General features: G+C 69.5%; 63 protein-coding genes, 5 tRNA genes and 1 pseudogene (2 of these 69 cut by a window edge). 59 read left to right on the forward strand and 10 right to left on the reverse strand.

Annotated elements, in window-relative coordinates:
- From SM573_RS08920 to SM573_RS08935, 4 genes are all read left to right on the forward strand, one after another.
- Positions 1–1,456: the 3' portion of a complex I subunit 4 family protein gene (locus SM573_RS08920; RefSeq protein WP_474611103.1), read on the forward strand. Its footprint begins 50 nt before the window's first position; only the last 1,456 of its 1,506 coding nucleotides appear in the window; its start codon lies off the left edge, out of view; it ends in the stop codon at positions 1,454–1,456.
- Positions 1,457–1,502: 46 nt separating this feature from the next.
- Complete coding sequence (locus tag SM573_RS08925; RefSeq protein WP_474611102.1) at positions 1,503–3,029, forward strand: NADH-quinone oxidoreductase subunit N; 1,527 nt, start codon at positions 1,503–1,505, stop codon at positions 3,027–3,029.
- A gap of 156 nt (positions 3,030–3,185) precedes the next feature.
- Positions 3,186–4,061, forward strand: a complete 876-nt coding sequence (gene htpX / locus SM573_RS08930; RefSeq protein WP_474611101.1) for a zinc metalloprotease HtpX — start codon at positions 3,186–3,188, stop codon at positions 4,059–4,061.
- A 141-nt stretch (positions 4,062–4,202) separates the two neighbouring features.
- Entirely contained in the window at positions 4,203–5,462 is a 1,260-nt protein-coding gene (locus SM573_RS08935; RefSeq protein WP_474611100.1) for an MFS transporter, read from the forward strand.
- A 165-nt stretch (positions 5,463–5,627) separates the two neighbouring features.
- Here SM573_RS08935 and SM573_RS08940 read toward each other — a convergent pair whose 3' ends face one another.
- A complete protein-coding gene (locus SM573_RS08940; RefSeq protein WP_474611099.1) occupies positions 5,628–5,870 on the reverse strand; it encodes a hypothetical protein in 243 nt (80 codons plus the stop codon).
- Positions 5,871–6,104: 234 nt separating this feature from the next.
- Positions 6,105–6,899: a tyrosine-type recombinase/integrase gene (locus tag SM573_RS08945; protein ID WP_474615890.1), complete on the reverse strand. Its 795-nt coding sequence runs from the start codon at positions 6,897–6,899 to the stop codon at positions 6,105–6,107.
- 560 nt (positions 6,900–7,459) lie between these two features.
- Here SM573_RS08945 and SM573_RS08950 point away from each other — a divergent pair.
- Positions 7,460–8,011, forward strand: a complete 552-nt coding sequence (locus SM573_RS08950) for a hypothetical protein (RefSeq protein WP_474615891.1) — start codon at positions 7,460–7,462, stop codon at positions 8,009–8,011.
- A 23-nt stretch (positions 8,012–8,034) separates the two neighbouring features.
- Complete coding sequence (locus tag SM573_RS08955) at positions 8,035–8,220, forward strand: hypothetical protein (protein WP_474611096.1); 186 nt, start codon at positions 8,035–8,037, stop codon at positions 8,218–8,220.
- A gap of 270 nt (positions 8,221–8,490) precedes the next feature.
- Here the strand turns inward: SM573_RS08955 and SM573_RS08960 are convergent, their stop codons facing one another.
- A complete protein-coding gene (locus tag SM573_RS08960; RefSeq protein ID WP_474611095.1) occupies positions 8,491–8,985 on the reverse strand; it encodes a YajQ family cyclic di-GMP-binding protein in 495 nt (164 codons plus the stop codon).
- Between the two features lie 147 nt (positions 8,986–9,132).
- Here SM573_RS08960 and SM573_RS08965 point away from each other — a divergent pair.
- Positions 9,133–9,216 (forward strand) — tRNA-Tyr (locus SM573_RS08965).
- A 145-nt stretch (positions 9,217–9,361) separates the two neighbouring features.
- On the opposite strand, the gene SM573_RS08970 is transcribed toward SM573_RS08965, so the two are convergent.
- The 3 genes and pseudogenes from SM573_RS08970 to SM573_RS08980 all read right to left on the reverse strand — a co-directional run.
- Complete coding sequence (locus SM573_RS08970) at positions 9,362–10,378, reverse strand: DUF6119 family protein (RefSeq protein WP_474615892.1); 1,017 nt, start codon at positions 10,376–10,378, stop codon at positions 9,362–9,364.
- The gene (locus SM573_RS08975) at positions 10,362–11,168 is read right to left on the reverse strand and encodes a DUF6119 family protein (protein ID WP_474615893.1); all 807 of its coding nucleotides are present in this window, start codon (positions 11,166–11,168) and stop codon (positions 10,362–10,364) included. Before SM573_RS08975 ends, SM573_RS08970 begins: the two co-directional genes overlap by 17 nt.
- Positions 11,169–11,370: 202 nt before the next feature.
- A pseudogene (locus SM573_RS08980) lies at positions 11,371–11,996 on the reverse strand (integrase); the annotation flags it as partial.
- Here SM573_RS08980 and SM573_RS08985 point away from each other — a divergent pair.
- From SM573_RS08985 to SM573_RS08995, 3 genes are all read left to right on the forward strand, one after another.
- Positions 11,964–12,572 carry a site-specific integrase gene (locus SM573_RS08985; protein ID WP_474611093.1) on the forward strand — a complete coding sequence of 203 codons (609 nt, stop codon included), beginning with the start codon at positions 11,964–11,966 and terminating at the stop codon, positions 12,570–12,572. The pseudogene SM573_RS08980 and the gene SM573_RS08985 overlap by 33 nt on opposite strands.
- Positions 12,565–13,002, forward strand: coding sequence for a hypothetical protein (locus SM573_RS08990; protein ID WP_474615894.1), 438 nt, complete (start codon positions 12,565–12,567; stop codon positions 13,000–13,002). The genes SM573_RS08985 and SM573_RS08990 overlap by 8 nt, the downstream gene beginning before the upstream one ends.
- An 82-nt stretch (positions 13,003–13,084) precedes the next feature.
- Positions 13,085–13,201: transfer RNA gene (locus tag SM573_RS08995), tRNA-OTHER, on the forward strand.
- A gap of 58 nt (positions 13,202–13,259) precedes the next feature.
- Here the strand turns inward: SM573_RS08995 and SM573_RS09000 are convergent.
- Positions 13,260–13,988 carry a hypothetical protein gene (locus tag SM573_RS09000; RefSeq protein WP_474615895.1) on the reverse strand — a complete coding sequence of 243 codons (729 nt, stop codon included), beginning with the start codon at positions 13,986–13,988 and terminating at the stop codon, positions 13,260–13,262.
- Between SM573_RS09000 and SM573_RS09005 the strand changes: the two genes are divergently transcribed.
- Positions 13,987–14,493: a DUF4265 domain-containing protein gene (locus tag SM573_RS09005; protein ID WP_474615896.1), complete on the forward strand. Its 507-nt coding sequence runs from the start codon at positions 13,987–13,989 to the stop codon at positions 14,491–14,493. The two genes, SM573_RS09000 and SM573_RS09005, sit on opposite strands and share 2 nt — an antisense overlap.
- A gap of 319 nt (positions 14,494–14,812) precedes the next feature.
- Here the strand turns inward: SM573_RS09005 and SM573_RS09010 are convergent, their stop codons facing one another.
- The 3 genes from SM573_RS09010 to SM573_RS09020 form a co-directional block, all read right to left on the reverse strand.
- Entirely contained in the window at positions 14,813–15,730 is a 918-nt protein-coding gene (locus SM573_RS09010; RefSeq protein WP_474615897.1) for a hypothetical protein, read from the reverse strand.
- Entirely contained in the window at positions 15,727–16,068 is a 342-nt protein-coding gene (locus tag SM573_RS09015) for a PadR family transcriptional regulator (protein ID WP_474615898.1), read from the reverse strand. The genes SM573_RS09010 and SM573_RS09015 overlap by 4 nt, the downstream gene beginning before the upstream one ends.
- A gap of 572 nt (positions 16,069–16,640) precedes the next feature.
- Positions 16,641–17,708: a GNAT family N-acetyltransferase gene (locus SM573_RS09020; protein ID WP_474615899.1), complete on the reverse strand. Its 1,068-nt coding sequence runs from the start codon at positions 17,706–17,708 to the stop codon at positions 16,641–16,643.
- Between the two features lie 31 nt (positions 17,709–17,739).
- Here SM573_RS09020 and SM573_RS09025 point away from each other — a divergent pair, with 31 nt between their 5' ends.
- From SM573_RS09025 to SM573_RS09260, 48 genes are all read left to right on the forward strand, one after another.
- Positions 17,740–18,243, forward strand: a complete 504-nt coding sequence (locus tag SM573_RS09025; protein ID WP_474611086.1) for a MarR family winged helix-turn-helix transcriptional regulator — start codon at positions 17,740–17,742, stop codon at positions 18,241–18,243.
- Positions 18,244–18,722: 479 nt separating this feature from the next.
- Positions 18,723–18,869, forward strand: a complete 147-nt coding sequence (locus SM573_RS09030) for a hypothetical protein (RefSeq protein ID WP_474611085.1) — start codon at positions 18,723–18,725, stop codon at positions 18,867–18,869.
- A 57-nt stretch (positions 18,870–18,926) separates the two neighbouring features.
- Positions 18,927–21,452: a putative bifunctional diguanylate cyclase/phosphodiesterase gene (locus tag SM573_RS09035; RefSeq protein WP_474611084.1), complete on the forward strand. Its 2,526-nt coding sequence runs from the start codon at positions 18,927–18,929 to the stop codon at positions 21,450–21,452.
- 93 nt (positions 21,453–21,545) lie between these two features.
- Positions 21,546–21,618, forward strand: a tRNA-Thr gene (locus SM573_RS09040).
- A gap of 23 nt (positions 21,619–21,641) precedes the next feature.
- Positions 21,642–21,714, forward strand: a tRNA-Met gene (locus SM573_RS09045).
- A gap of 133 nt (positions 21,715–21,847) precedes the next feature.
- Positions 21,848–22,015 carry a 50S ribosomal protein L33 gene (rpmG, locus tag SM573_RS09050; RefSeq protein ID WP_007073056.1) on the forward strand — a complete coding sequence of 56 codons (168 nt, stop codon included), beginning with the start codon at positions 21,848–21,850 and terminating at the stop codon, positions 22,013–22,015.
- A 126-nt stretch (positions 22,016–22,141) separates the two neighbouring features.
- Positions 22,142–22,588 carry an FAS1-like dehydratase domain-containing protein gene (locus SM573_RS09055; RefSeq protein WP_474611083.1) on the forward strand — a complete coding sequence of 149 codons (447 nt, stop codon included), beginning with the start codon at positions 22,142–22,144 and terminating at the stop codon, positions 22,586–22,588.
- A gap of 1 nt (position 22,589) precedes the next feature.
- Positions 22,590–22,982 carry a MaoC family dehydratase gene (locus tag SM573_RS09060; protein ID WP_474611082.1) on the forward strand — a complete coding sequence of 131 codons (393 nt, stop codon included), beginning with the start codon at positions 22,590–22,592 and terminating at the stop codon, positions 22,980–22,982.
- A gap of 130 nt (positions 22,983–23,112) precedes the next feature.
- Positions 23,113–23,185, forward strand: a tRNA-Trp gene (locus SM573_RS09065).
- A 210-nt stretch (positions 23,186–23,395) separates the two neighbouring features.
- Positions 23,396–23,788, forward strand: coding sequence for a preprotein translocase subunit SecE (gene secE, locus SM573_RS09070; RefSeq protein ID WP_474611488.1), 393 nt, complete (start codon positions 23,396–23,398; stop codon positions 23,786–23,788).
- A gap of 38 nt (positions 23,789–23,826) precedes the next feature.
- Positions 23,827–24,549, forward strand: coding sequence for a transcription termination/antitermination protein NusG (gene nusG, locus SM573_RS09075; RefSeq protein WP_474611081.1), 723 nt, complete (start codon positions 23,827–23,829; stop codon positions 24,547–24,549).
- 185 nt (positions 24,550–24,734) lie between these two features.
- Complete coding sequence (rplK, locus tag SM573_RS09080) at positions 24,735–25,166, forward strand: 50S ribosomal protein L11 (protein WP_474611080.1); 432 nt, start codon at positions 24,735–24,737, stop codon at positions 25,164–25,166.
- A gap of 83 nt (positions 25,167–25,249) precedes the next feature.
- Positions 25,250–25,966 carry a 50S ribosomal protein L1 gene (gene rplA, locus SM573_RS09085; protein WP_474611079.1) on the forward strand — a complete coding sequence of 239 codons (717 nt, stop codon included), beginning with the start codon at positions 25,250–25,252 and terminating at the stop codon, positions 25,964–25,966.
- 76 nt (positions 25,967–26,042) lie between these two features.
- A complete protein-coding gene (locus SM573_RS09090; RefSeq protein WP_474611078.1) occupies positions 26,043–26,906 on the forward strand; it encodes an ABC transporter ATP-binding protein in 864 nt (287 codons plus the stop codon).
- A complete protein-coding gene (locus tag SM573_RS09095) occupies positions 26,903–27,592 on the forward strand; it encodes a hypothetical protein (protein ID WP_474611077.1) in 690 nt (229 codons plus the stop codon). The genes SM573_RS09090 and SM573_RS09095 overlap by 4 nt, the downstream gene beginning before the upstream one ends.
- A gap of 308 nt (positions 27,593–27,900) precedes the next feature.
- The gene (rplJ, locus tag SM573_RS09100; RefSeq protein WP_474611076.1) at positions 27,901–28,446 is read left to right on the forward strand and encodes a 50S ribosomal protein L10; all 546 of its coding nucleotides are present in this window, start codon (positions 27,901–27,903) and stop codon (positions 28,444–28,446) included.
- 57 nt (positions 28,447–28,503) lie between these two features.
- Positions 28,504–28,893 (forward strand): 50S ribosomal protein L7/L12, encoded by a 390-nt coding sequence (gene rplL / locus SM573_RS09105; RefSeq protein WP_474611075.1) that lies wholly within the window; start codon positions 28,504–28,506, stop codon positions 28,891–28,893.
- A gap of 573 nt (positions 28,894–29,466) precedes the next feature.
- Positions 29,467–32,898, forward strand: a complete 3,432-nt coding sequence (gene rpoB / locus SM573_RS09110) for a DNA-directed RNA polymerase subunit beta (protein ID WP_474611074.1) — start codon at positions 29,467–29,469, stop codon at positions 32,896–32,898.
- A gap of 90 nt (positions 32,899–32,988) precedes the next feature.
- Positions 32,989–36,876 (forward strand): DNA-directed RNA polymerase subunit beta', encoded by a 3,888-nt coding sequence (locus tag SM573_RS09115; RefSeq protein ID WP_474611073.1) that lies wholly within the window; start codon positions 32,989–32,991, stop codon positions 36,874–36,876.
- Between the two features lie 92 nt (positions 36,877–36,968).
- On the forward strand, positions 36,969–37,337 hold the full coding sequence (locus SM573_RS09120; RefSeq protein WP_474611072.1) for a hypothetical protein: 369 nt from the start codon (positions 36,969–36,971) through the stop codon (positions 37,335–37,337).
- Between the two features lie 897 nt (positions 37,338–38,234).
- Positions 38,235–38,606: a hypothetical protein gene (locus tag SM573_RS09125; RefSeq protein WP_474611487.1), complete on the forward strand. Its 372-nt coding sequence runs from the start codon at positions 38,235–38,237 to the stop codon at positions 38,604–38,606.
- Positions 38,607–39,324: 718 nt separating this feature from the next.
- A complete protein-coding gene (rpsL, locus tag SM573_RS09130; protein WP_014440718.1) occupies positions 39,325–39,699 on the forward strand; it encodes a 30S ribosomal protein S12 in 375 nt (124 codons plus the stop codon).
- A gap of 1 nt (position 39,700) precedes the next feature.
- Positions 39,701–40,171, forward strand: a complete 471-nt coding sequence (gene rpsG, locus SM573_RS09135) for a 30S ribosomal protein S7 (protein ID WP_474611071.1) — start codon at positions 39,701–39,703, stop codon at positions 40,169–40,171.
- Positions 40,172–40,246: 75 nt separating this feature from the next.
- On the forward strand, positions 40,247–42,343 hold the full coding sequence (gene fusA / locus SM573_RS09140; RefSeq protein ID WP_474611070.1) for an elongation factor G: 2,097 nt from the start codon (positions 40,247–40,249) through the stop codon (positions 42,341–42,343).
- A 216-nt stretch (positions 42,344–42,559) separates the two neighbouring features.
- On the forward strand, positions 42,560–43,753 hold the full coding sequence (gene tuf / locus SM573_RS09145; RefSeq protein WP_474611069.1) for an elongation factor Tu: 1,194 nt from the start codon (positions 42,560–42,562) through the stop codon (positions 43,751–43,753).
- Positions 43,754–44,099: 346 nt separating this feature from the next.
- Positions 44,100–44,408, forward strand: a complete 309-nt coding sequence (gene rpsJ, locus SM573_RS09150) for a 30S ribosomal protein S10 (protein ID WP_007073037.1) — start codon at positions 44,100–44,102, stop codon at positions 44,406–44,408.
- 11 nt (positions 44,409–44,419) lie between these two features.
- Complete coding sequence (gene rplC, locus SM573_RS09155; RefSeq protein ID WP_474611068.1) at positions 44,420–45,085, forward strand: 50S ribosomal protein L3; 666 nt, start codon at positions 44,420–44,422, stop codon at positions 45,083–45,085.
- Positions 45,082–45,732, forward strand: a complete 651-nt coding sequence (rplD, locus tag SM573_RS09160; RefSeq protein WP_474611067.1) for a 50S ribosomal protein L4 — start codon at positions 45,082–45,084, stop codon at positions 45,730–45,732. The genes rplC and rplD overlap by 4 nt, the downstream gene beginning before the upstream one ends.
- Entirely contained in the window at positions 45,729–46,031 is a 303-nt protein-coding gene (gene rplW / locus SM573_RS09165; protein WP_474611066.1) for a 50S ribosomal protein L23, read from the forward strand. Before rplD ends, rplW begins: the two co-directional genes overlap by 4 nt.
- Before the next feature lie 12 nt (positions 46,032–46,043).
- Entirely contained in the window at positions 46,044–46,883 is an 840-nt protein-coding gene (gene rplB / locus SM573_RS09170) for a 50S ribosomal protein L2 (RefSeq protein ID WP_120330656.1), read from the forward strand.
- A gap of 15 nt (positions 46,884–46,898) precedes the next feature.
- Entirely contained in the window at positions 46,899–47,180 is a 282-nt protein-coding gene (gene rpsS / locus SM573_RS09175; RefSeq protein WP_161685909.1) for a 30S ribosomal protein S19, read from the forward strand.
- A gap of 40 nt (positions 47,181–47,220) precedes the next feature.
- Positions 47,221–47,676 carry a 50S ribosomal protein L22 gene (gene rplV, locus SM573_RS09180; protein WP_474611065.1) on the forward strand — a complete coding sequence of 152 codons (456 nt, stop codon included), beginning with the start codon at positions 47,221–47,223 and terminating at the stop codon, positions 47,674–47,676.
- Complete coding sequence (gene rpsC / locus SM573_RS09185; RefSeq protein ID WP_132349957.1) at positions 47,676–48,533, forward strand: 30S ribosomal protein S3; 858 nt, start codon at positions 47,676–47,678, stop codon at positions 48,531–48,533. The genes rplV and rpsC overlap by 1 nt, the downstream gene beginning before the upstream one ends.
- A gap of 3 nt (positions 48,534–48,536) precedes the next feature.
- A complete protein-coding gene (gene rplP / locus SM573_RS09190) occupies positions 48,537–48,962 on the forward strand; it encodes a 50S ribosomal protein L16 (RefSeq protein ID WP_007465292.1) in 426 nt (141 codons plus the stop codon).
- Positions 48,962–49,198: a 50S ribosomal protein L29 gene (rpmC, locus tag SM573_RS09195; RefSeq protein WP_120330652.1), complete on the forward strand. Its 237-nt coding sequence runs from the start codon at positions 48,962–48,964 to the stop codon at positions 49,196–49,198. Before rplP ends, rpmC begins: the two co-directional genes overlap by 1 nt.
- Entirely contained in the window at positions 49,195–49,479 is a 285-nt protein-coding gene (rpsQ, locus tag SM573_RS09200; RefSeq protein ID WP_474611064.1) for a 30S ribosomal protein S17, read from the forward strand. The genes rpmC and rpsQ overlap by 4 nt, the downstream gene beginning before the upstream one ends.
- Before the next feature lie 98 nt (positions 49,480–49,577).
- The gene (gene rplN, locus SM573_RS09205) at positions 49,578–49,946 is read left to right on the forward strand and encodes a 50S ribosomal protein L14 (protein WP_007073026.1); all 369 of its coding nucleotides are present in this window, start codon (positions 49,578–49,580) and stop codon (positions 49,944–49,946) included.
- Positions 49,943–50,263, forward strand: a complete 321-nt coding sequence (gene rplX / locus SM573_RS09210; protein ID WP_474611063.1) for a 50S ribosomal protein L24 — start codon at positions 49,943–49,945, stop codon at positions 50,261–50,263. The genes rplN and rplX overlap by 4 nt, the downstream gene beginning before the upstream one ends.
- Entirely contained in the window at positions 50,263–50,832 is a 570-nt protein-coding gene (gene rplE, locus SM573_RS09215; protein ID WP_474611062.1) for a 50S ribosomal protein L5, read from the forward strand. The genes rplX and rplE overlap by 1 nt, the downstream gene beginning before the upstream one ends.
- A gap of 1 nt (position 50,833) precedes the next feature.
- Entirely contained in the window at positions 50,834–51,019 is a 186-nt protein-coding gene (locus SM573_RS09220; protein ID WP_007073023.1) for a type Z 30S ribosomal protein S14, read from the forward strand.
- 96 nt (positions 51,020–51,115) lie between these two features.
- Complete coding sequence (rpsH, locus tag SM573_RS09225) at positions 51,116–51,523, forward strand: 30S ribosomal protein S8 (protein WP_474611061.1); 408 nt, start codon at positions 51,116–51,118, stop codon at positions 51,521–51,523.
- A 16-nt stretch (positions 51,524–51,539) separates the two neighbouring features.
- The gene (rplF, locus tag SM573_RS09230; protein ID WP_474611060.1) at positions 51,540–52,082 is read left to right on the forward strand and encodes a 50S ribosomal protein L6; all 543 of its coding nucleotides are present in this window, start codon (positions 51,540–51,542) and stop codon (positions 52,080–52,082) included.
- A gap of 67 nt (positions 52,083–52,149) precedes the next feature.
- Positions 52,150–52,539: a 50S ribosomal protein L18 gene (gene rplR / locus SM573_RS09235; RefSeq protein ID WP_474611059.1), complete on the forward strand. Its 390-nt coding sequence runs from the start codon at positions 52,150–52,152 to the stop codon at positions 52,537–52,539.
- Between the two features lie 33 nt (positions 52,540–52,572).
- Positions 52,573–53,187 carry a 30S ribosomal protein S5 gene (gene rpsE, locus SM573_RS09240; protein ID WP_076466656.1) on the forward strand — a complete coding sequence of 205 codons (615 nt, stop codon included), beginning with the start codon at positions 52,573–52,575 and terminating at the stop codon, positions 53,185–53,187.
- A complete protein-coding gene (gene rpmD, locus SM573_RS09245; protein WP_120330645.1) occupies positions 53,187–53,369 on the forward strand; it encodes a 50S ribosomal protein L30 in 183 nt (60 codons plus the stop codon). Before rpsE ends, rpmD begins: the two co-directional genes overlap by 1 nt.
- Positions 53,369–53,812 carry a 50S ribosomal protein L15 gene (gene rplO, locus SM573_RS09250; RefSeq protein WP_474611058.1) on the forward strand — a complete coding sequence of 148 codons (444 nt, stop codon included), beginning with the start codon at positions 53,369–53,371 and terminating at the stop codon, positions 53,810–53,812. The genes rpmD and rplO overlap by 1 nt, the downstream gene beginning before the upstream one ends.
- Positions 53,813–54,045: 233 nt before the next feature.
- Positions 54,046–55,374, forward strand: coding sequence for a preprotein translocase subunit SecY (gene secY / locus SM573_RS09255; protein ID WP_474611057.1), 1,329 nt, complete (start codon positions 54,046–54,048; stop codon positions 55,372–55,374).
- Positions 55,375–55,515: the 5' end (the start) of an adenylate kinase gene (locus SM573_RS09260; RefSeq protein WP_474611056.1), read on the forward strand. 513 nt of this gene lie beyond the right edge of the window; 141 of the gene's 654 nt are visible here — the first part of the coding sequence; the start codon lies at positions 55,375–55,377; the stop codon falls past the right edge of the window. It begins immediately after the preceding gene.

The raw sequence follows: 55,515 nt of genomic DNA on the forward strand, positions 1-55,515 counted from the left end.
CGGTGCGGTGGCGGTCGTCGCCACGCCGGCCGACCGGGCGGCCCGGCTGATCGGCACGGTGGCCGCCGGCCTCACCCTGCTGGCCGCGGTGCCGCTCGCCGCCGGTGACCGGGGCTGGTTCGCCTGGTCGGCGTCCGCCCCGGCGGTACGCCCCTGGCACCAGCTCGACCTGCCCTGGGTGCCCGGGCTCGACCTGCGGTTCCATCTCGGCGTGGACGGGATCTCCTACCCGCTGGTGGTGCTGACCGCGCTGCTGACCCTGCTCTGCTGCGGGTACACGCTCGGGAAGGTGCCGGCGGGCGGCAGCGGCCGGGCGCTGGTCGCGCTGCTGCTGGTCGTCGAGGTGGGCATCCTCGGCACGTTCCTCGCCCTCGACCTGGTCCTCTTCTTCCTCTTCTTCGAGGTCGTGCTGCTGCCCATGTACGCGGTCATCGCCGGGTGGGGCGGCGCGGACCGGCGGCGGGCGGCCCGCAAGTTCGCGCTCTACACGCTCTTCGGCTCGGTGCTGCTGCTGGTCGGGGTCTACGTGGTGGTCGCCGCGGCCGGCACCGCCGACATCGTGGCGCTCACCGGCGGTGCCGGGCTCTCCCGGGGCACGCAGCTGTTCGCGTTCACCCTGCTCGCGCTGGCGTTCGCGGTGAAGAGCCCACTGTGGCCGCTGCACTCCTGGCTGCCGGACGCGCACACCCAGGCGCCCACCGTGGGCAGCGTGGTGCTCGCCGGGGTGCTGCTGAAGATGGGCACGTACGGGCTGATCCGGGTGGCCGTGGGCGTCGCCCCGGAGGGCGCCCGCTGGGCGGCGCCCGTGCTCGGGGTGCTCGCCGTCGCGGCCATCCTGGTCGGCGCGCTGGTCTGCCTCGCGCAGGACGAGCTGAAGCGGCTCATCGCCTACTCCAGCGTGGGGCACATGGGCTTCGTGCTGCTCGGCGTCGCCACGCTCACCACCACCGGCATCAAGGCCGCGCTGATCGGCAACGTCGCCCACGGCGTGATCACCGGGCTGCTGTTCTTCGTGGCCGGGGCGGTGAAGGACCGTACGCACACGGGGGTGCTCGCCGAGCTGTCCGGAATGCGGGAGACCGCGCCCCGGCTCGCCGGGCTGCTCGGCTTCGCGGCGGTCGCCTCACTCGGGCTGCCCGGGCTGGCGGGCTTCTGGGGCGAGGCGTTCGCGGTGATCGCCGCGATCGAGGTGGGCGGACCGCTCTGGACGACCCTCGGCGTGCTGGCCGCGGTGGGCGGGGCGCTCACCGCCGCGTACTTCCTGCGCCTGCTGCGTCAGGTCACCCACGGGCGGCCAAGCCCGGCGGTCGGACGGCTCGGCCCCCGGCTGGCCGGCGCCGAGGTGACCGCCTGGACGCCGCTGGTGCTGCTGGCGCTGGCGATCGGGCTCGCGCCGGCGCTGGTGCTCGGCGTCGCCGAGGCTCCGGTGGCCGCCCTCGTGGAGGTGCTCCGATGAGCGGTCGGCCGGCGGGACGCCGGGCCACGACGGTGGAGGAGCAGCGGTGAGCGGGAGCGTGGTGCAGAGCGTCGACCACGTGGCGCTGCTGCCGGCGTACCTGGCGGCCGGCACCGCTGTGCTGGTGCTGGTCGTCGACCTGATGGTGGCCCGCCCCCGGGCCACGCTGGCGGTGGCGGCGCTGGGCGCGCTCGCGACCGCGCTCGGCGCGGCGGTCGTGGGTGCCGGCGGCGAGCGGCGCACGTTCTGCGTCGCGGGTGACTGCTCGTACGTCCTGGGCGGCCGCGCGGTCCTCGTCGGCGCGCTCTTCGCGCTGCTCACCCTCGGCGTGCTCGGCCTCTCCGGCGGGCACCTGCGGGCCGGCCGGGCGCCGGTGGGGGAGTACTGCTTCCTGCTCGCCTGCGCGATGACCGGCGGCGTGGTGCTCGGCGCGGCCGGCGACCTGATCACCCTGATCGTCGCGCTGGAGACGCTCACCCTGCCGCTGTACGTGCTCGTCGGGCTGCGCCGGGGCAGCCTCGCCAGCGCCGAGGCGGCGGTCACGTTCTTCGTGGTCAGCGTGGTGGCGACCACGGTGAGCCTGCTCGGCGCGGCACTGCTCTACGCGGTCACCGGCGAGCTGCACCTGGGGCGGCTCGGCGCGCTCCTCGCCGAGCGGCCGGAGCTGCGGGACCTGCCGCTGACCACGGTGGCGGGCGCGCTGCTGCTGCTCGGGCTCGCGTTCAAGGTGGCGGCCGTGCCGTTCCACGCCTGGGCGCCCGCCACCTACGACGGCGCGCCGTTGCCGGTGGCCGCGTACCTGTCGACGGCGTCGAAGCTCGGTGGCGTGGTGGCGCTGCTCGCGGTGGTGACGGCCGCGCTGCCGGCCGACCTGTCCGGCCCGGTGCTCGCCCTGCTCGCGGTGCTCACGATGACGGTCGGCAACCTGGTGGCGCTGCGCCAGCGGCGGACGGTCCGGCTGCTCGCCTGGTCGTCGGTGGCCCAGGCCGGCTACATCCTCGCCCCGCTGGGCGCGTTGGCGCTCGCCGCCGGCCGCACCGGTGACGCCCGGGCCGGCGCGTACGCGGCCGCGCTCGCGTACGCCGTCTTCTTCGTGCTGCTGGAACTCGCGGCCTTCGCCGGGGTGACCGCCCTGCGCCCGGCGGACGCCGACGGTGGCGCCCTGGCCGACCTGCGCGGGGCGGCCCGGCGCCACCCGTGGCTCGGCGCCGGTCTCGGGCTGGCCCTGATCGGGTTGGCCGGGTTGCCGCCGGGCCTGGCGGGTCTGTTCGCGAAGGTGACCGTGGTCCGCTCGCTGCTCGACGGCGGCGCGGGCTGGCTCGCGCTCGTGGTGGCGGTGAACGCGGTCATCGGCCTGGCTTACTACCTGCGGCTGACCGCCGGCCTCTACGCGCCTCCCGAGGCCGGCCTCCCCGATGCCGCCGCGCTCGGCCCGGCGACGCCGGGGCCCGCGACGGCCGGTTCCGTGGTGGCCGCGGGCCGGGTGGTGGCGGTCGTGCTGGCCGTGGCGACCGTGGCCGCCGTGGTGGTCGGGTTCGCCCCGCAGCTCGTGCTCGACCTCGCCGCGCGCTGACGGCGGCCCCCGGCGCCAGAGGTCCCGGTCAGGGGCCGTCGAGGGTGACTGGGTGCGCTCCCAGCGAATTCTCAGCCATATCGCGGATGGTTGACGGGTACCGGTGTGTTGAACCGGTCGACGGGTCCCGGCGACCCGTGCACCGAAGGAGTGATCGTGCACCACAACCGTCTCAAGACCGCCGCGCTGCTCGGTCTGCTCACCGCGCTGATCCTCGGTGTGGGCTACTGGTTCGGCGGCAGTGGTGGTCTGGTGATCGCCGTCATCATCTCACTGCTGATGAACGGCATCAGCTACTTCTACTCCGACAAGCTCGCCCTGCGGGCGATGCGGGCGCAACCGGTCAGCGAGGCACAGTTCCCCGAGCTGTACCAGATGGTCCGCGAGCTGGCGACCGAGGCCCGGCAGCCGATGCCGCGTCTCTACGTCAGCCCCACCGCGCAGCCGAACGCGTTCGCCACGGGCCGCAACCCGCAGCACGCCGCCGTCTGCGTCACCCAGGGCATCACCGAGATCCTCGACTACCGCGAGCTGCGCGGCGTGATCGGGCACGAGCTGTCCCACGTCTACAACCGGGACATCCTCATCTCCAGCGTGGCGGCCGGTCTGGCCGGCATCATCACCACCCTGGCCAACATCGCCTGGTTCATCCCGCTGACCAGCGGTGACGACGAGGACGCTCCGAACCCGGCCGTGCTGCTGCTCACCATCATCCTGGGGCCGATCGCCGCGTCGATCATCCAGCTGGCGATCAGCCGCAGCCGTGAGTTCCAGGCCGACGCCTCCGGCGCCTCGCTGACCCGCGACCCGCTGGCCCTGGCCAGCGCGCTGCGGAAGATCGACGCGGTGGCGCGGCGGCGACCGCTGCCGGCCCAGGGCAACCTGACCAGCACCGCCCACCTGATGATCGCCAACCCGTTCCGGGGCGGCGGCGTCGCGGCGCTGTTCTCCACGCACCCGCGGATGGAGGACCGGGTGGCCCGGCTGGAGCAGATGGCCCGCAACACCGGCCCGGTGCAGTACCTGCGCTGACCCCACGGACACCGGTCACCGCGCCCGCCCCGCACGGGGCGGGCGCGGTGCTGTGTCGGGGGCAATATCCGCTTCCTGCCCACGATCGTCGGCGTTATGGTCTAAACGACTCCACGCTCATTACATCCCTGGGAGGATCGTGTGGCGGCTCTGCGCCAGTATCTCGGCGTCTGGCGGATTCCCGGCGCGCCGATGCTGCTGGTCACCGGCATCATCGGCCGGCTCGGGATCGGCATGACACCCCTGGCGCTGCTACTGGTCGTCGAGCAGGTCACCGGCCGCTACTCCCTGGCCGCCGTCGCGGGCGGGATCTACGCCGTCGCGGGTGCCGCGCTGAGCCCCGTGGCCGGGCGGATCGCCGACCGCATCGGCCCCAGCCCGGTGCTGCTCGCCACCGCCGTCGCCCACCCGCTCGCGCTCACCGGCCTGCTACTGGCCAGCCGCTCCGGCGCCGACGGCCTGGTCGCGATCTATCTGGCCGCCGGGGTCGCCGGTGCCACCTACCCGCCGCTCACCGCCGCGATCCGCGGTGCCTGGAACGACCTCACGGCGCCCGCGTCCGGCCGGTACCACCTGCGCAACACCGCGCTCGCGGCGGAGACCTCCCTCTTCGAGATCGTCTTCGTGCTCGGCCCGCTGCTGGTCGCCGGCTTCGTGCTCTTCGCCGACGCGGCCGCCGCGCTGGTCGGAGCCGCGGTCGTCACCCTCGTCGGCACCACGGCGGTGGCGCTCGGCCGGGTCATGCGCGGATGGCAGCCCCACTCGCGGGAACACCACGCCCGAGGGCTCGGCCCGCTGCGGGTCGCCGGCTTCCCGGCCCTGCTGGTCTGCGTGGCCTGCCTCGGCATCGCGTTCGGCGCCGCCGGGGTGATCGTGCCCGCTTTCGCCGACGACTACCGCGGCGGCGACGCGGAGAGCCTGGCCGGCGTGCTCCTGGCGGTCTGGGGCGTCGGCAGCGCGATCGGCGGGTTCTGGTTCGGCGTGCGCAAGCCGGCGGTCAACATGACCCGCCAGTTCGCGTGGCTGCTCGCGGCGCTGGCCGGCACCTTCGCGGTCTTCGCGGTGATGCCCACCCCGCTGGCGCTGGGCACCGCGCTGGTCATCGGTGGGGCCACCATCGCGCCGGCGCTCACCCTGGAGAACACCCTGGTCGGCCGGATCGCCCCGGCGGGCATGCTGAACGAGGCGTACACCTGGGTGGTCACCATGTCGGTCGCGGCGAGCGCGGCCGGCGGCGCGGTGGCCGGGCTGATCGTCGACCACGCCGGTGGCGTGCCGTGGGCGTTCCTGTTCGCGGGCGGTGCGGTCGCCGTCGGGGCCGGGGTCGCCGGGCTGCCCGCCGGCCCCATCGCCCGCGCGGAGGCCTCGTCCGTACGCGTCGAGGAGCCGGTGCCCGCCTGACGGTTCCCGCCCGGCGGGGGCGTGGCGGGCGCCCGGCCGGGTACCCGAGCGGACGTGTTCCTCTTCTTCTCGAACCGGGTGGGGTGCCTGGGATCCCTGCTGCTCAGCGCCATCCTGACGGCGGTGCTGCTGTTGATCTTCAACAGGTGAGGTGTCCCGGTGCCCTCAGGCGGGCGGCGCCGACGCGGGGCGGCGCAGTCTCCGCACCACCCACCGGACGCCCTGGTGGATCAGGACGCCCACCGCCGTGTTGGCGACGGCGAGCGCGGCGGCCCCGAGGAGCCCCGGCCCGACCGTCACGATGTCGCCCGCGAGCAGCAGCGCCGGCCAGAGCAGAGCGGCGGAGACCAGGGACAGTCGCCACCAGCGGCCGGTCACCAGGCCGTACAGGATCAGTGTCGGGATCATCGCCGCCCCTCCGCCACCTTCACCGTACGCCCGCAGCTATCGAGCGCGGGCCGCAGCGAGCCGTCGCCCGGCCGTCACCAGGTCGCCGTGAGTCGACCACTGCCGAGCGACGGCGAGCGCTGGTGACGACCGTGCCGAGGCGCCGTCGCGGCCGCCTGCCCGGTCCGCTTACCGGTAGTTCGTGAACTGGAGAGGTACCGCCCGCTAACAGCCAAAATGCCGCCATGATCGCGGCTAGGCCGTTGCCAGGCCGTCCGAGGGTGACCCGAGCACCCGGTCGACAGCGCGCCGCGTGCGGTCCTCGCTGGTGGGCATGAGGTGCGTGTAGGTGCGCAGGGTGAAGCCCGGGTCGGAGTGTCCCAGGTACTCCGACAGCGCCTTGACGCTCTCCCCAGCATCCAGCAGGACCGAGGCGTAGAAGTGCCGTAGGGCGTGCATCCCGGTAGCCCGGGAAGACTGAATGCCGGCGGCCGTCAGAGCGGGATGCCAGTAATCCCGGTTGAAGGTGTGGCGGTCCATCGCGACATTCGTGCGCCCGTGAACGACCAGGTTGACCGTGACCGGAGGGCCGGCGGGCACCTCCCACGGCAGCGTCACAGGTACCGGAGGGAACTCAGCCAGGTGACGAGTGAGCGCAGCGCCAACAGACCCGGGCAGCGGGATATCGCGTGTCTTGCGTCCCTTAGCCAGCGCGTAGACGAGCCGGCTACCCACGATCTTCAACTGCCGCACGACGTGCAGAGTGCCCTTGAGGAAGTCGATGTCATCCACGGCTAGGGCCAGCACCTCGCCTTGGCGAAGGCCGCAGCCCGCACCCAGATCGACGGCGACCCGATAGCGCGCCGGCAGGCCGGCCCGAATGGCAAGCACCTGTTCCTGAGACCAGGGCACCACCTTGCGAGGCGGCACCTTCGGTGGCCGGACTGTCTTCGCGTGACATGGGTTGCGAGCGATGCGCCCGTCGTCGACAGCCGCGTTAAGGATCGTGGCGACGTTGCTGTAGGCGACGACACGGTAAGTGCTCGTCAAGGCGGCCCGCAACGGGCCGCACGCGCCGCCACCTGGGCGCGCGCCGGCTGCTGCCGCTGTCGCTCTGCGGCCGTCACGCCGGACGCCCGGCGGCTGGCGCGGAGGGCGGGAAGCCCGGGGCCGCTGCAGACGGACCGGTCTGGGAGTGGTTGAGGTTCGCGGGCCGGCAGCCGGCCGCGCCGCGTCCGAGCGACGCGGCGCAGGGGAGGGCACGCCGGGTCCACGCGGCGGGTCGAGGCGGCGAACCGGTCGCGGTCAGTGCGCCTCCGGCGGGGGCGCAACGACTCCAGGATGGCCGGGGCTCCGTCCGCGCGTTGCGGCCGTGGGTGGTTGCGCAGGGCCATCCCGCCAGCCGACGACCCGGGCGAGCCGAGCAGACCACCGCCCGACCCGCCAGCGTCCGAACGTGCGTCAAGGTCCGATTGACGTGGCGGGCCGGGCGGTGGCCCGCTCCCCAGGAGGGCGGGTCGGCGGCAGACGGGATGGCAAGATATTCCGGAAGGTGCTGTTGTGCTCGGGGTAAGGGTATTGCGCTGTCGACCGTTCGTAGGAGGGCAACCATGCCGACCCGGCACAGCCGCCACGGCCTGACGTTAAGTCCGGAGTACCGGATGGTCGTTCTACGCGACGTCTACTGCGACGCCGCCGTGAATTCATCGGCCGCGATCAGCGAGGCCAACAAGAATGTGGCAGCCAGCACCGGATACGAGATCTACATCGTCGTGAGCCAGGACCTCATAAGGGTACGAGCCGACGTGGAGATCTGGGACGAGGCCCCCGATGATGACCTGTGCGCGCACGGGTGGGCGGGTCCCCTGACGTTCGACCTGGACTGTCCCACGGGGAATTTGCAGGTTGGCGACATCTTCGGCACGGCCATTACTGGCATTGACCCGCCCAAGGGGCCCGGGCGGTATGCGGTCGTGCTGTTTCATCGCGGGCGTGAGCAGGCCGACAGGGCGCGCTACGAGATTCTGAAGGTGATGGGTACTAACGGCGACGATGAACGCGTCGCCGACCTGCAACGACAGCACTCCGGCATCGAGCAGTACCTGATGCGGATCTGGTGGCAGACCGACCTGCCACCAGACGAAGACGATGAAGACCTGTGACGACGCAGGAACCGGTCGCCTGAGTGACCAACTGGGTGACGACCGGGGCGACCGATGCGGAGGCTGGCGGCGGTCAGTACTTCTGGTGCTCCGCCTTGGTCATCGTTCCAAGACCCGGCGTCAGGGCGATGGTGGCGGCCCTGGGAGAGATGATCCGCTCCGGTGACGTCGACATGATCCTCAGCAAGGTGGAGGATGGCTCGATCTAGCTGACTGACTAACCGGGTGACGATCGGGTTGGATGTCGACGGACGAGCATGGACAGCGGAGGACCCGTCCGGCAGCTCAGGCCTGTGAAAGTGCAGGTCACCGGATCCGTGTTGGTTGCCTGGGGGTCAAGGGGTCGACGAGGGCCAGGCCCAGGCCGTCACCAGGCCGTCAGAGGTCGATCGAGAGCGACCAACAACGACCACTGGTGACGACATCTGCCCAGGTAGCAAGGCGTGGCCGACGCGGTGACCGGGCCGGCCGGGGCTGCCTTACCTGTAGTTCGTGAACTGGAGGGCGACGCCGAAGTCCTCGCCCTTGAGCATCGCGATGACGGCCTGGAGGTCGTCCTTCTTCTTGCCGGTGACCCGGAGCTGGTCGCCCTGGATCTGGGCCTGGACGCCCTTCGGGCCCTCGTCGCGGATCTTCTTACTGATCGCCTTGGCCTTGTCCGAGTCGATCCCCTGGATGACCTTGGCGTCGATCTTGAACACCTTGCCCGACGGGCGCGGGTCACCCGCGTCCAGGGACTTCAGCGAGATGTTCCGCTTGACCAGCTTCTCCTTGAAGACGTCGAGGGCGGCCCGCACGCGCTCCTCCGTCTCGGCCTGAAGGGAGATCGCCTCCTCACCCGACCAGGAGATCTCGGCGCCGGTCCCCCGGAAGTCGAATCGAGTCGCGAGCTCCTTCTCCGCCTGGCGGAGGGCGTTGTCGACCTCCTGGCGGTCGACCTTGCTCACGATGTCGAACGACGGGTTCGCTGCCATGCTCATGCTCCTGCTGTCCGGCGGTCTCTGGTGCCGTCGACCGCTGACCAGCGGTACGACCCTCTGACGGTACCCGGTTGCGTCGGCGGCGGGGGGAGCCGCTATCCTTGCTTCCGTCGCCGCGTCGCCGACGCGGTGATACGCCCTGGCGGGTTGCCCGAGCGGCCAATGGGAGCGGACTGTAAATCCGTCGCGAAAGCTACAGAGGTTCGAATCCTCTACCCGCCACCAGGTGCAAAGAAGGGCCCCTGACCAGCAGAGATGCTGGTCAGGGGCCCTTCTTGTTGGTCCCGCTGGTTCTCACTCAGGGCGGCTGTGTCTCACCGGTCGTGTCGCATACGTGTCGCCATGATCGCCTGTCCTGCCGCGTCCAGTTCTACGTCTGGCTGGGATGCGTGCCATCTTCGGCCTTCCTCGGCGTGGGGGGACGGGGGGATGAGACCTCGGCCTGCTCCACCGGCACTGTCTGCACGTCCTCAGAGGGTTCCGGGCTCCCGGCAGAGTCGGTGATTTGTATCCGACAGATCGCGGGACGCGCTCCGGTGCCCCGCACCCGCTTCACGAAGTCGCGCAGGTTCACCTTGCTGAAGCTCGGCAGCCCTAGTGGTACTGGTCGGTCCTTCTGGACACCGATCGCATAAACGACCACTTCGGGAGCCTTCTCGGCTATAGGTACGAAGGCTGGGTCGATGCCCTGCACGGCTCGGAGAAAGTTGTCACGGTACACGGAGTCGCCGCGCAAGCTAAGCGCGGAAACGAGACCCTGGGAGAACAGGTGACTGAGGGTCTGGCTTTTCTTGTAGTTCTTCACGTGGATCAAGAATCCGTCGCGATGAAGTAGATCACATGCTTCGATCTCGTCACCATCTTCTGACCGTATTTTGACCTTATCGAGGATGATGGTGGTATCCGAGTGGGCGTCCTGGAAGTCATCGTTGTATGCGCCCTCTGCTTTCCCGCCCTCCCATGCGGGCGGTTTGAGGACATCTGTTAGGTCATCGACTCTGCTTAGGTCGTCATCGAGCTTGTGCGTGTACGCCTCATTCAGAGCGAACCATCGGCCGAGTGTGAGAATGAAGCGCCGCTCCTCGTTGCCCGACTCAAATATCAGCCAGTGGCGTAGCGGCATATATGGGCTCTTGGCTTCACCTTCATTGTCGAACGCCATCAACTTGATGTTGTCGAGCGATCGTGCCGTTAGCCGACCTTTTAGCTCGTTGAGTGCGTTACGCACACCTGCGACGGAGGGCTCCGACAGAAGCGTCGATCGTTCTCCGCGGTACAGACGGATTTCGTCTATCCCGTCTGTCGTCAGTGTATCGGGGAAAGAGAACTCCAGCAGATGGTCCTGCAGGCCGCTCAACTCATCGTCGAACTCAGCAAAGCCATGCACCCCGCCCGAAGAGTGCTTGTGCTAGGTGACGATCAAGCTGGGCTGTCTGCTCGCTCTTCACTCGAAGTGGTTCTAGAGAGTCAACGAACTTCAGTCCCTCGGTGGCCGTGCCAGCCTCAATTTCGGCGAGCATCCGACTAAGTGTTCCTTGGATCTTCTCAAGGTCGGTGCGGGCTCGGAAGGATATGGCGTCGGTTGCGGCCACCGCGTCAACGTCGGCGAACTCGGCTCCGTTGCTCTCGTCTAGTGTTCCCGCCAGGCGTCGAACAAATTCGCCCTCTAGTGCTCCAACGTCAAGGTCCTTCAGGTCGCCTCCGAGCGGTAGTTGCACCGCTTGAGCACGATTTGACGCGCCTACCCTTCTGCTGCGGAACTCGCGGAGCGATTTAGGGCTCATGCGTCGAGCTGCGAATCGGAGGCCGAAGTTTGCCTCAATTGCGCTCCACTCCAAGGCTGAGCTTCCGTAGCCGAAGCACACGGCGAACCATCGACTCTGGACTGGAAGGAAAATGACGAAACGATTCGATAGGTTCTGCGCCTGGGAAAGCTCAGGGAAGATTGGCGAGAGGGCTTTGGCCCACGGGGGAACCTTTTGTTTCGGGGTGCTGAAGTAGCCAACTGTTCCCTGTGGCGCTCCGCCCGCTGGTTGAATGGGCAACATCGGTGTTCTGCCACCTGGGCGGTACGGGGCGCGTAGGGCGGCTTCGATCGTCGGCAGATCTTGGCGCAACAGGTAGCAGTTGAAGCGGAGCTTGGGAGGGGCGGCGGCCGGCGTGGCTTCTGACTCCATGGATACGTCGTACCACGGTACGTGATCGTGGCGGAATGAGTGGTTTGGTGGACAGAGGTGGCTCCAGGGCCCTAGGGCGAGTCCTCACGTCCCCGCCTGACCGCCCCTTTAGCCCGCTTGGTTGCCACTTTCGGCCGAGACGTCTCGCCGGGCGGAGGCAGGAAAACGCAGGTTAGCCTTGTCCTGCTCCGCCTGGCATCACTCAACGCCGACTCGCGCCGGGTGGACCTCCTGATCGAGGAGGGCGGCGGCAGGTGTCAGAATCCGTCATTCCACCTGCGCCAAAGCGGCCTCAATCCTTCTCCGCGCGGCTTCCTCCTGGCCGTAGACGCATTTCGCGTAGACCCGCATGAGGACGTGCACGCTATGCCCGGCCCACTCGGCGACCTGGGTAGCCGGTACCCCGGCGTTGAGCCAGAGCGACACGGCAGCGTGCCGTAGGTCGTACGGACGCCGGGCCAGCGGTGAGCGCTGCTGAGCCGGAGTGAGCACCTTTACCCGCGCGTCCCGCCAAGCCTTGCCGTAGGTGTTGTTCGGGATGGGTTGGCCGGCGGTGGGCACGTACCGCCCACCGGGGCCGCGCCGCGTGACGAACAGCTTGCCGTTCGAACCCGGCGGGTACTCCTTGATGTGGCGATCGAGTAGCCGCACGAGCGGCGGTGGCACGGGTACATCCCGGGTCGCTGCCTTTGCCCGGTGCTTGAGCCCTCGGTCCTCGGCGGTGTCGTCTCCGTCGCCCCAGTCTCGGCCCACGGCCACCGTCGAGCCGGTCAGGTGCAGCACGCCCCACCCCCCATGCTGGGCGGGCCGCTCGTACTCGTGGTCCTGGTCCTCGCCTACGGCGGACTGCGGATCGGGGAAGCGCTGTGCCTGCGTCGCCGGCATATCGACCTGGTCGGCAGTCGCGTGACCGTGGCCGAGTCGGTGGCGCAGCTCCCCGGCGGTCCGGTCATCGACACCCCAAAGAGTCACCAGCGCCGAGAACTTGCCCTGCCGGCCTTCGTGGTCGACCGGCTCCGTCAGCACCTGGCCGAGTTGCCCCAGGACCCGGACGCGTTCCTGTTCCCCGGCAGGCAGCAGCGGACCGCGGGCCGGCCGCAGAGCTACAACGGCTGGAAGTACCGATTCGATCGCGCGGTGGAGCGGGCCGGCCTGACCGACCTCATCCCGCATGACCTTCGGGCGACGCACGGTAGCTGGGTCGCTGACTCTCACGGCGTCATGGTCGCCGCCCGCCGGCTCGGCCACTCCAACGCCAGCGTCACGACCCGGCACTACGCCCGAGCGGTCGACGGCCGGGACGCCGAGGTGGCCGCCTTCCTGGACCGGGCACGCAGACTGGGTGCACGGGGAGAAGCCGTTGACGATGGCGGTTCGGAGCGTGGAGCATCGCGCGATGACTGACTTGCCATGCGAGGACGTGCCCGTGGAGATCGACGGGTTGCCGGTGCCTGTCGCACTTGTGCGTGCTGTCCGTGCCGGGCGTTGGGTGCCTCCCGCCGACGATTCCCGCTTCGTGGCGGTGTTCGGGGAGCCCGCGGTTCAGCCGGAGTTTCTGACGTTGGACCGGATGAGGGCGAACTTCCGATGGATCGATCAGATCGTGGACGACGAGGTGCGGGAGTGGTACGTGTGCTGGCCTGACTCCGAGCGACCCCCCGGCGACATCGATCCTGTGCGGTCGCTGTTGGTGGGGGATCTTGGCCCCGACATGCCCTTCGCGCTCGACTACCGGCCATCCACTACTTCGCCAAGCGTGGTGTATCTGGCGGATCGGGGGTGGCGTGAGGTGGCCCGTGATGTGGAGATGTTGATCGAGATGTTGGGCCTGTGATCGGCGAGCCTCGGGCAGCTGGGGTCGGGCACGGATACCGAGAGGGGCACGCAACGGGCGCGCGGGGTAGTTCACGCCGGCCGGCGGGAGGGAAAAGCGGCTCTGAGCTGGTCAAACTTTCATCGACAACCTTGAGAACGGTCTAAACTGTAAATCCGTCGCGAAAGCTACAGAGGTTCGAATCCTCTACCCGCCACCAGGTGCACCAACGGCCCCTGATCCAGCAGAAATGCTGATCAGGGGCCGTTGTCGTTGATCTAGAGTCCGGCTGAGTCCAGCCCGCAAGGTCGGTGATGCGCTCGGATGAGCGTGTTTGCTTCAGGGTTCTCGGCTGCTGTATCGCCGACTAGGCCTCGAGCCTCGGCGATCACGTCTGCGTCAACCTTCGCCGCCGCGTCCGTCGGAAACCCCTGCCCGTCGTAGATGACTGACTCGACGTACTCGTAGGTGTCGTCGAGGCTGATCAGCTCGGCTGCCATGGGAGTGCCATCCCAGGTGATGAACCGGTACGCCCAGGACGTGAGGTCGCGAGGTGTGATGGTGCCCGCGAGCAGTCGGCGGGCCATGACCCGGAGCGCCTCCTCTTCCCCCTCTTGGCTGCCTTCCCGGTAGTAGGTCAGCGAAAGTTCTGCGAGGGCCTCTTCGAGCCAGCGCCGCAGTTCGTCACTCTCGCTGCCCTTCACCGGCGAGATGCCGGCGAGGATCCGGAGGGTCGGACTGTCGATGCCTGCCACGAGGCAGTCGCAGGCGGCGGCGATCAAATCGGCCGCTGTACTCGATCCGACGCTCCAAAGAATGGCCGCGTCCTGGAGGTGAGCGAGCGCGTCCTTGCTGACCATCGCTACATGGTCCGTCGCCAAGTCGGTGTTGTCTCCGAGATATTCGCCCGCCGCCTCGGTCACGACGTCGCCGTCCTGCTCCGGGCATACAGCCTCGACGACGAGGCGAGGCGGGCGTTTCCGGCCCGAAGAGGATGATGTCGCCATGCTCTCACCCGCACCAGATCGGGACCCACCTGTCGGAGACCAGCTCGTCAAGATCTGGTTCAAGTTCGTTCCGCGGGAAGGGTGGCTTCCCTACGACACGGAGGGCCTGTGGGCTGTCGCTGTCGGCTCCGATACGGCTCGCATCTGCAACGTTCCGTTTTTTCAAGACGGCGTGGCTGAGGGAGACATCGTCCGCTTCACTGCGGGTCGTGACGGACTTCGCTGGGCAACCGGGCGGGTCGAGGCGTCGGGCAACTGCACCGTGAGAGTCCTGCCCAAGCCCCGTGGCTCACTTGGACCAAGCGCCAATGCCGTCTACGACCGCCTGGCGCCCTTCGGCATCGGTGGCGAGACGTTCAGCAAGGAACTCCCTCTCGTTGCTCTCACCGTACCGGCGAGTGCGGATCTCGCCGCGATCAAGGCGACTCTGCTGCGGGGCAAGGCGGAGGGCTGGTGGAGCTTTGAGGTCGGATGCGCGACTGACGAGTGGGAGGCGGCCAGGTAAGAAAAGGCCCCTGACCCGCGAGAAGCCGGTCAGGGGCCTTGTGTGTCTCGCTCGATACCCTCCAGCCCGCTCGGTCTCGCTGCCTGTGTCGCATACGTCGCCCCGGTCGCCGGGGGGCGATCGCTCAAGGTGGCCCGTGGGCCGACGGCGGGTCATCGGCGGCCGACGGAGGAGTGCTGCCGCTCTGCGGTGGCGGCTGGCTTCCTCCCGGCCGTAGACGCGCGCTGCCCACCCCGGCGTGAGCACGTGCACGCTGTGCCCGGCCCACCCGGCGACCGGGTAGCCGGGACAGCGGCTTGAGCCGGGGATGCTTCCGTGTCTACATGCGGGCCTGGCGGCGGCCTGTGATGGCGCTGGCGGCGAGGGTGATCACCATGACCGCCGTGAGGACACGGATCGTGGTGATGGAGGTGCCCAGCTCCCACCCTGCCTGTTTGAAATAGAGCTGGTAGGTGGCTTGCGCCAGGGCGGGCGGCAGGAGCAGCGCCGAGGCGACGATGGGCATCCGCGCGTCGACGGGCGCGGCGATGACGGCCAGGCCGGCGAACGCGTACAGGGACATCAGCGGTGAGTCCGACCAGCCGTTGATCGGGCTCGGCGTCAGAACCACGACCGCCAGCGCCCCGACGACGGGCCAGGCCCACGGCTTGGTCACCGGCGTTCGGGGCGCGCGGAGCAGTGGCAGCAGGGCCAGCGAGGCCAGCAGCGCGGGCCAAGAGTCGGGAACGATCGCGTACTGGAGACTGTGGGCCGACCAGAACCAGGACGACTGGTCCCACCAGTTCGCCGACAAGTGTTGCGCGGCCACGGTCGATATCGTCGCGGCGAACGCCAGTCGGTAGCTGCCCCGTGCCGCGGCGAGTAGCGCGATCGTCAGGAGTGCCGGAAGGACGATGAACCACCAGTCGTCGGGCTTGTACGCGCTCTCGGACAGCGTCGTCACCAGGTAGGAGATCGGAGCTCCGGCCCAGAGCGTCAGGGCGTACACCAGCAGGGACAGCGCGGACAGTCGCAGGGCGGAGTGCCCCAGCGCTGATCGCGAGCCGATGCGGTCGATGCCGGTGCGGGCGCGTAGCCCTCCGACCAGGAGCGCCGCCGCTTCTCGAGGGCTTGGCCGCCGCCGCTCCTCCTCGGCCGTGGCCAGCAGGGTTTCGAGCATTTCGTCGGCGCGATACTGCCGGTAGGCCCGGGGGTAGGCCCGCAGCAGCCACCGGTAACGGCGTTCCAGCTCGGTCATGCCGGCACCACCCAGGCCATCGCATGCGTCGGGCGAACGACCCTCGCCGCCGCAGCCATCCGGTCCGCTTCCGCACACAGCGCAGACGTACCCCGCTGGGTCAGCTCGTAGGTGCGGCGGGCGCGGCCGTTGACCACCGCTTCCTCGGCCACCCGCACCATCTCTTCACCGGTGAGCCGGTCCAACGCGGCGTAGAGCGTGCCCGTCGTGAGGCGCACCCGCCCGCCGGACAACTCCTGCGCCCGCTTGACGATCGCGTAGCCGTGCAAGGGTTCGTCGTGCAACGCCGCCAGGACGAGGTAGGTGGGTTCGCGCATCGATGCGACGGATTCAGTCATGCCCTCGACATAAGCAGATGATCGACACATACGTCAAGACACTCGTGCGCGCGGCGGCAGCGCCGGATGTTGTCGTGAGAAGCCGGCGTGGATTCTGTGGACGGTCCGGGGTCGAGCGTGCGGTCCTCCGCCGGCGGCATGCCATGATCGGCACGAACCGAGGGGGATCGATGCGCGATACCTCGACGCGGGTGGGCGTCGACGCGATGCCGCCGCGGGCACGGGATGTGCGGACCGGCTCCCCATGCTGTGCGCAACGGAATCCCCTCGGTTCGGAGCGGGCGTGAACCGGTCCCCGAATCGGCCGGGACCGGCCTCGGCGCCGCGCTTCGTCACCGAACTGATGGCCTGGCTGCTCTCGGTCGGCCGACGAGCGGCAGGCGAGCCGCCCGCATCGCGCTCGTGATCCCCGCAGCCCCGCCCCGCCACGATCAAGCCACCAAGGGCTGGCACGAAAAACCCACCACGGCCCCGGGCATCAAGCCCGTCACAGGCCGGCGGCGTCAAGCCCGCCATCAGGCCGCCAGGGCGGGCGGTGCCATGCCCGCCACGGCCGGCGCCGCCGGCGTGGCCTATCGGGATATGTCCTTCGTCAGGCTGGTGGTGCCGTCCGGGCCGGGAACTGGCGCCGAGCGATACCCCTCGCTGTGGTAGAGGTCGATGTTCCGCAGGCTCTTGGCGCCGGTGACCAGCATGATGCGACGGCAGTCGGGGTCGGCCGCGGCTTCGGCGGTGCGCAGCAGCCACCGCCCCAGACCATGGCCGCGAAGGTCGGGCACGACGGCGAGCCGACCCACGTGCCAGTCGGTGTCGAGGCGACGGGTCCGCACCATGCCCAGTAGGCGGCCGTCCAGCCAGATGCCCGTGGTGTGCCAGGTCGCCAGCCACTCGCGCACCTCGTCCAGCGACTCGTGCAGGGCCGGTATGGCCAGGGTGTCGTTGACGAGGGCCTCGTCAACCCAGCAGCACCGCTGGAGCACTGCGACGTGGGGCGCGTCCTCGGGGGTCAGCCGTCTCGCGTAGGACCCGGGCAGCGGTCCGCGCAGCGTCCCGGCCTGCGCGCGTTCGCGCATCGGCCGCAGGGCGTGGGCGGCCCGGACCAACTCGTCCAGCAGACCGGTGCCCGCCCTGTCGCGGCCGGCGTCGGGTCGCAGCCGACCGTTCTCCGTCGCGTCGCCGATGCGGATCGCCACCGTGGCGCCCAACGGAACCAGGCGCAGCGTGGTCACCACCTGCTTGGCGTGCTGGACCGAGCGGGTGCCCGCCGACGTGTTGCCGTAGCTGACGAAGCCGATCGGCTTCCACGCCCACTCGCGGCTGAGGTAGTCCAGCGCGTTCTTCAGGGCCGCCGGCATCCCGTAGTTGTACTCCGGGGTGACCGCGATGAACCCGTCCGCCGCGTCGACGATCGCGCTCCACCGACGGGTGTGCTCGTGCCGGTAGACACCCGACGACGGCTCTTCCTCCTCGTCCAGGAACGGCAGGTTCAGATCGCTGAGGGCCACCGGCACGAGCTCGACGCCGAGCGCCGCGGCACGCGGACCGATCGCCTCGATCAACCACCGTCCTACCGCGGGGCCCAGCGCGCCGGGGCGGGTGCTGCAGGTCAGTACGAGGACACGGATTCGTTTCGTTGACATGGAAACGAAGCTTAGATGCTAGGTTGATTACATGTCAACGAATTCTCCGGCCGGCATCGTCCGGTGGCTGAACCCCGACGAGGAGAGGGCGTGGCGGGCATTCCTGCGGGTGATGGTCGCCGTACGGACCGGCACGGCGCACGACCTGGCCGCGGTCGGGCTCTCCGAGCCCGACTACGAGGTGCTCAGCACGCTGTCGGAGCGGCCCGGCCACACCAGCACGCTCGGGGAGCAGGCGGACAAGATGGGCTGGTCGCGCAGCCGGCTGTCCCGGCACGCCACCCGGATGGAGGCGCGCGGTCTCCTGAGGCGCGCGCCCGACCCGGCCGACGGCAGGGGCTGCTTCCTGGTCCTCACCGCGGAAGGTCTGGACGCACTCGAAGCCGCCGCTCCGGCCCACGTCGAGTCGGTGCGATACCACTTCATCGACCGACTCGCCCCGGAGGACCTCACCGCCATCGAGCGGATCGCCGGGCGGCTGGCGGAGCCGCCGCCCGGCGACGACCGGCCTTCGCGACGGCAGCCGTCGGCGTGATCGCCCGTGCGCCGAGCCCCGACACCTCATCGCGTACCCCGGCGGCACGGTTCGCAGGGCGGTGACGCGGCTCGGTGCCCGTGCGGCGGCCGGGCCCGCACCGGGGCCCGGCCGCCGGCCGGTGGGAGCCACTGGCGCCGTTGCGCAGAACGAGTATGGTGGTCGATGTCCGGGCCCGGGCCCGCCGGGGCGGCCGGCGCGGCGGGTCACCCACAGTGATCAGGCGGGTGGTGTCCGAGACGGCCCGAGTCGTGGAGGCGAAATGTGCTGAAGGTCGTTTCGGGCGCGGCGTGAAACGATCGTGGTCCGCCGCCAGGCCCGTGATCTGGCCCGGCACGGTGAGAGTCGCGGGTCCGAACGGTGCGACCTTGCCGCCGGCCGGGCCGGTGGCGCGGCCACGGCTTTTCTGCCTACCCCGGGGTATGGCACGATCGTGGAACCTCCACCATCCCTGTGACACTTCCCCGACAGGAGCAAAGATGTCTGGTCGAAGGCTGGGCCGACTGCTTGGGTCGCTCCTCGTGCTCGCCGCGGTCCTCGGTGGACTGTTCGGCGCCGACCTCGTACCCGCCGCGGAGAGCGCTCAGATGACAGACGTGGTCTGGGGCGCGGGCACCTTCCGGTAACCCACGGTGCCGTCACCCGTGACGGCGCTCGGCCAGCGGCCTCTTTGAGGGAGCGGTATGTCGCGGCGTGACCAACGACGGAAGTCCACGGAGCACGCCTGGCTCATCACCGGTCCGCTGGCGTTGGTCGCGGTCGTCTCCTCCACCGCGATCGGCGTCATCTCCGAGGAGCCCTTCGGCGACTGGGGGCTGGCGTTCCTGATCTTCCTCGCGATGGCGGGGATCAGCATCCCGGTGCTGAACTTCGTCGTCCGGCGGCAGTCCGTGGGCGTCACCCTCAGCGAGATCCCGCTGGTGGTGGCGCTGTTCTTCCTGCCACCACTCACGGTGGTCCTGATCTACACGCTCGCGGCGCTGATCTGGAGCGTCTACCAACGTTTCCCGCCGGCGAAGTTCTGGTTCAACGTCGCCCGCGCCGCCGCCGCGACATCGGTGGCGAGCCTGCTGTTGCAGGCTCTGCCACCGCTGCGGGGCGTGGGGCCGGGGACGTGGGGCAGCCTCTTCCTCGCGGTCAACACGATCACCCTGGTCAGCCTGGTGGCGGTGGTCGGCGTCCACGTGCTGCTGCAGGGTTGGCAGGCGGGCCGGGAGGCGTTGCGCACCACTCCGTCGGTCTTCCTGACCACGTCGATCAACGCCTCCGTCGGCCTGCTGGTGCTGATCGCCCTCAAGACCACCTGGTGGTCCGCCCTGTTGCTGACGGCCCTGTGCGCCGCACTGGCCCTGGTCTACCGGTCGTACGCGCAGTTCTTCCGGCAGCACCGCACGCTGACCGGTATGTACGAGCTGTCCCGCCACATCACCACGAGTGGTGCCGAGGGCGACCTCGCGGACGTCCTGCTCGACCGGGTCCGGGCCCTCATGCAGGCCGAGTACGCCACGTTGTGGCTCCCGGCCCAGGGTCGTCACCCCGAGGTGCTGCTGACCGCCAAGGTGGACGCGCCGGGGCTGCTCGACGTCGCACCGACCCCGGCGGTCCTGCGCGAGCAGGCACGGCGGCTGGCGCGGACGGTGTCCCTCGGGCGCCAGCTCGGGGACGAGACGGCGCTGCGCGCGGAGGTCAGCGCCCGTCAGATCAAGGACGTCATCGTCGTACCGCTGCGCTCCGGCCAGGCGGTGATCGGCACCCTGGAGGTGGCCAACCGCCTCAGCGACATCGGCCACTTCACCCCCGGCGACGTTCCGATCTTCGAGACGGTCGCCGCGCACGCCGCGGTGGCGCTGGAGAACTCCCGGCTGGTCGACCGGCTGCGGCACGACGCCTACCACGACGCACTCACCAAGCTGCCCAACCGGCGGCGGATCACCAGCGCGGTCGGCGAGTCGGTCAAGATCGCGGCGCCGGGCGAGGTGGTGGCGCTGCTCCTCTTCGACGTCGACGGGCTGCGCCAGGTCAACGAGTCGCTCGGGCACGCGGCCGGCGACAAGGTGCTCGTCGAGGTGGCCGACCGGCTGCGTGCCTCGGCACCGTCGTCGGCCCTGGTCGGTCGCCTCGGCGGTGACGAGTTCCTGGTCACCATGCGGCTGGAGAGCGCCGAGGAGGCGCTGGCCCTCGCCGCCCGACTGCGCGAGCAGATCCGCGACGAGATGGTCTTCGACACGCTCACCCTCGACGTCGACACGGCGGTCGGGGTGGCCGTGCACCCGGACCACGGCAGCGACGCGGCGACGCTGCTGCAACGGGTCGATCTGGCCGCCACGTCGGCCAAGTCGGTCCCGGGCAGCGTCGCGCTGTTCAACCCGGGCCTGGAGTCGCGGTCGTTGCGGCGCCTGGGCCTCGCGGGCGACCTCCGTCGGGCGCTGGACGACGGTGAGCTGGAGGTCTACTTCCAACCCAAGGTCACCCTGCGGGACCGGCGCCTGGTCGGCGTCGAGTGCCTGGCCCGCTGGGAGCACCCGACGCACGGCACGGTCGCCCCGGAGGACTTCGTGGCGGTGGCCGAGCACACCGGCCAGCTCAGTCGCCTGACCGAGCTCGTGCTCCGGGAGGGGCTGCGGCGCAGCCGGGACTGGGCGCAGGCCGACCAGCCGCTCTCCGTGGCGGTCAACCTGTCGCCGCGTACGCTGACCGACCAGCACTTCCCGGACCGCGTCCAGGAGCTGCTCGCCGAGTACGGGGTGCCGCCGCAGCGGCTCACCCTGGAGATCACCGAGGCGGGGGTGCTCGACGGCACGGACCGCCCGGTCCCCACCCTGCGCCGCCTGCGCGACCTCGGCGTACGGCTGTCGGTCGACGACTTCGGCACCGGCGACTCGTCGCTGGCCCACCTGCGCCGGCTGCCGGTGCACGAGGTCAAGGTAGACCGTTCCTTCGTGCAAGGCATGGCGACCGACCCGGGGGACCTGGCGATCGTCAACGCCGTCGTCACCCTCTCCCAGCAGTTCGGCCTGGCCGTGGTGGCCGAGGGCGTGGAGAGCGAGCTGACGCTGGAGCTCCTGCAGGACATCGGGTGCGAGATCGGGCAGGGCTTCCTGTTCAGCCGGCCGCTGCCGTACGAGCGACTGGAGGCCTGGTTCGGCGCCCAGGTCGACCCGGAAACGATCTCCAGCGGAGAGCTTCCCCGCCTGCGTGTCGTGCCCTGACCTGGGCGAACGTCCTGGCGGGGGATCCGATTTCACCTGCGGGGGCGAGCCGTGTACTCTTACCTCTGCGCGCCCCACGGGGAGATCGCGCAGGCCCCCTTAGCTCAGTCGGCAGAGCGTCTCCATGGTAAGGAGAAGGTCTACGGTTCGATTCCGTAAGGGGGCTCTAGGGTCAGCTGGACCCACCGCGGCGGTGTAGCTCAGATGGCAGAGCAAGCGGCTCATAATCGCTGTGTCGCCGGTTCAAGTCCGGCCACCGCTACTCTCGTCCTCCGGGCGCGTTCCCGGTGGTCAGTGGGAGGGGCGCCACAGGCGCCCACTTTGCGTGTCCGAGCCATCAGCGCGTACGCTGGTGCGCCGTAGTTGTAACCCGTTAGCGAGGAAGGCACTCCGCCGTGGCGAAGGCGACCGATGTCCGGCCGAAGATCACTTTGGCGTGTGTGGAGTGCAAGGAGCGCAACTACATCACGCGCAAGAACCGTCGTAACGACCCGGACCGCATCGAGCTGAAGAAGTTCTGCCCCCGGGACGGTCGGCACACGGTCCACCGCGAGACCCGCTGACCTCGGGCCGGCTCGGCCGGCCACCCCGAAGCTCCAACCGATCGCCGATCCCGACCGGCCGACGCGGCTCCCGCCGCCGCCGACCACCCGGGATCGGCGATTGTTCTCTGCGTGTAGTTTCGCGGCATGTCCCTGGACCCGTCCTACGTCGGCCGGACGTATCCGCCGACCGCCCCCTACCAGGTGGGCCGAGAGAAGATCCGCGAGTTCGCCACGGCCATCGGCGCCACCGACCCGGCCCACCACGACCCCGAGGCCGCCCGGGCGCTGGGCCACCCCGACGTGGTGGCCCCGCCCACCTTCCCCTTCGTGGTGACCATGGCCGCCACCCAGCAGATCGTCGAGGACCCGGCGCTGGGCGTCGACTACAGCCGCGTCGTCCACGGCGACCAGCGGTTCGCGTACACCCGGCCGGTCGTCGCCGGGGACGAGCTGGTCTGCGTCAGCACCATCGAGGACATCACCAGCCGGGGCGGGCACGGCTTCCTGACCACCCGCACCGACATCGCCACCGCCACCGGCGAGCCGGTCGTCGCGGTCTGGTCCAAGCTCGTCGTACGCGGGGAGGCCTGAGATGGAGCTGCCAGCCAGGACGTACCGGGTGACCCGCGCGGACCTCGTCCGCTACGCCGGGGCCTCGGGCGACTTCAACCCGATCCACTGGAGCGACCGGATCGCCACGAAGGTGGGGCTGCCCGGGGTGATCGCCCACGGCATGTTCACCATGGCCCTGGTCGGTCGGGCCGTGACGGAGTGGGCCGGCGCGCCGGACGCGGTGGTCGACTACGGCGTGCGGTTCACCCGGCCGGTCGTGGTGCCGGACGACGACCAGGGCACCGAGATCGAGGTGACCGCGGTGGTGCGCGAGGTGACCGAGGACGGTCTGACCCGCCTCGACATCACCGCCACCTGCCTGGGCGAGAAGGTGCTCTCCCAGGCCCGCGCGACCATCCGCACGGCCCGCTGACCCGGGGCGCCGACGCGCGAAGGGCGGACCGGTTGGGAAAGTCGGCCACCTACCCGTACACTGGTCCGCCGTGGGGCAAGTGACCCCTGCTCGACTCCTTGCGCGTCGGGTGGGGTGAGCGTTGCCGCACAGGGGTGTAGCTCAATTGGCAGAGCAGCGGTCTCCAAAACCGCAGGCTGCAGGTTCAAGTCCTGTCACCCCTGCGCCTCAGGCCTGACCGTTCCCGTGGGTCGCGCCGCCGAGACGGCGGTGTCCGGCCCGTGGTGGTGGCATCGGCGGGGTGGTTCGGAGGCATCGGGCCACCGGCCGATCCGCCGGCCGCGGCCCGTCGCGGGACGGTTGGTCCGGCCGGCGTGACCAGCGCCGCGCACGCCGCCCGGCGTGCGAACCGAGATCCCGCGACGGAGGGCGAAGTGGCCGAGAGCAAGCGGCGCGGCGAGGACGCCGGCGACGATCGTCTGGACGACGAGCTCGTCGACGACGTTGCCGACGACGACGCCACCGGCGCGGACGAGCCGGTTTCCCGCGGAGGCACCGCGACGCGGTCCCGCGCCAAGGCAGAGTCGGCGGACAGCCGGCCGAAGACCCGGACGGAGACCGACCGCGTGGGCCTGTTCGGCCGCATCGCCCGGTTCTTCCGCGAGGTCGTGGCCGAACTGCGTAAGGTCATCTGGCCGACCCGCAAGGAGTTGCTGACCTACACCGCCGTGGTCGTCACCTTCGTCGCGGTGATGCTGACCATCGTGGCTGTCCTGGACTACGGCTTCGCCAAGGGCGTGCTGTGGGTCTTCGGCAACCCCAGCTGACCGGCTGTACCAGCCGATAGTGACGGAAGTGAGCGAGCGTGCCTGAGTACGACGAGACCGCCGGCCCCGCGGACGAGCAGTCCACGGTCGCGACGGCGGCGAACGACGAGTCGGTCGAGGCCGCCAGCGAGCCGGAGTTCCCGACCACCGAGGCCGCGTCGGACGAGGAGTTCGACCCGGTCGCCGAGCTGCGCCAGAAGCTGCGCTACGCGCCGGGTGACTGGTACGTGGTGCACTCCTACGCCGGCTACGAGAACAAGGTCAAGACCAACCTCGAGACCCGCATCACGAGCCTCGACATGGAGGACTACATCTACCAGGTCGAGGTGCCGACCCGGGAAGAGGTCGAGGTCAAGAACGGCAAGCGGTCGCAGGTCCAGGCGAAGGTCTTCCCGGGCTACATCCTGGTCCGGATGGAGCTGACCGCCGAGTCCTACTCCTGCGTGCGCAACACGCCCGGGGTCACGGGCTTCGTGGGCGCGACCGACCGGGCCGACCGCCCGGCGCCGCTCTCCCTCGACGAGGTGCTCAAGTGGCTGGCCCCGGCGGTCGAGACCGAGCAGAAGAAGGCGAAGCCCGAGGTCAAGGTCCTCGACTTCGAGGTCGGTGACTCGGTCACCGTCACCGACGGCGCCTTCGCGTCGCTGCCGGCGACGATCAGCGAGATCAACGCCGACCAGCAGAAGCTCAAGGTGCTGGTGTCGATCTTCGGCCGGGAGACGCCGGTCGAGCTCAACTTCAACCAGGTCGCGAAGATCTGAGTCCGGCCGCCGGCGGTGGGATCCTTCCCGCCGCCGGCGCGGCCGTTCCCGCCCGACCTCGCCGGACGGGCGGAGTCCGGCCTGCGTTACTCTTGAACGTCGCTGCCTCGCGCCGCGCTGACCGTGCGCGCCCGCCGGGCGGTGCCGATGAGCACCATTCCCAGTTCCAAGCCCCAGGAAGAGACATGCCTCCGAAGAAGAAGCTCGTCAAGACTTTCACGCTTCAGCTGCCGGCGGGCCAGGCCACCCCGGCGCCGCCGGTCGGCCCCGCGCTCGGTCAGCACGGCGTGAACATCATGGAGTTCTGCAAGTCCTACAACGCGCAGACCGAGTCGCAGCGGGGCGACATCGTCCCCGCCGAGATCAGCGTGTACGAGGACCGGTCCTTCACCTTCGTGCTGAAGACCCCGCCCGCCGCCCGGCTGCTGATCAAGGCCGCCGGTGTGCAGAAGGGCTCGGGCGTCCCGCAGCGTGACAAGGTCGGCTCGGTCACCCGTGCCCAGGTGCGGGAGATCGCCGAGCGGAAGATGGCCGACCTCAACGCCAACGACCTCGACCAGGCCGAGCGGATCATCGCCGGCACCGCCCGCTCCATGGGCATCACCATCAACGACTGACGTCGGCCCGCACAGACCCGTACGGATCGTGGGAGGGTTCGCGGACGTCGCGGCCCGCCAGAGACCACAGGAGTAACCAGAACATGCAGCGCAGCAAGAGCTACCGCAAGGCCGCCGAGGTCATCGACCGGTCGAAGCTCTACACCCCCGCCGAGGCCGTGAAGCTGGCCAAGGAGACCACCTCCGTCAAGTTCGACGCCACGGTCGAGGTCGCGATGCGCCTCGGCGTCGACCCCCGCAAGGCGGACCAGATGGTCCGCGGCACGGTCAACCTGCCGCACGGCACCGGTAAGACCGCCCGCGTGATCGTCTTCGCCGCCGGCGCGAAGGCCGAGGAGGCCGCCGCCGCCGGTGCGGACGAGGTGGGCACCGACGAGCTGGTCGCCCGGATCCAGGAGGGCTGGCTCGAGTTCGACGCGGCGATCGCCACGCCGGACCAGATGGCCAAGATCGGTCGGATCGCGCGGATCCTGGGCCCGCGCGGTCTCATGCCGAACCCGAAGACCGGCACGGTGACCATGGACGTCGCCAAGGCGGTGCAGGACATCAAGGGCGGCAAGATCACCTTCCGGGTGGACAAGCACTCCAACCTGCACCTGATCATCGGCAAGGCGTCGTTCACCGAGTCGCAGCTGGTGGACAACTACGCGGCGGTGCTGGACGAGGTGCTGCGGGCCAAGCCGTCCGCGGCCAAGGGCAAGTACCTCAAGAAGGTCACCCTCACCACCACGATGGGCCCGGGCGTCCCGGTCGACCCGAACGTGGTGAAGAACCTCCAGGAAGGCTCCGTCGAGAGCTGAGCCCTTCCGCCGTACGAGGCGCCGTCACGGATGTGGCGGCGCCTCGTCGCGTCCGGGGTGTGGCAGGCTCTTCCCCATGCGGCTGGAGAACGTCTGGCTGCGGTACCACCGGCGCGGGCCGTGGGTGCTGCGGGGCGCCGATGTGGAGATCGGTCCGGGTGAGGCGGCGGTCGTGCAGGGCCGCAACGGGGCCGGCAAGTCGACCCTGCTCCAGGTGGCCGCCGGGGTGCTCCGGCCGGCCCGGGGCAGGGTCGTGGGGCGTCCGGCCCGGGTCGGCTGGGTGCCCGAGCGGTTCCCCGCCGACCAGCCGTTCACCGTGGAGCGCTACCTGGTCGCCATGGGCCGGATGGCCGGGCTCACGGCGGCGGAGGCGGACCGCGCCGTGGACACCTGGACCGACCGTCTCGGCGTCACCCGGTTCCGTGGGGTCCGGCTGCCGGAGCTGTCGAAGGGCACGGCGCAAAAGGTCGGACTGGCCCAGGCCATGCTCCGCCGGCCCGGGCTGCTCGTGCTCGACGAGCCGTGGGAGGGGCTGGACGCGGGCGCCCGCGAGCTGGTGCCCGGGCTGATCGACGAGGTGCTGGCCGGCGGCGGCTCCGTGCTGGTCAGCGACCACCGGGGGGAGACGGTCCGGTTGCCGGGCGCGCGCCGCTGGACGGTGGCCGACGGCGAGGTCGGCGAGGAGGCCCCGCCGGCGGGGGAGGAGGCCTTCGCGGTCGTCGAGGTCGCGGTGGCCGCCGCGCGGGTCGCCGGCACCGTCGCGCGCCTGCGCGCCGAGGGCCACCGGGTGCTGGGCGTACGCCCCGGCGGGGAGCCCGGGCCGGCACGCGCGGCCGCACCGGATCACCCGTCGCCGGGACAGCCCGACGGCCAGGAGCCCGAGTCGATCGCCGCGGGGCTCGGCGGGCCGGCGGAGCCGACGAGCGGAGCCGGCCGGTGACCGCCCTGGTCCGGCTCCGGCTGGCCGGCTTCCTGCGCACCGGACGGGCGGTGGCGCCGCTGCTCGCCGGGCTGGTCGCCCTCGGCACCCTCTACGGCGGCGGTCGCGCCCAGGCGGCGGAGGCGTACGGCGTCTCGGCGGTGGTGCTCTTCCCGGTCCTCGCCTGGCAGACCAAGCTGCTGCTGGACGTGGAGCCGGACGGGCAGCGCCGGATCGCCCAGGTGGTGCTCGGCGCGCGGCGCGAGCGGGCCGCGGGGCTGCTCGCGGCCACGATCGCGGCGCTCGGCGCGGTGGCCGTCGCGCTGGTCTTCCCGTGGCTCGTCGGTGGGGTCACGGGCCCGGTCGAGCCGGGTGACAAGGCCGTCGGGGTGGGCATCGCCCTCGGGCTCTGGGCCCACCTGCTGGCCGTACCCCCGGCGGTGCTGCTCGGTGCCCTGGCCAGCCGGGCCTGTACGCGCAGCGCGGGGTACGGGGTGGCGGTGCTCGCCCTCGGCGGCGTCGGCGCGGTGGTGCTGGGCCTGCACGGCTCGGTGGCGCCCTGGCTCGTGCCGCCGATCATGGCGACCGCCCGGGCCACGGCGGGCGACGCCGCGGCGCCGACCCTGGCGCTGCTCACGCTCTGGGCGGCGGCCTGGAGCGTCGCGGCCGTGTGCGGCTACCTCTGGTGGCGGCGTTCGCGGGCGTGAGCTGGCACACATGCGGGCGGTGATTTGCCGCTCGCGCCAGGTGTCGCGTAACCTTGCCCGAAGTTCCACCCAGAGACCGCTGGTCACCGTGCCCTGGCACGGTCGAAGGTCCCGCGACGACGGGCGACCCGCGCAGGGCGGTAAGCGAAATCGGCACGCAGCATGGTCCGCCGACCGTGCCCGCGCTCGCCGGCCCTCGCCCCGTGCGTCCTGCGCCGGGGCTTTTCTCGTTGTCGCGCTTCCTAGCCGCCGTCGTGAACACCCCGTTCCCGACGGCGACCAGCCTCGAGCAACGAGAGAGGAGGGACATGGCGGACAAGCCGATCCGGGCCGACAAGGCCACGGCCGTCGCTGAGCTGACCGAGAGCTTCCGCAACGCGGGCGCCACGGTGCTGACCGAGTACCGCGGTCTGACGGTTTCCCAGCTCACCCAGCTGCGACGCTCGCTCGGCAAGGAGACCACCTACACGGTCGCGAAGAACACGCTGGCCAAGCGTGCCGCGAGCGACGCGGGGATCTCCGGGCTCGACGAGCTGTTCTCCGGTCCTACCGCGCTGACTTTCGTTTCGGGCGACGTCGTCGAGGCGGCGAAGGGGCTTCGCGAGTTCGCGAAGGCCAACCCGAAGCTCGTCATCAAGGGCGGTGTCTTCGAGGGCAAGGCCATTTCCGCGGCCGAGGTCACGAAGCTCGCCGACCTGGAGTCCCGTGAGGTGCTGCTGGCCAAGCTGGCCGGCGCGATGAAGGGCAACCTGAGCAAGGCCGCGGCCCTGTTCCAGGCCCCGCTGTCGAAGACCGCCCGCCTGGCGGCCGCACTGCAGGACAAGCGCGAGAAGGAGGGCGCCGAGGCCGCCTGAGGCCTCCCGGCGCACCTGTTCAGTCTTAGGTAAATCACGTTGGAAAGGACGCCAGACATGGCGAAGCTCAGCACCGACGAGCTGCTCGACGCGTTCAAGGAGATGACGCTGATCGAGCTCTCCGAGTTCGTGAAGCAGTTCGAGGAGACCTTCGAGGTCACCGCCGCCGCCCCGGTCGCCGTGGCCGCGGGTGCCCCGGCCGCCGGCGGCGCCGCCGCCGAGGCCGAGCCGGAGAAGGACGAGTTCGACGTCATCCTCGACGCCGACGGTGGCAAGAAGATCCAGGTCATCAAGGTCGTGCGTGAGCTGACCGGCCTGGGCCTCAAGGAGGCCAAGGACCTGGTCGAGGGCGCGCCGAAGCCGGTCCTCGAGAAGGTCAACAAGGAGACCGCCGACAAGGCCAAGGCCAAGCTCGAGGGCGAGGGCGCCAAGGTCACCCTCAAGTGACCTGAGCACCACCCGCGCGTGTCCGGTTCACGTGAGCCGGGGCACACTCCGCGCTGCGGCGGGCGGCGATCCGACAACGGGTCGCCGCCCGTCGCGTTGGCGGACCCGGCGGCAGCGCACGTGAGCAGGGCGTCCACGGGCACGACGGCGCCCGGCGGTGGTGGGCCGGCGGGCCGGCCCGGCGGGAAAGACGCGGCGACCCGGAGGTCGGCCCTTGACGTGGCACCGGGCCGCCAGGCACGCTGACAACAGCAAGACCTTCCGCGCTTGCGACGGCCACCAGGCGGGTAATGCAGCGGCGGCACCATCGGCCGCGGCACCCGAGCGGCCCGGCGGGAACATTGCGTTCCGAGCGGCCCGGATGACCCGGTTTTCGGGGTCCCGGAGCACGTTCCGCGATGACCTGCCGGGGTGGGCTGGACAGCGGTTAGCCTCTCGGCTACACTGCTAGTTTGCGCTGCCTTCCGACTTGACCCCTGCTCGGAAATGTCCGTTTACGGCTATTTCTGGTGGGGTCATTGGAGTGCACGCGTACCAGCCGTTCTGCAGCACCGGTCCTCGGAAGGACGCATCTTGGCAGCTTCCCGCCCTGCGAAGACCAGTCGTACGTCGAGCGCTTTCGCTCCCCGCCGAGTTTCATTCGGCAGGATCACCGAACACCTCGAGGTCCCCAACCTCCTCGCCATCCAGACCGAGTCCTTCGACTGGCTGGTCGGCAACGAGGCTTGGCAGGGCCGGTCGGCGGACGACCCGCACGCACGCTCGGGTCTCGCGGAGATCCTCGACGAGATCAGTCCCATTGAGGACTTCTCCGGCACCATGTCGCTCTCCTTCTCGGCTCCGCGCTTTGACGAGGTCAAGGCCTCGATCGAGGAGTGCAAGGAGAAGGACCTCACCTACTGCGCCCCGCTCTTCGTGACCGCGGAGTTCACCAACAACACCACTGGCGAGATCAAGAGCCAGACGGTGTTCATGGGTGACTTCCCGATGATGACGCCGAAGGGCACCTTCATCATCAACGGCACCGAGCGTGTCGTGGTCAGCCAGCTCGTCCGGTCCCCGGGCGTCTACTTCGACAAGCAGCCGGACAAGACCTCCGACCGCGACCTCTCCAGCGTCAAGGTCATCCCGAGCCGGGGTGCCTGGCTGGAGTTCGACATCGACAAGCGCGACACGGTCGGTGTCCGCATCGACCGCAAGCGCCGGCAGGCCGTCACGGTCCTGCTCAAGGCCATCGGTTGGTCCAACGAGCAGATCCGTGAGCGGTTCGGCTGGTCCGAGCTGATGATGACCACGCTCGAGAAGGACCACATCGCCGGCCAGGACGAGGCGCTGCTCGACATCTACCGCAAGCTGCGCCCCGGCGAGCCGCCGACGCGTGAGAACGCGCAGACCCTGCTCGACAACCTCTTCTTCAACGCGAAGCGGTACGACCTGGCCAAGGTCGGCCGATACAAGTTCAACAAGAAGCTCGAGATCGACGTGCCGATCACCACCGGCACGCTGACCGAGGACGACATCGTCGCCACCGTGGAGTACCTCTGCCGGCTGCACGCCGGTGAGGAGGGCTACGAGGCCGACGACATCGACCACTTCGGCAACCGGCGCCTGCGCACGGTCGGCGAGCTGATCCAGAACCAGGTCCGGGTCGGCCTGTCCCGGATGGAGCGGGTCGTCCGCGAGCGGATGACCACCCAGGACGTCGAGGCGATCACGCCGCAGACCCTGATCAACATCCGCCCGGTGGTGGCGGCGATCAAGGAGTTCTTCGGCACGTCGCAGCTGTCCCAGTTCATGGACCAGACCAACCCGCTGGCGGGCCTCACCCACCGGCGCCGGCTGAGCGCGCTCGGCCCGGGTGGTCTGTCCCGCGAGCGGGCCGGCTTCGAGGTCCGTGACGTGCACCCGTCCCACTACGGCCGGATGTGCCCGATCGAGACGCCGGAAGGCCCGAACATCGGTCTGATCGGCGCGCTGTCCACCTTCGCCCGGGTCAACCCGTTCGGCTTCATCGAGACGCCGTACCGGAAGGTCGTCGACGGTCGGGTCACCGACCAGATCGACTACCTGACCGCGGACGAGGAGGACCGCTACGTCAAGGCGCAGGCCAACGCGCCGCTGAAGGCCGACGGGTCCTTCGCCGAGGACCGCGTCCTGGTCCGCCGTAAGGGCGGCGAGACCGAGGACGTGCCGCCGGCGGCCGTGGACTACATGGACGTCTCGCCGCGGCAGATGACCTCGGTCGCGACGGCGATGATCCCGTTCCTCGAGCACGACGACGCCAACCGGGCGCTCATGGGCGCGAACATGCAGCGCCAGGCGGTGCCGCTGGTCAAGGCCGAGTCGCCGCTCGTCGGCACCGGCATGGAGTACCGCGCGGCGGTCGACGCCGGTGACGTGGTGGTCGCCGAGGTCGGTGGCGTCATCGAGGACCTCTGCGCCGACTACATCACCGTGCACCAGGACGACGGCCACCGCCGGACGTACCTGCTGCACAAGTTCCGCCGCTCCAACGCCGGCTCCTGCGTCAACCAGAAGCCGGTCGTCTTCGAGGGCGACCGCGTCGAGGCCGGCCAGGTCATCGCCGACGGTCCGTGCACCGACGAGGGCGAGATGGCGCTCGGGCGCAACCTGCTCGTGGCGTTCATGACCTGGGAGGGCCACAACTACGAGGACGCGATCATCCTGTCGCAGCGCCTCGTGCAGCAGGACGTGCTCACCTCGATCCACATCGAGGAGCACGAGGTCGACGCCCGGGACACCAAGCTCGGTCCGGAGGAGATCACCCGCGACATCCCGAACGTCAGCGAGGAGATGCTCGCCGACCTCGACGAGCGCGGCATCATCCGGATCGGCGCCGAGGTCGTCCCCGGCGACATCCTGGTCGGCAAGGTCACCCCGAAGGGTGAGACCGAGCTGACCCCGGAGGAGCGGCTGCTCCGCGCGATCTTCGGCGAGAAGGCGCGCGAGGTCCGGGACACCTCGCTGAAGGTGCCGCACGGTGAGACCGGCACGGTCATCGGCGTGCGTACCTTCTCCCGCGAGGACGGCGACGAGCTGCCTCCGGGTGTGAACGAGCTGGTCCGGGTCTACGTCGCCCAGAAGCGGAAGATCCAGGACGGTGACAAGCTCGCCGGCCGGCACGGCAACAAGGGCGTCATCTCCAAGATCCTCCCGATCGAGGACATGCCGTTCCTCGAGGACGGCACCCCGGTCGACATCGTGCTCAACCCGCTGGGTGTGCCGAGCCGGATGAACATCGGCCAGGTGCTGGAGACGCACCTCGGCTGGGTGGCCAAGACCGGTTGGAAGGTCGAGGGCGAGGACGAGGAGTGGAAGCGGCAGCTCAAGGCGATCGGCGCTGACGAGTCCGAGCCGGACACCAATGTGGCCACCCCGGTCTTCGACGGTGCCCGCGAGGAGGAGATCGCCGGTCTGCTCGAGGCGACGCTGCCCAACCGGGACGGCAACCAGATGATCGGCCGCAGCGGCAAGGCGCGGCTCTTCGACGGCCGCTCCGGCGAGCCGCTGCCGGACCCGATCGCGGTGGGCTACATCTACATCCTGAAGCTCAACCACCTGGTCGACGACAAGATCCACGCCCGGTCGACCGGCCCGTACTCGATGATCACGCAGCAGCCGCTGGGTGGTAAGGCGCAGTTCGGTGGTCAGCGCTTCGGTGAGATGGAGTGCTGGGCGATGCAGGCGTACGGCGCCGCGTACGCCCTGCAGGAGCTGCTGACGATCAAGTCCGACGACGTTCTCGGCCGGGTGAAGGTCTACGAGGCCATCGTCAAGGGCGAGAACATCCCGGAGCCGGGCATCCCGGAGTCGTTCAAGGTGCTGCTCAAGGAGCTGCAGTCGCTGTGCCTCAACGTCGAGGTGCTCTCCAGCGACGGCGTGGCCCTGGAGATGCGCGAGACCGACGACGAGGTGTTCCGGGCCGCTGAGGAGCTGGGCATCGACCTGTCCCGGCGCGAGCCGAGCTCGGTCGAGGAAGTGTGACGTCGAGGCTCCGGGGGCGGGCGACCGCCCCCGGAGCCCGACCCCGATGAGCTGCTGGCGCAACAAAGCGACGTGTGAGGGATATATAACGTGCTCGACGTCAACTTTTTCGACGAGTTGCGGATCGGCCTGGCGACCGCCGACGACATCCGTCAGTGGTCGCACGGCGAGGTGAAGAAGCCGGAGACGATCAACTACCGCACCCTGAAGCCGGAGAAGGACGGGCTCTTCTGCGAGAAGATCTTCGGTCCGCAGCGGGACTGGGAGTGCTACTGCGGTAAGTACAAGCGCGTCCGGTTCAAGGGCATCATCTGCGAGCGCTGCGGCGTCGAGGTGACCCGCTCCAAGGTCCGTCGTGAGCGGATGGGGCACATCGAGCTGGCCGCTCCGGTGACCCACATCTGGTACTTCAAGGGCGTGCCGAGCCGGCTGGGCTACCTGCTGGACCTCGCCCCCAAGGATCTCGAGAAGATCATCTACTTCGCCTCGTACGTCGTGACGAGCGTGGACGCCGAGGCGCGTCACCGCGACCTCTCGACGATCGAGAACGAGATCCTCGCCGAGAAGCGGCAGGCGGAGAACAGCCGCGACTCGGAGATCGAGAAGCGGGCCGCCAAGCTCGAGGCCGACCTGGCCGAGCTGGAGGCCGAGGGTGCCAAGGCGGACGTGCGGCGCAAGGTCAAGGAGGGCGGAGAGCGCGAGATGCGCCAGATCCGCGACCGGGCCCAGCGCGAGATCGACCGCCTCGACGAGGTGCTGGACACCTTCCGCAAGCTGGAGCCGAAGCAGCTGGTCACCGACGAGCTGCTCTACCGCGAGCTGCGGGACCGGTTCGGCGAGTACTTCACCGGCGGCATGGGCGCCGAGGCGATCAAGGCGCTGGTCCAGAACATGGACCTCGACGCCGAGGCCGAGAGCCTCCGCGAGACCATCCGCACCGGCAAGGGGCAGCGGAAGATCCGGGCGCTCAAGCGGCTCAAGGTCGTGGCGGCGTTCCTGAACACCCGCAACTCGCCGCTCGGCATGGTGCTGGACTGCGTGCCGGTCATCCCGCCGGACCTGCGTCCGATGGTGCAGCTGGACGGTGGCCGCTTCGCGACCTCCGACCTCAACGACCTGTACCGCCGGGTGATCAACCGGAACAACCGCCTCAAGCGACTGATCGACCTCGGCGCGCCCGAGATCATCGTCAACAACGAGAAGCGGATGCTCCAGGAGGCCGTCGACGCGCTGTTCGACAACGGCCGTCGTGGCCGGCCGGTCACCGGGCCGGGTAACCGTCCGCTGAAGTCGCTCTCCGACATGCTCAAGGGCAAGCAGGGCCGGTTCCGCCAGAACCTGCTGGGCAAGCGCGTCGACTACTCCGGCCGTTCGGTCATCGTGGTCGGCCCGAAGCTCAAGCTGCACCAGTGCGGTCTGCCCAAGCAGATGGCGCTGGAGCTGTTCAAGCCGTTCGTGATGAAGCGGCTGGTGGACCTCAACCACGCGCAGAACATCAAGTCCGCCAAGCGGATGGTCGAGCGGCAGCGGCCGGTCGTGTGGGACGTGCTGGAAGAGGTCATCGGCGAGCACCCGGTGCTGCTCAACCGTGCGCCCACCCTGCACCGCCTGGGCATCCAGGCCTTCGAGCCGCAGCTGGTCGAGGGCAAGGCCATCCAGATCCACCCGCTGGTCTGCACCGCGTTCAACGCCGACTTCGACGGTGACCAGATGGCGGTCCACGTGCCGCTGTCCGCCGAGGCCCAGGCCGAGGCGCGGATCCTGATGCTGTCGTCGAACAACATCCTCAAGCCGGCCGACGGCAAGCCCGTCACCATGCCCACCCAGGACATGGTCATCGGCCTGTACCACCTCACCCACCTCACCCCGGACGAGAAGGGTGCGGGCCGGGCGTTCAGCTCGGACGCCGAGGCGCGGATGGCGTACGACAACGGCGAGCTGCACCTGCAGGCTCCGGTCCGGATCCGGCTGCGCGACATCGTCGGTGTCGACAACGGCGCCGGTGCCGAGCCCTGGACCGCGCCCGAGGGCTGGGTCGAGGGTGAGCCGGTGACCGTGGAGACCACGCTCGGCCGGGTCCTGTTCAACGAGACGCTGCCTCCGGGCTACCGCTTCGTGAACTACGAGATCCGTAAGGGCCAGCTCTCCGCGATCGTCAACGACCTCGCCGAGCGCTTCCCGAAGGTGGCTCTCGCGGCCACCCTCGACGGGCTCAAGGAGGCCGGTTTCCACTGGGCCACCTGGTCCGGCGTGACGATCGGCATGGAGGACGTCATCGCTCCGCCGCGCAAGGCGGAGATCCTGGAGCGGTACGAGAAGGAAGCCGACCGGATCGACAAGCAGTACCAGCGTGGTCTGATGACCGCCGAGGAGCGTCGCGGCGAGCTCATCGAGATCTGGACCAAGGCGACCAACGAGGTCGCCAAGGAGATGGACACCGCGCTGCCGCAGGAGAACCCGCTGTGGAAGATGATCAACTCGGGTGCCCGCGGTAACCTGCTCCAGCTCCGGCAGATCGCGGCGATCCGTGGTCTGGTGGCCAACCCGAAGGGCGAGATCATCCCGCGGCCGATCAAGGCCAGCTACCGGGAGGGTCTCTCCGTGCTGGAGTACTTCATCTCCACGCACGGTGCCCGCAAGGGTCTCGCCGACACCGCGCTGCGGACCGCCGACTCGGGTTACCTGACCCGTCGTCTGGTGGACGTCTCGCAGGACGTCATCATCCGCGAGGAGGACTGCGGCACCGACCGGGCCATCCCGATGCAGATCGGTGAGCGGATCGACGGCAAGCTGGTCGTGCACGAGCACGCCGAGACCAGCGTGCACGCCCGTACCCTCGCCGACGACATCAAGGGGCCGGACGGCACCGTCGTCGCCGAGCGGGGCGCGGACATCAACTCGATCCTGGTCGACAAGATCGTGGCGGCCGGGGTGGAGACGGTGCGCGTGCGCAGCGTCCTCACCTGCGAGTCGAAGCTGGGCGTCTGCGGTGCGTGCTACGGCCGCTCGCTGCCGACCGGCAAGACCGTGGACGTCGGCGAGGCGGTCGGCATCATCGCCGCCCAGTCGATCGGTGAGCCGGGTACGCAGCTGACGATGCGTACCTTCCACACCGGTGGTGTCGCGGGTGAGGACATCACCCAGGGTCTGCCGCGTGTCCAGGAGATCTTCGAGGCCCGCGTCCCGAAGGGCAAGGCGCCCATCGCGGACACCCCGGGCCGGATCCGGATCGAGGACGGCGAGCGGTCGCGGAAGATCATCGTGGTGCCGGACGACGGCAGCGACGAGATCGTCTACGACAAGATCTCCAAGCGCGTCCGGCTGCGGACCCAGGACGGCCAGCACGTCGAGGTCGGCGAGAAGCTCACCGAGGGCACCATCGACCCGCACGAGCTGCTCCGCATCCTCGGCCCGCGGGCGGTCCAGGTCCACCTGACCCAGGAGGTCCAGGAGGTCTACCGGTCGCAGGGCGTGCTCATCCACGACAAGCACATCGAGATCATCATCCGCCAGATGCTCAAGCGGGTGACGGTCATCGACTCCGGCTCGACCGAGTTCCTGCCGGGTGTGCTGGTCGACCGGGCGCTGTTCGAGTCGGAGAACCGCCGGCTCGTCTCCGAGGGCGGCGAGCCCGCGGCGGGTCGCCCGGTGCTGATGGGCATCACCAAGGCCTCGCTGGCCACGGACTCCTGGCTGTCTGCGGCCTCCTTCCAGGAGACCACCCGGGTGCTGACGGACGCGGCGATCCACGCCCGCAGCGACTCGCTGATCGGCCTCAAGGAGAACGTGATCATCGGTAAGCTCATCCCGGCCGGTACGGGCATCAGCAAGTACCGCAACGTCCGGGTCGAGCCGACCGAGGAGGCGAAGGCCAAGGTCTACTCGATGACCGGTTACCCGGAGACCGACTACGGCTTCGGGCCGGCCAGCGGGCAGGCGGTTCCGCTGGACGACTTCGACTTCGGGTCGTACCGCTAACCAGCACGGACGACGAGGCCCCCGGCATCCGCCGGGGGCCTCGTCGTATCCGGACCGGTACGCGCCCCGGCCCGGTTCGGCATGATGGGGGCATGATGACCGCACCCGGGCAGGTGCCCGTCGCGGACCAGGGGTCGCGCCACCCGCTCGACCCCGACCCGTCCCGCGCCACGAAGGCCCGGGCCGTCTTCGCGCTCGGGCTGATGGCCGCGCTGACCGGCCTCTTCATCGGCGGGGTGGTGCCGGCCACCGTGGCGCTGCAGCTGGCCCGGCAGGCGCGCCGCGAGGCGTACGCCTCGGGGGGTTTCCTCACCGGCGCGGCCTGGCTGCGGCGCGGGGAGCGGCTGGCCTGGACGGGCCTGGTGCTGGCGGCCGTCACCCTGGTGGCCGTCGTGGTGGTAGCGGTGGTCCGGCTGGCGGAGGCACCGGTCGGCCACGACTTCCCGTCGAACGTCGACTGATCCGGCCGGGGGAGCGGTTCGCGCCCGGCGCGGACGGCGCGACCTCCGGCGGTAGCCTGGCCCGTGTCCGTCGCGTGTGACGGTGGAGATCGAGGAGGAGCACTCGTGACGGATCCGGCGCGGCCCCCGTCGGGTGATCACACCCGGCCGTCCGACCTCCCGGACGACGCCGCGGAATCGGTGGGCGAGCAGGGCAGCGGGGCGTCGGACGATCCGCACCCGGCGTCCGCCTCTGGTCAGCCGGCCGCCACCGCGCCGCCACCGGGTGCGCCGACGCCGCCTCCGCCGTCGCCCTGGGCCGCGCCGGGGCCGACCCCCGTCGTGTGGTCCCCCGCGGAACCCGCGCCGGGTGCGTCGCAGGCAGGGGCGGCGGTTCCGCCCGGAACGCCGCCGGACCCGTCGAGCGCTCACGGCGGGCGCTCCGGTGCGGGTGCGCCGCCCGGTCCCGGCGGCGGATCGGCACCGGGAGCCGGTTCCTGGGGAACGCCGGGGCCGTCGAACTGGGGTGCGCCGCCCCCGGGTTGGGGCCCGCCCGCGAGCGCGGGTCAGGGCGCACCGCCCGCGAGCGCGGGCCAGGGCGCACCGCCCGCGGGCTGGAGTGCGACTCCCACCTCGGCACCGGGTGGGCCACCCGCAGGGTGGAGCGCGGCCCCGCCGTCGGGCCCGCCCCCGGGTTGGGGTCCGGGCCAGGGAGTGCCGCCCCCGGGTTGGGGCCCGCCCGCGGGTCCGGGCCAGGGGGCGCCGCCCGCCGGATGGCCGGCGCCGGCGCCGGTACCCGCCCTTGCCGGGCCGGGGTCGTGGGGCGCGCCGGGGGCGCCGAGCTGGGGCGCTCCGCCGGTCTCGCACGTGCCGCCGCCGGCAGACGCCGAGCGCCTGGCGCCGAAGCGGGTCGAGCCGGTGGCCGGCACCCCGTTCGGCGTGGTGCATCTCGACGTGCCACCGGTGACCTCCGGGCTCGCGACCGGGGCGCTGGTGGCGGGCGTCGTCTCGATCCTGGTCTCGGTCCTCGTCATCTGCTCGGGCCTCGCCGGGCAGAGCTGGACGGGGGTGTGGGCGGCCGGTGCCTTCGCCCTGCTCGGCGTGCTCACCGGCACCGGGGCGATCGTCGCGGGGCTCCTCGGCCTGCGCCAGATCCGCCGACCGTCGCCGCCGCCCGCCGTACGCTTCACGGGCCGCGGGCTCGCCCTGGCGGGGATCAGCTGCGGCGGGACCGGCCTGGCGCTCAGCCTGCTCGGCATGGGGCTGGCGCTGTTGGTCTCGCTGTCCTGACGGCGAGCGGCCCGACCGCCGCTGGCCGGAGAAGGCGGCGGTCGGACCGGCGGTCGCGGCCGGTTGGGAAGCCCGGCGGTGCGACCGGCTCGTCGGGACCGTCGTGAGTCGTGTCACCCCGAGCCGTACGGACGGTGACACTCCGTTGACCGGCGGGGTACGGACTGGTGACGACGAATTGGCCGAGCCTGGTCAGCGCCGGGTTCTTCGCTCCGATTGTCCGGATCGGGTCACCGGGGGAGCGTGGGGCCGGCGCGGGCTCGCGGGGCCGACGGGTCGTACGCCCGGGAAGCCGGTACACTTGTATTCGTAGGTGCCCATCAGGGGCGCGCAGGCGGGACAGACCCCGACGGCCGCGGCGGCGTGGTTCGGCGGACCACTCCGTTTTGACCTGGGCGGCTGTGGTAGGTACCCTTTCCCCTTGTGCCCGGGCCTGCCCGGGCAACTCGTGCGTGCGCTGGTTCCGGTGCTCCCGGAGTTCGGGCGGCAGCACGGCAAAGCCAAAGACCCGGTGCGGGGCGACCCGCGTGCCGGTGACAGACCCGGTGCGCGCGTCAGCGATGGCACCGGAACCCGTGACCTGGGCGACACGCCCGACCGCGGGTGCCGGGACCTCCGTGAGGTGGCCCTGGTCGGAATGTAGGAGAGCCGATCACCCGGTCGGCTACGGCAGACGGCGCGGCCGCGACATCGCGGTCGAAGGGAGCGGAGAAACCCGGTGCCCACGATCCAGCAGCTGGTCCGAAAGGGCCGCCAGGCGAAGACGAGCAAGACCAAGACCCCGGCGCTGAAGGGTTCCCCTCAGCGGCGCGGCGTGTGCACCCGCGTGTACACCACCACCCCGAAGAAGCCGAACTCGGCGCTGCGCAAGGTCGCTCGTGTCAAGCTCAGCAGCCAGATCGAGGTGACCGCCTACATCCCGGGCGTCGGGCACAACCTGCAGGAGCACTCGATCGTGCTCGTCCGTGGCGGCCGGGTGAAGGACCTCCCCGGCGTGCGTTACAAGATCGTCCGCGGTTCGCTGGACACCCAGGGCGTCCGTAACCGCAAGCAGGCGCGCAGCCGTTACGGCGCGAAGAAGGAGAAGAGCTGACATGCCGCGTAAGGGACCCGCTCCGCGGCGGCCGCTGGTCGCTGACCCGGTGTACAACTCGCCGCTGGTCACCCAGCTGGTGAACAAGATCCTGCTGCGCGGCAAGCGGCAGCTCGCCGAGCGCATCGTGTACGCGGCCCTCGAGGGCTGCCGCGAGAAGTCCGGCACCGACCCCGTCGTCACGCTGAAGCGGGCGATGGACAACGTGAAGCCGACGCTCGAGGTCCGCAGCCGTCGCGTTGGTGGCGCCACCTACCAGGTCCCGGTCGAGGTCCGGCCGGCGCGCGCGACCACGCTCGGCCTGCGCTGGCTGGTGACCTACGCCCGCGCCCGCCGCGAGAAGACCATGATCGAGCGGCTGATGAACGAGCTGCTGGACGCGAGCAACGGCCTCGGTGCCGCCGTCAAGCGGCGTGAGGACACGCACAAGATGGCCGAGTCCAACAAGGCCTTCGCGCACTACCGCTGGTAACACCCTGGTTCCGGCGCTCACGAGGCGCCGGAACCGCCACCAGTTGAGTCGAGACGACGATAAGTAGGGATTGAAGTGGCCGCCGCAGACGCGCTCGCCAACGTACGCAACATCGGCATCATGGCGCACATCGATGCCGGTAAGACCACTACCACCGAGCGGATCCTGTTCTACACCGGTATCACCTACAAGATCGGTGAGGTCCACGAGGGCGCTGCCGTCATGGACTGGATGGAGCAGGAGCAGGAGCGCGGTATCACCATCACTTCCGCCGCCACCAAGTGCGAGTGGAAGGGCCACACGATCCAGATCATCGACACGCCCGGCCACGTCGACTTCACGGTCGAGGTGGAGCGGTCGCTGCGAGTCCTGGACGGCGCGGTTGCCGTGTACGACGGTGTCGCCGGTGTGGAGCCGCAGACCGAGAACGTCTGGCGCCAGGCGGACAAGTACAACGTCCCCCGGATGTGCTTCGTCAACAAGCTCGACCGGACCGGCGCCGACTTCTTCCGCTGCGTGCAGATGATGATCGACCGGCTGAACGCCACCCCGCTGGTGCTCCAGATTCCGATCGGGACCGAGGCCGACCACATCGGTGTCGTCGACCTGATCGGCATGCGCGCCCTCACCTGGCGCGGGGAGACCCAGAAGGGTGAGGACTACGCGATCGAGGAGATCCCGGCCGAGCTGGCCGACGCCGCGGCCGAGTGGCGCGAGAAGCTCATGGAGACCCTGGCCGACGTCGACGACTCGGTGATGGAGAAGTACCTGGAGGGCGAGGAGATCTCCGTCGAGGCGATCAAGGCCGCCATCCGGCGCGCCACCATCGCCGGCAAGGCCAACCCGGTGCTCTGTGGCTCCGCCTTCAAGAACAAGGGCATCCAGCCGATGCTGGACGCCGTGGTCGACTACCTGCCGTCGCCGCTGGACGTTCCGGCGATCGAGGGCACCGCGACCGACGGTGAGACCCCGATGCAGCGGAAGCCCTCCACCTCGGAGCCGTTCTCCGCGCTCGCGTTCAAGATCCAGACGGACAAGCACCTGGGCAAGCTGACCTACGTCCGGGTCTACTCCGGTGTGATCGAGTCCGGCGCTCAGGTGGTGAACTCCACGAAGGACCGCAAGGAGCGGATCGGCAAGATCTACCAGATGCACGCCAACAAGCGGGAGGAGCGCAGCTCCGCCAAGGCTGGCGACATCATCGCGGTCCAGGGTCTGAAGCAGACCACCACCGGTGACACCCTGTGCGACCCGGCGAACCCGGTCATCCTGGAGTCGATGACCTTCCCGGAGCCGGTCATCGAGGTCGCCATCGAGCCGAAGACCAAGGCCGACCAGGAGAAGCTCAGCACCGCCATCCAGCGGCTGGCCGAGGAGGACCCGACCTTCCGCGTCAAGCTGGACGAGGAGACCGGCCAGACGGTCATCTCCGGCATGGGCGAGCTGCACCTGGACATCCTGGTCGACCGGATGCGCCGCGAGTTCAACGTCGAGGCGAACATCGGTAAGCCGCAGGTGGCGTACCGCGAGACCATCCGCCGCGCGGTGGAGAAGGTCGAGTACACCCACAAGAAGCAGACCGGTGGTTCCGGCCAGTACGCCCGGGTCATCATCAGCCTGGAGCCGCTGCCGCTGGACAACGACTCCCCGACCTACGAGTTCGCGAACGCCGTCACCGGTGGCCGCATCCCCCGGGAGTTCATCCCGTCGGTGGACGCGGGCGCCCAGGACGCCATGCAGTACGGCATTCTCGCCGGCTTCCCGCTGGTGGGTGTCAAGCTGACGCTGGTGGACGGCCAGTACCACGAGGTCGACTCGTCCGAGATGGCGTTCAAGATCGCCGGCTCGATGGCGCTGAAGGAGGCGGCCCGCAAGGCCGACCCGGCGCTGCTCGAGCCGATGATGGCCGTTGAGGTCACCACTCCTGAGGAGAACATGGGTGACGTCATCGGCGACCTCAACTCCCGCCGTGGCATCATCCAGGCGATGGAGGAGCGCGGCGGTGCCCGCGTCGTCCGCGCCCTGGTGCCGTTGTCGGAGATGTTCGGCTACGTCGGCGACCTGCGGTCGAAGACCCAGGGCCGGGCTAGCTACAGCATGCAGTTCGACTCCTACGCCGAGGTTCCGGCCAGCGTGGCGAAGGAGATCATCGCCAAGGCGACGGGTGAGTGACGCTCACCTGAGCTGATGAACCGTCGGTGGTCGCGGGAGGTTCCTTCCGCCCGCGACCACCACGGTCGAGCTGTGTGAGACCGGGCCTGTAGGCTTCACCGCCGCAGAACCCACGGAAAGCTCTCCGGTCGCAAGGCCGGAAAGGCTGTCGACAGAGTCCTAAGCGCCGAACGGCGCGCCGGGCGTACGAACCAAACAGTCCACAGGAGGACACCAGTGGCGAAGGCGAAGTTCGAGCGGACTAAGCCGCACGTCAACATCGGCACCATTGGTCACATCGACCACGGTAAGACGACGCTGACGGCGGCCATCACCAAGGTCCTGCACGACCAGTACCCGGACCTGAACCCGTACACGCCGTTCGACGAGATCGACAAGGCGCCGGAGGAGAAGGCCCGCGGCATCACGATCTCGATCGCGCACGTCGAGTACCAGACCGAGGCGCGTCACTACGCGCACGTCGACTGCCCCGGTCACGCCGACTACATCAAGAACATGATCACCGGTGCCGCCCAGATGGACGGCGCGATCCTGGTGGTGGCGGCGACCGACGGCCCGATGCCGCAGACCCGCGAGCACGTGCTGCTGGCCCGTCAGGTCGGCGTGCCGTACATCGTCGTGGCGCTCAACAAGAGCGACATGGTCGACGACGAGGAGCTCCTGGAGCTCGTCGAGCTCGAGGTCCGCGAGCTGCTCTCGTCGCAGGAGTACCCGGGTGACGACCTGCCGGTCGTCCGGGTGTCCGCGCTGAAGGCGCTCGAGGGCGACCCCGAGTGGACCCAGAAGCTGCTCGACCTGATGACCGCGGTCGACACCGCGATCCCGCAGCCGGAGCGCGAGACCGACAAGCCGTTCCTGATGCCGATCGAGGACGTCTTCACGATCACCGGTCGTGGCACCGTCGTCACCGGTCGCGTCGAGCGCGGCGTCCTCAAGCCGAACGAGGAGGTGGAGATCGTCGGTATCCGCGAGAAGTCGCAGAAGACGGTCTGCACCGGCATCGAGATGTTCCGCAAGCTGCTCGACGAGGCCCGCGCGGGTGAGAACGTCGGTCTGCTGCTGCGCGGCATCAAGCGCGAGGACGTCGAGCGCGGCATGGTGGTCATCAAGCCGGGCACCACGACCCCGCACACGGAGTTCGAGGCGACTGTCTACATCCTCTCCAAGGAGGAGGGTGGCCGGCACACCCCGTTCTTCCAGAACTACCGTCCGCAGTTCTACTTCCGGACCACGGACGTCACCGGTGTCGTCACGCTCCCCGAGGGCACCGAGATGGTCATGCCGGGTGACAACACCACCATGACGGTGAAGCTGATCCAGCCCATCGCCATGGAGGAGAACCTCAAGTTCGCGATCCGCGAGGGTGGCCGCACCGTCGGCGCCGGGTTCGTCACCAAGATCATCAAGTGAGCTGGGTAACCCCGATTAGACCCGCCGCCGGTCGTGCGGCATACTAGTCAGGTTGCGTAACGGCAGTTCGCCGTCCGTGTTCGGCTGAGCCGAACCGCCGGGCGGCGGGACAGTCGAGCGGGGTGGTTGGCGGCAGAGCCGCCAACCACCCTCGCACGGCGTTCAGGTCGCGGTATCGCGATCGACGCCTTGACCCACCGCGTGGTCGGACCGCTCAGGAGCTAGGGGCGGAGCCTGGCCCGAGGGCGCGACACGCCCGACCGCGGGGGTCGGCGGAAGTGGGCCTGTACCAGCCGGTGCAGGCGCCCGCAACACAGCGGCATCGAGAGAAGGAACAGAAGCCACCATGGCGGGACAGAAGATCCGCATCCGGCTCAAGGCCTATGACCACGAGGTCGTCGACTCCTCGGCTCGGAAGATCGTCGAGACGGTGACGCGTACCGGGGCGCAGGTCGCTGGCCCGGTGCCGCTGCCCACGGAGATCAACCGTTTCTGCGTCATCCGCTCGCCGCACAAGTACAAGGACTCGCGCGAGCACTTCGAGATGCGTACGCACAAGCGGCTGATCGACATCATCGACCCGACCCCCAAGACGGTCGACTCGCTCATGCGCCTCGACCTGCCGGCTGGCGTCGACATCGAGATCAAGCTGTAGGGACCGGACAAATGGACAGGCAAGTTAAGGGGATCCTGGGCGCCAAGCTCGGCATGACCCAGGTCTGGGACAACAACCGCGTTGTCCCCGTGACCGTGGTGCAGGCCGGCCCGTGCGTCGTCAGCCAGGTTCGTGACGCCGACAAGGACGGTTACTCCGCGATCCAGCTCGCGTACGGCGCGATCAACCCGCGGAAGGTGAAGAAGCCCATCACCGGGCACTACGCCAAGGCGAACGTGGCGCCGCGCCGGCACATCGTGGAGCTGCGCACCACCGACGCCGCCGACTACTCGCCGGGCCAGGAGGTCACGGTCGAGGAGTTCCCGGTCGGCATGTCGGTCGACGTGACCGGCAAGACCAAGGGCAAGGGCTACGCCGGCCCGATGAAGCGGCACGGCTTCCACGGTCTGCGGGCCAGCCACGGTGTCGAGCGCAAGCACCGCTCGCCCGGCTCGATCGGCGCCTGCGCCACCCCGGGTCGCGTCTTCAAGGGCACCCGGATGGCGGGCCGGATGGGTGGCGTGCGCTACACCGTCCAGAACCTGACCGTCCAGGCTGTCGACACCGACAACAACCTCCTGCTCGTCCGTGGTGCCATCCCCGGTCCCAAGGGCGCGCTGGTCCTGGTCCGCTCCGCGGCCAAGACCAAGGCGAAGAAGGGCGGTGTGGCCAAGTGACCACCGTTGACGTCCTCACCGTCGAAGGCGCCAAGAGCGGCTCCGTCGAGCTGCCGGCCGACATCTTCGACGTCCAGGCCAACGTCGCGCTGATGCACCAGGTCGTGGTGGCGCAGCTGGCGGCGGCCCGGCAGGGCACGCACAAGGCCAAGACCCGCGGCGAGGTCGCCGGTGGCGGCAAGAAGCCCTACAAGCAGAAGGGCACCGGTCGTGCCCGCCAGGGCTCGATCCGCGCGCCGCAGTTCGCCGGCGGTGGCGTGGTGCACGGTCCCGTGCCGCGCGACTACAGCCAGCGCACCCCGAAGAAGATGAAGGCCGCCGCGCTGCGTGGCGCCCTCTCCGACCGGGCGCGCGCCGGGCAGGTGCACGTGGTCGAGGCGTTCGTCGCCGGCGAGAAGCCGTCGACCAAGGCCGCCCTGGCCACGCTGGCGAAGCTGACCACCGCCCGCCGGGTGCTGGTCGTGCTGAGCAGCACCGACGAGCTGAACTGGGTGTCGCTGCGCAACGAGCCGCGGGTGCACCTGATCGAGGCCGGCCAGCTGAACACGTACGACGTGCTGGTGGCCGACGACGTGGTCTTCACGAAGGACGCCCTGGACGAGTTCCTCGGCGTTCCGGCCGAGACCACCGAGGAGGGTGACAAGTGAGCACGATCGCCGACCCGCGGGACATCATCGTCGCGCCGGTCGTCTCGGAGAAGAGCTACAGCGAGCTGAACCGCAACTGGTACACCTTCCTGGTGCACCCGGACGCGAACAAGACCGAGATCAAGATCGCTATCCAGCAGATCTTCAACGTCCGCGTCCTGACGGTCAACACGCTCAACCGCGAGGGCAAGCGCAAGCGCACCCGTACCGGGTTCGGTAAGCGCAAGGACATCAAGCGGGCGATGGTGAAGCTGGCTGACGGTGACCGTATCGAGGCCTTCGGCGGCCCGGTCAGCTGAGGGGTGTAGACAATGGCTATCCGTAAGTACAAGCCGACGACGCCGGGCCGGCGCGGCTCCAGCGTCGCCGACTTCGCCGAGATCACCCGGTCGACGCCCGAGAAGTCGCTCCTGGCTCCGCTGCCGAAGAAGGGCGGTCGCAACGCCCACGGCCGGATCACCACGCGGCACCACGGTGGTGGCCACAAGCGGCAGTACCGTCTGATCGACTTCAAGCGGGTCGACAAGGACGGCGTGCCGGCGAAGGTCGCCCACATCGAGTACGACCCGAACCGCACCGCGCGTATCGCGCTGCTGCACTACGCCGACGGCGAGAAGCGCTACATCATCGCGCCGAAGGACCTGAAGCAGGGCGACGTCGTCGAGTCGGGTCCGAGCGCCGACATCAAGCCGGGCAACAACCTGCCGCTGCGCAACATCCCGGTCGGTACCACCATCCACAACGTGGAGCTGCGTCCGGGCGGCGGGGCCAAGCTGGCCCGCTCGGCCGGCGTCGGCATCCAGCTGCTCGGCCGTGAGGGCGCGTACGCGACCCTGCGTATGCCGTCGGGTGAGATCCGGCGTGTCGACGTGCGGTGCCGGGCCAGCGTCGGCGAGATCGGCAACGCCGACCAGTCGAACATCAACTGGGGTAAGGCCGGCCGCATGCGGTGGAAGGGCAAGCGCCCGACCGTCCGTGGTGTCGCCATGAACCCGGTCGACCACCCGCACGGTGGTGGTGAGGGTAAGACCTCCGGTGGTCGCCACCCGGTCAACCCGCAGGGTAAGCCCGAGGGTCGGACCCGTCGTAAGGGCCAGCCGAGTGACCGGCTGATCGTCCGTCGCCGCTACGCCACCCGCAAGCGCGGCTAACAGGAGAGCTGACTTATGCCTCGCAGCCTGAAGAAGGGCCCGTTCGTAGACGACCACCTGCTCAAGAAGGTGGAGACGCAGAACGACAAGGGCACCAAGAACGTCATCAAGACCTGGTCGCGGCGCTCGACGATCATCCCGGAGATGCTCGGGCACACGATCGCCGTGCACGACGGACGCAAGCACGTCCCGGTGTTCGTGACCGAGGCGATGGTCGGGCACAAGCTCGGCGAGTTCGCTTTGACCCGCACGTTCAAGGGTCACGAGAAGGACGACCGGAAGAGCCGTCGGCGCTGACGCCGCGGGCATACGGATAGAGGATCAAGGGGTTACAGCGATGCCAGGAAAGGGCGACGCTCCGGTGCTTCCGGGCGCGCGGGCGGTTGCGCGGTACGTGCGCATCTCGCCGATGAAGGCGCGCCGGGTGGTCAACCTCGTCCGCGGCCTGCCCGCGAAGGAGGCGCTCACGGTGCTGCAGTTCGCGCCGCAGGCTGCGAGCGAGCAGGTGTACAAGGTGCTCGCCAGCGCGATCGCCAACGCGGAGAACAACGAGCGGCTGGACCCCGACGCGCTGCTCGTCAGCGAGGCGTACGTGGACGAGGGCCCGACGATGAAGCGGTTCCAGCCGCGGGCGCAGGGCCGGGCGTACCGGATCCGCAAGCGCACCTGCCACATCACGGTGGCGGTCGAGGCCGTCGCGCCGGCCACGCCGCGTAAGGCCGCGAAGAAGACGGCTCCGGCGGAGAAGGCCGCGCCGGCCGAGACGCAGAGCAACACGGAGGGCGCGGAGTAATGGGTCAGAAGGTTCACCCGCACGGGTTCCGGCTCGGTATCTCGACCGACTGGAAGTCCCGCTGGTTCGCGGACAAGCTCTACAAGGACTACATCGGCGAGGACGTCAAGATCCGCCGGATGATGTCCCAGGGGCTCGAGCGCGCCGGGATCTCCAAGGTCGACATCGAGCGCACCCGGGACCGGGTCCGCGTCGACATCCACACCGCCCGGCCGGGCATCGTCATCGGCCGTAAGGGTGCGGAGGCCGACAAGATCCGCGGCCGGCTCGAGAAGCTGACCGGCAAGCAGGTCCAGCTCAACATCATCGAGGTGAAGAACCCCGAGTCGGACGCGCAGCTCGTCGCGCAGGGCGTGGCCGAGCAGCTCTCCAGCCGGGTCAGCTTCCGTCGGGCGATGCGCAAGGCCATGCAGTCGGCCATGAAGAACCCGGTCTGCAAGGGCATCCGGGTGCAGGTCTCGGGTCGCCTCGGTGGCGCCGAGATGAGCCGCACGGAGTTCTACCGCGAGGGCCGGGTCCCGCTGCACACGCTGCGGGCCAACATCGAGTACGGCTTCTTCGAGGCCCGTACCACCTTCGGCCGCATCGGCGTGAAGGTCTGGATCTACAAGGGCGACGCGGTCCCGGGCCGGGAGGCCCCGGCCGAGGCCGGTCCGTCCCGCCCGCGCCGTGACCGTGGCGACCGGCCCGAGCGGCCGCGCCGTGGTCGGTCGGGTTCGTCCGGCACCACCGCCGGCGGTACCGAGGCCGGCCGGGCTGCCGCGACCACGCTCGCGCAGCAGGCCGAGACGCCGAGTGGCGACGCGGTGGATCCCGCCGCCGTCGCCGCCGCGGCAGAAACGCAGCAGGAGGGCTGACAGATGCTGATGCCGCGCAAGCCCCCGAAGGGCTTCCGCAAGCCGCACCACCCGGACCGCAGCGGCGCGTCCAAGGGTGGCAACCGGGTGGTGTTCGGCGAGTTCGGGATCCAGGCTCTCGAGCCGGCGTACGTGACCAACCGGCAGATCGAGTCGGCGCGTATCGCGATGACCCGTCACATCAAGCGTGGCGGCAAGGTCTGGATCACGATCTTCCCGGACCAGGCCCTGACCAAGAAGCCGGCGGAAACCCGGATGGGTTCCGGTAAGGGCTCGCCCGAGTGGTGGGTCGCCAACGTCAAGCCGGGGCGGGTCCTCTTCGAGATGTCCTTCCCCAACGAGCAGATCGCGCGAGAGGCGATGCGTCGCGCGATCCACAAGCTCCCGATGAAGTGCCGCATTGTGACGCGCGAAGTGGGTGAGTCCTGATGGCAGCGGGCGTTAAGGCCTCCGAGCTGCGTGAGCTCTCCGAGGAGGAGCTGGTCACGAGGCTGCGTGAGGCCAAGGCGGAGCTGTTCAACCTCCGCGTGCAGGCCGCGACCGGTCAGCTGGACAACAACCGGCGGCTGCAGGTCATCCGTCGGGAGATCGCCCGGATCTACACGATCATGCGCGAGCGCGAGCTGGGGCTCTCGGCCGCGCCGACTGAGGTGACTGCAGGATGAGCGAGAACACCACCACCGCCACCGCCGAGACGCGGGGCCGCCGGAAGGTCCGTGAGGGCCTGGTGGTCAGCGACAAGATGGACAAGACCGTCGTGGTCGAGGTCGAGGACCGGGTCAAGCACGCGCTGTACGGCAAGATCATGCGCCGGACCAGCAAGCTCAAGGTGCACGACGAGCAGAACAGCGCCGGCATCGGCGACCGGGTCCTGATCATGGAGACCCGGCCGCTGTCCGCCACCAAGCGCTGGCGGCTCGTGGAGATCCTGGAAAAGGCCAAGTAGCGAAGGCTTCGAGCTCGCCCGGCGTCGCGTCGGGCGCGGGTTCCGCCAGGCTCCGGCCGCTGCGGCGGCCGGAGAACCGGCAGACATAGGAGATAGACGTGATTCAGCAGGAGTCGCGACTGCGCGTCGCCGACAACACGGGTGCTCGGGAGATCCTGTGCATCCGGGTTCTCGGTGGCTCCGGTCGGCGCTACGCGAGCATCGGCGACGTCATCGTGGCCACCGTCAAGGACGCGATCCCGGGTGCCGGTGTGAAGAAGGGCGACGTCGTCAAGGCCGTCGTCGTTCGCACCGCCAAGGAGAAGCGGCGCCCGGACGGGTCGTACATCCGCTTCGACGAGAACGCCGCCGTCATCATCAAGGACGGTGGGGACCCGCGCGGTACCCGTATCTTCGGCCCGGTCGGCCGCGAGCTGCGGGACAAGCGGTTCATGAAGATCATTTCCCTCGCGCCGGAGGTGTTGTGACCGTGAAGGTCAAGAAGGGCGACACGGTCATCGTCATCGCCGGCAAGGACAAGGGCGCCAAGGGCAAGGTCATCGCGGCCTACCCGCGGCAGGACAAGGTCCTGGTCGAGGGCGTGAACCGGGTCAAGAAGCACACCCGCATCAGCACCACCCAGCGTGGCGCCAAGACCGGTGGCATCGTCACCCAGGAGGCCCCGATCCACGTGTCGAACGTGATGGTCCTGGACTCCGACGGCAAGCCGACCCGCGTCGGTTACCGGGTTGACGACAACGGCCAGAAGGTCCGCATCGCGCGTAGCACCGGTAAGGACCTGTGATGACCACGGCTACCGAAACCAAGACCATGCCGCGCCTCAAGGAGCGGTACCGCAACGAGATCGTGGCCAAGCTGCGTGAGCAGTACAACTACGGCAACCCGATGCAGGTGCCGCGGCTGGTCAAGATCGTCGTCAACATGGGTGTCGGCGAGGCCGCCCGGGACGCCAAGCTGATCGACGGCGCCGTCCGCGACCTGGCCACGATCACCGGTCAGAAGCCGCAGGTGCGGCGGGCGACCAAGTCCATCGCGCAGTTCAAGCTCCGCGAGGGCATGCCGATCGGCGCGAAGGTGACCCTGCGCGGCGACCGGATGTGGGAGTTCCTGGACCGTCTGCTCTCGATCGCGCTGCCGCGTATCCGCGACTTCCGCGGTCTGGACGGGCGCAAGCTCGACGGCCACGGCAACTACACCTTCGGTCTGACCGAGCAGTCGGTGTTCCACGAGATCGACCAGGACAAGATCGATCGCCAGCGGGGCATGGACATCACGGTGGTCACCACCGCCACGACCGACGACGAGGGCCGGGAGCTGCTGAAGCTTCTGGGCTTCCCGTTCAAGGAGAACTGAGATGGCCAAGAAGGCGCTGATCCTGAAGGCGGCCGCGAAGCCGAAGTTCTCGGTTCGCGCGTACACGCGCTGCCAGCGGTGCGGGCGTCCGAAGGCGGTCTACCGCAAGTTCGGCCTCTGCCGGGTGTGCATCCGGGAGATGGCCCACCGCGGTGAGCTGCCCGGCGTGTCCAAGGCTTCCTGGTAATAGCCCGGCGCGCTCCGCGCGTCAGCTGCACTGTCTCTTCGCCGTAGGCCTGCGGCCGAATCGCGGGAACCCCGGCGAGAAAGGTTGACGAAATCCATGACGATGACCGACCCGATCGCAGACATGCTCACGCGTCTGCGTAACGCCAACCAGGCGTACCACGACCGGGTGACCATGCCCTACTCGAAGATCAAGGCGAACATCGCCGAGGTCCTCAAGTCCGAGGGCTACATCTCCACCTGGTCGGTCGAGGAGCCCGAGGAGGGCGCCGTCGGCAAGCGACTGGTCGTCGAGCTGAAGTACGGCCAGAACCGGGAGCGGAGCCTGGCCGGGATCAAGCGGGTGTCCAAGCCCGGTCTGCGGGTGTACGCCAAGTCGGGCGAGCTTCCTCGGGTGCTCGGTGGGCTGGGCGTGGCGATCATTTCGACGTCCCAGGGGCTGCTCACCGACCGGCAGGCCCGCAAGCGGAGCGTTGGCGGGGAAGTCCTCGCCTTCGTCTGGTAACGGGAGACAGGTAGAAATGTCGCGTATTGGACGTAAGTCGATCCCGGTGCCAGCCGGCGTCGACGTGACGATCGACGGCCGGACCATCAAGGTCAAGGGCCCGAAGGGCGAGCTGGCCCACACCCTGGCCGAGCCGATCACCATCGAGCGGGCCGAGGACGGTCAGCTGTCCGTCAACCGGCCCGACGACGAGCGCAAGTCGAAGGAACTGCACGGCCTCAGCCGGACCCTGGTCGCCAACATGATCGTCGGCGTGACCGAGGGGTACCGGAAGAGCCTGGAGATCGCCGGCACCGGTTACCGCGTGACCGCCAAGGGCAAGGACCTCGAGTTCGCCCTCGGCTTCTCGCACCCGGTGACCGTGGCGGCGCCGGAGGGCATCACCTTCACGGTGGAGCGCCCGACGCTGTTCCACATCGCCGGCATCGACAAGCAGCAGGTCGGTGAGATCGCCGCGAACATCCGGAAGATCCGCCCGCCGGAGCCCTACAAGGGCAAGGGCATCAAGTACCAGGGCGAGGTCATCCGCCGCAAGGCTGGTAAGGCGGGCAAGAAGTGATCGCGGCCAGCAGCACCAGGGCGAGGTCATCCGCCGGCCGTCAGGCCGTGAGAAAGGCAGGTAAGAAGTGAGCGCCACGCTCCTCAAGCGCCGCCGCGGCGTTGCCGCCAAGCGCGCCATCGGGCGTGCGCGTCGGCACTTCCGCGTCCGCAAGAACGTCACGGGTACGGCCGAGCGTCCGCGTCTGGTCGTCACCCGTTCGCTGCGGCACATCGTCGCCCAGGTCGTCGACGACACCAAGGGTCACACCCTGGCGTCGGCGTCGACGATGGACGCGTCGCTGCGCGGCACCGAGGGTGACAAGAGCGCCCTCGCCGGCAAGGTGGGCGCCCTGCTCGCCGAGCGGGCCAAGGCCGCCGGCGTCTCCAAGGTCGTCTTCGACCGCGGTGGCAACCGGTACGCGGGGCGGGTCGCCGCGCTTGCCGACGCCGCCCGCGAAGCCGGGCTCGAGTTCTAGTAACCCCGTCACGAGAGAGAAGGAAGGCTGCTGATGCCAGGTCAACAGCGCCGTGGCGGCGGGTCCGGTGGCAACGAGGGTGGTCGCCGCGACAACCGCCGTGAGGGCGGCCGCGGAAACGCGCCCGTCGAGAAGACCCCGCACCTCGAGCGGGTCGTCGCGATCAACCGCGTCGCCAAGGTCGTGAAGGGTGGTCGTCGCTTCAGCTTCACCGCCCTGGTGATCGTGGGCGACGGCGACGGCACGGTCGGCGTGGGCTACGGAAAGGCCAAGGAGGTGCCCGCGGCGATCGCCAAGGGCGTCGAGGAGGCCAAGAAGCACTTCTTCAAGGTGCCGCGGATCGGCCAGTCGATCCCGCACCCGGTGCAGGGCGAGGACGCCGCCGGTGTGGTGCTGCTCAAGCCGGCCTCGGCCGGTACGGGTGTCATCGCCGGTGGGCCGGTGCGTGCCGTGCTGGAGTGCGCGGGCATCCACGACGTGCTCTCCAAGAGCCTCGGCTCGTCCAACCCGATCAACATCGTGCACGCCACCGTGGCGGCTCTGAAGTCGCTGGAGTCGCCGGAGGCCGTGGCCGCCCGTCGTGGCCTGCCGGTGGAGGACGTCGCGCCGGCGGCCATGCTGGCGACGCGGGCGGGGGTGGCTTCCTGATGGCGCGCCTGAAGGTCACCCAGGTCCGGTCCGAGATCGGGACCAAGCAGAACCAGCGTGACTCGCTGCGGTCGCTCGGTCTCAAGCGGATCAACGACGTGGTGGTCAAGGAGGACCGGCCCGAGATTCGCGGCATGATCTTCACCGTGAGCCACCTCGTGAAGGTCGAGGAGGTCGAGTAATGACGATCAAGGTCCACCACCTGCGCCCGGCGCCGGGGGCCAAGACCGCCAAGACCCGGGTGGGTCGCGGTGAGGGCTCCAAGGGCAAGACCGCCGGTCGCGGTACCAAGGGTTCCAAGGCCCGTAAGAACATCTCGGCGGCGTTCGAGGGTGGGCAGATGCCCATCCACATGCGCCTGCCGAAGCTGAAGGGCTTCAAGAACAAGTTCAAGGTGACCTACCAGGTGGTCAACCTGGACCGGCTCGCCGAACTCTTCCCGAACGGCGGCCAGGTCGGCCCGGTCGAGCTGGTCGAGGCCGGCGCGGTCCGCAAGGGCCAGCCGGTGAAGGTTCTCGGCACCGGTGACCTCGGTGGGGTGACGCTCCAGGTGTCGGCGCACGCGTTCAGCGCGTCGGCCAAGGAGAAGATCGCCGCCGCCGGTGGCTCGGTCACCGAGCTGTAAGGCGTAGGAACCACGGCGCCCGTCCAGTTGTGACCAACTGGACGGGCGCCGTGTCTACCAGGGACATGTGCGCCCGGTAACATCGGAAGCGGTTTATGTAGCCGGGCACACCTGCCCGGACGGGGATCGGACTGTTAGAGTCCCTTCCCAGCCATGGATATCGGGCACTCGCCCGGCACCCACCCCGACCCGCCAGGGACAACCGGCGGCCCGCCTCGCGCAGGAGGAAGAAGTTGCTGTCCGCCTTTCTCAGTGCGTTCCGTACGCCTGACCTGCGCAAGAAGCTGCTGTTCACAGTCGGCATCATCGCGATCTACCGGCTCGGCGCCACGCTGCCCAGCCCAGGTGTCTCGTACGGCAACGTCCAGAAGTGCCTCGACACCCTCCAGGGCGACACGACCGGCGTGCTGAACCTGCTCAACCTGTTCTCGGGTGGGGCGCTGCTGCAGCTCTCGGTCTTCGCGCTGGGCATCATGCCCTACATCACCGCGTCGATCATCCTGCAGCTGCTGACCGTGGTGATCCCGCGGCTCGAGCAGCTCCGCAAGGAGGGTCAGGCCGGCCAGGCGAAGATCACTCAGTACACCCGCTACCTGACCCTCGGTCTCGGTGTCCTCCAGGCCTCGGCGTTCGTGGCGCTCGCCCGCTCGGGCCAGCTGTTCCAGAACCGCTGCGACCAGTTCCCGATCATCCCCGAGGGCACCGGCATTCCCGACTGGCTGACGCTGTCCATCCTGGTGATGACGATGACCGCCGGCACCGGTGTGGTCATGTGGCTCGGTGAGCTGATCACCGACCGCGGCGTCGGCAACGGCATGTCCGTGCTGATCTTCACCTCGATCGCCGCCCGCCTCCCCGGTGAGGGCTGGTCGATCAAGAACAGCCAGGGCTGGTGGAAGTTCTTCCTGGTGATCGCCCTGGTCCTGGTCGTCATCACCGCCGTCACCTTCATCGAGCAGGCGCAGCGCCGGATCCCGGTGCAGTACGCCAAGCGCATGATCGGCCGGCGGATGTACGGCGGCACCTCGACCTACATCCCGCTAAAGGTCAACCAGGCGGGTGTCATCCCGGTCATCTTCGGCTCGTCGCTGCTCTACCTGCCGCAGCTGGCGCTGCAGTTCTTCGACCAGACGAACCCGGGCAAGACCCAGGCGTGGATCCAGAACAACCTGGTGGCGCCCGACAGCCCGATCTACATCTCGGTCTACTTCCTGCTGATCATCTTCTTCACGTACTTCTACGTCTCGATCACGTTCAACCCGACCGAGGTCGCGGACAACATGAAGAAGTACGGCGGGTTCGTGCCGGGCATCCGTCCCGGCAAGCCGACGGCCGACTACCTGGACTTCATCCTCAGCCGGATCACCCTGCCGGGCGCCCTCTACCTGGGCATCATCTCGATCCTGCCGAACTTCTTCTTCATCTGGCTCGACAACCAGCAGTACCAGAACTTCCCGTTCGGTGGCACCGCTGTGCTGATCATGGTGGGCGTCGGTCTGGAGACCGTGAAGCAGATCGAGAGCCAACTGATGCAGCGGAACTACGAAGGGTTCCTGCGGTAGATGAGACTCGTCTTGGTTGGCCCGCCGGGGGCGGGCAAGGGCACGCAGGCCGAGTTCATCGCCGCGCACCTCGCGGTGCCGAAGATCTCGACCGGTGACATCTTCCGGTCGAACGTGTCCCAGGGCACTCCGCTCGGCATC

This window comes from Micromonospora xinjiangensis (genome assembly GCF_056150165.1).

Coding starts and splice junctions, on each gene's coding strand:
- rplP (WP_007465292.1), top strand. CDS start 48,537: ATGCTGATGCCGCGCAAGCCCCCGAAGGGCTTCCGCAAGCCGCACCAC.
- SM573_RS08940 (WP_474611099.1), bottom strand. CDS start 5,870: ATGATCCCGACACTGATCCTGTACGGCCTGGTGACCGGCCGCTGGTGG.
- SM573_RS08960 (WP_474611095.1), bottom strand. CDS start 8,985: ATGGCAGCGAACCCGTCGTTCGACATCGTGAGCAAGGTCGACCGCCAG.
- SM573_RS09015 (WP_474615898.1), bottom strand. CDS start 16,068: ATGACTGAATCCGTCGCATCGATGCGCGAACCCACCTACCTCGTCCTG.
- rplC (WP_474611068.1), top strand. CDS start 44,420: ATGGACAGGCAAGTTAAGGGGATCCTGGGCGCCAAGCTCGGCATGACC.
- rpsJ (WP_007073037.1), top strand. CDS start 44,100: ATGGCGGGACAGAAGATCCGCATCCGGCTCAAGGCCTATGACCACGAG.
- rpsS (WP_161685909.1), top strand. CDS start 46,899: ATGCCTCGCAGCCTGAAGAAGGGCCCGTTCGTAGACGACCACCTGCTC.
- rplJ (WP_474611076.1), top strand. CDS start 27,901: ATGGCGGACAAGCCGATCCGGGCCGACAAGGCCACGGCCGTCGCTGAG.
- SM573_RS09010 (WP_474615897.1), bottom strand. CDS start 15,730: ATGACCGAGCTGGAACGCCGTTACCGGTGGCTGCTGCGGGCCTACCCC.
- rpsE (WP_076466656.1), top strand. CDS start 52,573: ATGCCAGGTCAACAGCGCCGTGGCGGCGGGTCCGGTGGCAACGAGGGT.
- rplB (WP_120330656.1), top strand. CDS start 46,044: ATGGCTATCCGTAAGTACAAGCCGACGACGCCGGGCCGGCGCGGCTCC.
- rplK (WP_474611080.1), top strand. CDS start 24,735: ATGCCTCCGAAGAAGAAGCTCGTCAAGACTTTCACGCTTCAGCTGCCG.
- SM573_RS09120 (WP_474611072.1), top strand. CDS start 36,969: ATGATGACCGCACCCGGGCAGGTGCCCGTCGCGGACCAGGGGTCGCGC.
- SM573_RS08985 (WP_474611093.1), top strand. CDS start 11,964: ATGCTGGGCGGGCCGCTCGTACTCGTGGTCCTGGTCCTCGCCTACGGC.
- rplA (WP_474611079.1), top strand. CDS start 25,250: ATGCAGCGCAGCAAGAGCTACCGCAAGGCCGCCGAGGTCATCGACCGG.
- rpsQ (WP_474611064.1), top strand. CDS start 49,195: ATGAGCGAGAACACCACCACCGCCACCGCCGAGACGCGGGGCCGCCGG.
- rplV (WP_474611065.1), top strand. CDS start 47,221: ATGCCAGGAAAGGGCGACGCTCCGGTGCTTCCGGGCGCGCGGGCGGTT.
- SM573_RS09000 (WP_474615895.1), bottom strand. CDS start 13,988: ATGGCGACATCATCCTCTTCGGGCCGGAAACGCCCGCCTCGCCTCGTC.
- rplO (WP_474611058.1), top strand. CDS start 53,369: ATGACGATCAAGGTCCACCACCTGCGCCCGGCGCCGGGGGCCAAGACC.
- SM573_RS09005 (WP_474615896.1), top strand. CDS start 13,987: ATGCTCTCACCCGCACCAGATCGGGACCCACCTGTCGGAGACCAGCTC.
- rpsG (WP_474611071.1), top strand. CDS start 39,701: ATGCCGCGTAAGGGACCCGCTCCGCGGCGGCCGCTGGTCGCTGACCCG.
- rpsC (WP_132349957.1), top strand. CDS start 47,676: ATGGGTCAGAAGGTTCACCCGCACGGGTTCCGGCTCGGTATCTCGACC.
- SM573_RS09220 (WP_007073023.1), top strand. CDS start 50,834: ATGGCCAAGAAGGCGCTGATCCTGAAGGCGGCCGCGAAGCCGAAGTTC.
- SM573_RS08975 (WP_474615893.1), bottom strand. CDS start 11,168: ATGGAGTCAGAAGCCACGCCGGCCGCCGCCCCTCCCAAGCTCCGCTTC.
- SM573_RS09020 (WP_474615899.1), bottom strand. CDS start 17,708: ATGTCAACGAAACGAATCCGTGTCCTCGTACTGACCTGCAGCACCCGC.
- SM573_RS09060 (WP_474611082.1), top strand. CDS start 22,590: ATGGAGCTGCCAGCCAGGACGTACCGGGTGACCCGCGCGGACCTCGTC.
- SM573_RS09025 (WP_474611086.1), top strand. CDS start 17,740: ATGTCAACGAATTCTCCGGCCGGCATCGTCCGGTGGCTGAACCCCGAC.
- rplF (WP_474611060.1), top strand. CDS start 51,540: ATGTCGCGTATTGGACGTAAGTCGATCCCGGTGCCAGCCGGCGTCGAC.
- rpmC (WP_120330652.1), top strand. CDS start 48,962: ATGGCAGCGGGCGTTAAGGCCTCCGAGCTGCGTGAGCTCTCCGAGGAG.
- SM573_RS08990 (WP_474615894.1), top strand. CDS start 12,565: ATGACTGACTTGCCATGCGAGGACGTGCCCGTGGAGATCGACGGGTTG.
- rpmD (WP_120330645.1), top strand. CDS start 53,187: ATGGCGCGCCTGAAGGTCACCCAGGTCCGGTCCGAGATCGGGACCAAG.
- SM573_RS08950 (WP_474615891.1), top strand. CDS start 7,460: ATGCCGACCCGGCACAGCCGCCACGGCCTGACGTTAAGTCCGGAGTAC.
- rpsH (WP_474611061.1), top strand. CDS start 51,116: ATGACGATGACCGACCCGATCGCAGACATGCTCACGCGTCTGCGTAAC.
- SM573_RS09055 (WP_474611083.1), top strand. CDS start 22,142: ATGTCCCTGGACCCGTCCTACGTCGGCCGGACGTATCCGCCGACCGCC.
- SM573_RS09030 (WP_474611085.1), top strand. CDS start 18,723: ATGTCTGGTCGAAGGCTGGGCCGACTGCTTGGGTCGCTCCTCGTGCTC.
- rplL (WP_474611075.1), top strand. CDS start 28,504: ATGGCGAAGCTCAGCACCGACGAGCTGCTCGACGCGTTCAAGGAGATG.
- SM573_RS09090 (WP_474611078.1), top strand. CDS start 26,043: ATGCGGCTGGAGAACGTCTGGCTGCGGTACCACCGGCGCGGGCCGTGG.
- SM573_RS09035 (WP_474611084.1), top strand. CDS start 18,927: ATGTCGCGGCGTGACCAACGACGGAAGTCCACGGAGCACGCCTGGCTC.
- rplE (WP_474611062.1), top strand. CDS start 50,263: ATGACCACGGCTACCGAAACCAAGACCATGCCGCGCCTCAAGGAGCGG.